Origin of the sequence: Micromonospora sp. C97 (assembly GCF_018070385.1) — a bacterium.
GTDB classification, from domain to species: domain Bacteria; phylum Actinomycetota; class Actinomycetes; order Mycobacteriales; family Micromonosporaceae; genus Micromonospora; species Micromonospora parva.
Genome location: NZ_JAGPXU010000024.1, coordinates 56140 through 98111, shown reverse-complemented (window position 1 = coordinate 98111; position 41972 = coordinate 56140). Strand labels below are relative to the sequence as shown.

Annotated in this window: 39 protein-coding genes (1 of these 39 running past the window's edge); 37 read left to right on the top strand and 2 right to left on the bottom strand. The window is 72.2% G+C overall.

All coding sequences use genetic code 11. From position 1 onward, the window contains the following. The first annotated feature begins 1060 nt into the window (after positions 1–1060). From KBX26_RS25170 to KBX26_RS25075, 20 genes are all read left to right on the top strand, one after another. A complete protein-coding gene (locus KBX26_RS25170; RefSeq protein WP_210866558.1) occupies positions 1061–1735 on the top strand; it encodes a hypothetical protein in 675 nt (224 codons plus the stop codon). A 149-nt stretch (positions 1736–1884) separates the two neighbouring features. Continuing rightward, complete coding sequence (locus tag KBX26_RS25165) at positions 1885–2349, top strand: DUF948 domain-containing protein (protein ID WP_030335603.1); 465 nt, start codon at positions 1885–1887, stop codon at positions 2347–2349. Between the two features lie 26 nt (positions 2350–2375). Beyond that, positions 2376–2681 carry a hypothetical protein gene (locus tag KBX26_RS25160; protein ID WP_030335605.1) on the top strand — a complete coding sequence of 102 codons (306 nt, stop codon included), beginning with the start codon at positions 2376–2378 and terminating at the stop codon, positions 2679–2681. Beyond that, positions 2678–5356 carry an alanine--tRNA ligase gene (alaS, locus tag KBX26_RS25155; protein WP_030335607.1) on the top strand — a complete coding sequence of 893 codons (2679 nt, stop codon included), beginning with the start codon at positions 2678–2680 and terminating at the stop codon, positions 5354–5356. Before KBX26_RS25160 ends, alaS begins: the two co-directional genes overlap by 4 nt. 72 nt (positions 5357–5428) lie before the next feature. Then, the gene (gene ruvX, locus KBX26_RS25150; protein ID WP_030335609.1) at positions 5429–5887 is read left to right on the top strand and encodes a Holliday junction resolvase RuvX; all 459 of its coding nucleotides are present in this window, start codon (positions 5429–5431) and stop codon (positions 5885–5887) included. Continuing rightward, on the top strand, positions 5887–7080 hold the full coding sequence (gene mltG / locus KBX26_RS25145) for an endolytic transglycosylase MltG (protein ID WP_210857832.1): 1194 nt from the start codon (positions 5887–5889) through the stop codon (positions 7078–7080). Before ruvX ends, mltG begins: the two co-directional genes overlap by 1 nt. Then, the gene (locus KBX26_RS25140; RefSeq protein WP_030335613.1) at positions 7080–7907 is read left to right on the top strand and encodes a shikimate dehydrogenase; all 828 of its coding nucleotides are present in this window, start codon (positions 7080–7082) and stop codon (positions 7905–7907) included. Before mltG ends, KBX26_RS25140 begins: the two co-directional genes overlap by 1 nt. A gap of 117 nt (positions 7908–8024) precedes the next feature. Continuing rightward, positions 8025–9731, top strand: a complete 1707-nt coding sequence (locus KBX26_RS32825; protein ID WP_030335615.1) for a glycoside hydrolase — start codon at positions 8025–8027, stop codon at positions 9729–9731. A 222-nt stretch (positions 9732–9953) separates the two neighbouring features. Further along, on the top strand, positions 9954–11891 hold the full coding sequence (locus KBX26_RS25130; protein WP_210857831.1) for a hypothetical protein: 1938 nt from the start codon (positions 9954–9956) through the stop codon (positions 11889–11891). A 131-nt stretch (positions 11892–12022) separates the two neighbouring features. Further along, positions 12023–12538 carry a DapH/DapD/GlmU-related protein gene (locus tag KBX26_RS25125; protein ID WP_245233720.1) on the top strand — a complete coding sequence of 172 codons (516 nt, stop codon included), beginning with the start codon at positions 12023–12025 and terminating at the stop codon, positions 12536–12538. Next, a complete protein-coding gene (locus KBX26_RS25120) occupies positions 12531–14129 on the top strand; it encodes an LPS biosynthesis protein (protein WP_030335620.1) in 1599 nt (532 codons plus the stop codon). Before KBX26_RS25125 ends, KBX26_RS25120 begins: the two co-directional genes overlap by 8 nt. A gap of 68 nt (positions 14130–14197) precedes the next feature. Continuing rightward, positions 14198–15490, top strand: coding sequence for an O-antigen ligase (locus KBX26_RS25115; RefSeq protein WP_247675070.1), 1293 nt, complete (start codon positions 14198–14200; stop codon positions 15488–15490). After that, a complete protein-coding gene (locus KBX26_RS25110) occupies positions 15487–17124 on the top strand; it encodes a lipopolysaccharide biosynthesis protein (RefSeq protein ID WP_210857830.1) in 1638 nt (545 codons plus the stop codon). Before KBX26_RS25115 ends, KBX26_RS25110 begins: the two co-directional genes overlap by 4 nt. 8 nt (positions 17125–17132) lie before the next feature. Next, positions 17133–18035: a sulfotransferase domain-containing protein gene (locus KBX26_RS25105; RefSeq protein WP_030335624.1), complete on the top strand. Its 903-nt coding sequence runs from the start codon at positions 17133–17135 to the stop codon at positions 18033–18035. Further along, positions 18032–19294, top strand: coding sequence for a hypothetical protein (locus tag KBX26_RS25100; RefSeq protein WP_210866553.1), 1263 nt, complete (start codon positions 18032–18034; stop codon positions 19292–19294). The genes KBX26_RS25105 and KBX26_RS25100 overlap by 4 nt, the downstream gene beginning before the upstream one ends. 215 nt (positions 19295–19509) lie before the next feature. Next, positions 19510–19989, top strand: coding sequence for a polysaccharide biosynthesis protein (locus KBX26_RS25095; RefSeq protein WP_030335627.1), 480 nt, complete (start codon positions 19510–19512; stop codon positions 19987–19989). Further along, positions 19986–20654 carry a glycosyltransferase gene (locus KBX26_RS25090; protein WP_051708748.1) on the top strand — a complete coding sequence of 223 codons (669 nt, stop codon included), beginning with the start codon at positions 19986–19988 and terminating at the stop codon, positions 20652–20654. The genes KBX26_RS25095 and KBX26_RS25090 overlap by 4 nt, the downstream gene beginning before the upstream one ends. Beyond that, on the top strand, positions 20651–21574 hold the full coding sequence (locus KBX26_RS25085) for a glycosyltransferase family 2 protein (RefSeq protein ID WP_030335631.1): 924 nt from the start codon (positions 20651–20653) through the stop codon (positions 21572–21574). Before KBX26_RS25090 ends, KBX26_RS25085 begins: the two co-directional genes overlap by 4 nt. Positions 21575–21692: 118 nt before the next feature. Beyond that, positions 21693–22871, top strand: coding sequence for a chorismate synthase (gene aroC, locus KBX26_RS25080; RefSeq protein ID WP_030335634.1), 1179 nt, complete (start codon positions 21693–21695; stop codon positions 22869–22871). After that, the gene (locus tag KBX26_RS25075) at positions 22871–23374 is read left to right on the top strand and encodes a shikimate kinase (protein ID WP_030335636.1); all 504 of its coding nucleotides are present in this window, start codon (positions 22871–22873) and stop codon (positions 23372–23374) included. The genes aroC and KBX26_RS25075 overlap by 1 nt, the downstream gene beginning before the upstream one ends. Positions 23375–23496: 122 nt before the next feature. Here KBX26_RS25075 and KBX26_RS25070 read toward each other — a convergent pair whose 3' ends face one another. Next, a complete protein-coding gene (locus tag KBX26_RS25070; RefSeq protein ID WP_210866552.1) occupies positions 23497–24225 on the bottom strand; it encodes an alpha/beta fold hydrolase in 729 nt (242 codons plus the stop codon). 79 nt (positions 24226–24304) lie between these two features. On the opposite strand from KBX26_RS25070, the gene KBX26_RS25065 reads away from it, so the two are divergent. The 5 genes from KBX26_RS25065 to nusB all read left to right on the top strand — a co-directional run bounded on the left by KBX26_RS25065 (position 24305) and on the right by nusB (position 27964). Next, entirely contained in the window at positions 24305–25303 is a 999-nt protein-coding gene (locus KBX26_RS25065; protein WP_210866551.1) for a YafY family protein, read from the top strand. A 10-nt stretch (positions 25304–25313) separates the two neighbouring features. Beyond that, positions 25314–26393 carry a 3-dehydroquinate synthase gene (gene aroB, locus KBX26_RS25060; protein ID WP_030335642.1) on the top strand — a complete coding sequence of 360 codons (1080 nt, stop codon included), beginning with the start codon at positions 25314–25316 and terminating at the stop codon, positions 26391–26393. Positions 26394–26448: 55 nt separating this feature from the next. Continuing rightward, on the top strand, positions 26449–26874 hold the full coding sequence (gene aroQ / locus KBX26_RS25055) for a type II 3-dehydroquinate dehydratase (RefSeq protein ID WP_030335643.1): 426 nt from the start codon (positions 26449–26451) through the stop codon (positions 26872–26874). A gap of 98 nt (positions 26875–26972) precedes the next feature. Beyond that, a complete protein-coding gene (gene efp, locus KBX26_RS25050; RefSeq protein WP_007458344.1) occupies positions 26973–27530 on the top strand; it encodes an elongation factor P in 558 nt (185 codons plus the stop codon). Between the two features lie 23 nt (positions 27531–27553). Further along, the gene (nusB, locus tag KBX26_RS25045; RefSeq protein WP_184188983.1) at positions 27554–27964 is read left to right on the top strand and encodes a transcription antitermination factor NusB; all 411 of its coding nucleotides are present in this window, start codon (positions 27554–27556) and stop codon (positions 27962–27964) included. Positions 27965–28039: 75 nt separating this feature from the next. On the opposite strand, the gene KBX26_RS25040 is transcribed toward nusB, so the two are convergent. Then, positions 28040–28528 carry a transcriptional regulator gene (locus KBX26_RS25040; RefSeq protein ID WP_007458348.1) on the bottom strand — a complete coding sequence of 163 codons (489 nt, stop codon included), beginning with the start codon at positions 28526–28528 and terminating at the stop codon, positions 28040–28042. A gap of 288 nt (positions 28529–28816) precedes the next feature. Here KBX26_RS25040 and pyrR point away from each other — a divergent pair, with 288 nt between their 5' ends. The 12 genes from pyrR to coaBC all read left to right on the top strand — a co-directional run. Next, positions 28817–29401, top strand: coding sequence for a bifunctional pyr operon transcriptional regulator/uracil phosphoribosyltransferase PyrR (gene pyrR / locus KBX26_RS25035; RefSeq protein ID WP_030335648.1), 585 nt, complete (start codon positions 28817–28819; stop codon positions 29399–29401). Then, positions 29398–30324, top strand: a complete 927-nt coding sequence (locus KBX26_RS25030; RefSeq protein ID WP_030335650.1) for an aspartate carbamoyltransferase catalytic subunit — start codon at positions 29398–29400, stop codon at positions 30322–30324. Before pyrR ends, KBX26_RS25030 begins: the two co-directional genes overlap by 4 nt. Next, positions 30321–31598 (top strand): dihydroorotase, encoded by a 1278-nt coding sequence (locus KBX26_RS25025; protein WP_210866550.1) that lies wholly within the window; start codon positions 30321–30323, stop codon positions 31596–31598. Before KBX26_RS25030 ends, KBX26_RS25025 begins: the two co-directional genes overlap by 4 nt. Next, positions 31595–32758 (top strand): glutamine-hydrolyzing carbamoyl-phosphate synthase small subunit, encoded by a 1164-nt coding sequence (carA, locus tag KBX26_RS25020; protein WP_210858684.1) that lies wholly within the window; start codon positions 31595–31597, stop codon positions 32756–32758. Before KBX26_RS25025 ends, carA begins: the two co-directional genes overlap by 4 nt. Further along, entirely contained in the window at positions 32751–36098 is a 3348-nt protein-coding gene (carB, locus tag KBX26_RS25015) for a carbamoyl-phosphate synthase large subunit (protein ID WP_210866549.1), read from the top strand. The genes carA and carB overlap by 8 nt, the downstream gene beginning before the upstream one ends. Beyond that, positions 36095–37153, top strand: coding sequence for a quinone-dependent dihydroorotate dehydrogenase (locus KBX26_RS25010; RefSeq protein WP_210866548.1), 1059 nt, complete (start codon positions 36095–36097; stop codon positions 37151–37153). The genes carB and KBX26_RS25010 overlap by 4 nt, the downstream gene beginning before the upstream one ends. Positions 37154–37433: 280 nt before the next feature. Continuing rightward, entirely contained in the window at positions 37434–38708 is a 1275-nt protein-coding gene (locus KBX26_RS25005) for an adenosylmethionine--8-amino-7-oxononanoate transaminase (RefSeq protein ID WP_210866547.1), read from the top strand. Between the two features lie 72 nt (positions 38709–38780). Then, positions 38781–39617: an orotidine-5'-phosphate decarboxylase gene (pyrF, locus tag KBX26_RS25000; protein ID WP_210866546.1), complete on the top strand. Its 837-nt coding sequence runs from the start codon at positions 38781–38783 to the stop codon at positions 39615–39617. Between the two features lie 178 nt (positions 39618–39795). After that, positions 39796–40113 carry an integration host factor, actinobacterial type gene (mihF, locus tag KBX26_RS24995; RefSeq protein WP_030335662.1) on the top strand — a complete coding sequence of 106 codons (318 nt, stop codon included), beginning with the start codon at positions 39796–39798 and terminating at the stop codon, positions 40111–40113. Positions 40114–40138: 25 nt separating this feature from the next. Next, positions 40139–40672 carry a guanylate kinase gene (locus KBX26_RS24990; RefSeq protein WP_030335664.1) on the top strand — a complete coding sequence of 178 codons (534 nt, stop codon included), beginning with the start codon at positions 40139–40141 and terminating at the stop codon, positions 40670–40672. Between the two features lie 64 nt (positions 40673–40736). Then, a complete protein-coding gene (gene rpoZ, locus KBX26_RS24985) occupies positions 40737–41000 on the top strand; it encodes a DNA-directed RNA polymerase subunit omega (protein WP_030335666.1) in 264 nt (87 codons plus the stop codon). 14 nt (positions 41001–41014) lie between these two features. Further along, positions 41015–41972: the 5' portion of a bifunctional phosphopantothenoylcysteine decarboxylase/phosphopantothenate--cysteine ligase CoaBC gene (gene coaBC, locus KBX26_RS24980; RefSeq protein WP_030335668.1), read on the top strand. It continues 251 nt past the right edge of the window; only the first 958 of its 1209 coding nucleotides appear in the window; its start codon is at positions 41015–41017; its stop codon lies off the right edge, out of view.

Genomic DNA, 41972 nt, shown 5'->3' with positions numbered 1-41972 from the left:
CACCGGGCCGGGAGAGCACGCCGACCAGGCGTCCGGTCGCCTCGCCGTGCCGGACCCGGCCGCCGACCGCACCGCCGCTCGCCGGCCCGCCGGCCCGCCGGTCGACCCGGGCGCCGACGCACCGACCGGTCGTCGCGCCGTCCGGCCCGATCCGCTGGGGTCCACCGGAGAGCAGGCGTCGCCCTATCCGCCGGCCCCCGGCGAGCGGACCGCCCGTGGTCGGGGCGCCGCGGCCGTACCCACTCCCGACCCCACCGTCCGGCGTGGCCGGGCCGCGGCGGGGCCCGGTCCGGACGCACCGCCCACGGCGGACCCGACCGGCCGCCGACGTCGTCCGGCAGTCGAGCCCGGCCCCGACGGTACGGCCGGTCCCGGTCGACCCGGGCCGGCCAACGACACCGGCGAGGACCCCTACGGCGGTGGGCGACCCGCCCCCGGCGTCGGTCCCGCCGCTCGGGGCGCCGCCCGCTCCACCCCACCCGGCCGGGCGAGGCCCATCCCCGGCGACGCGCCGGCACCCGGCAGCGGGCGTCGGGGCGTTGACGGCCCAGCGCGCCCCGGCCCGGGTGTCGAGGCGGCCCCCCGGGACGCGACCCGTCCGGACGGTCCGGCCCGTGCGGCGGTGCCGCCGGGCGTGGATGGTCCGCCACGGTCACGTCCCGACGGTCCGGCTCGCGCGGCGGTGCCGCCGGGCGTGGACGGTCCGCCACGCTCACGTCCCGACGGTCCGGCTCGCGCCGCCGTCCGTCCCCCCGGCGTGCAGCCGCCCACCGACGAGCGGACCACCGGTGAGCCGGGCCCGGCGGGTCCGGCCCGTGGCGGTGCGTCGGTGGGCCGACCCGCGCCGGCCGACCGTGCCGCCGGGCGGGCCCTGCCCCCGCATCGGGAGCCCGGCCGTGCCGAGCCGAGCGGTGTCGCGCCGGTGCCGCCGCCCGGACGTGCCGGTGAGCCCGTCGGCGTGGCGCGCGCCGCCGTGGTGGTGCCCTCCGCGTCCGGTCCGGTCGACCGGCCGGCGCCGGAGCCCACCGACGGACCGGCGCTGCGCGCGGCCGGCCAGGACGTGCCGGACGACGAGGCCGCGCCGGGTGCCCGTTCCGAGGAACGCCGGCAGACCCGGGAACGACGCCGCCTCCGCGCGGCGGTGTTGGTGCTGGTCAGTGTCGTGCTGCTCGGCGCGGTGCCGCTCTTCTTCGGCCTCCGGACGCTGAGCCGTGACCCGGTCTTCGACAACCTGGACCAGCTCAACGTGCCCGGTTGGGCGGCCGCGAAGACCGTCGACGACGTCAGCGGCAGCCGGTGGTGCCTGATCGACTGCCGGTTGCGGGAGCGGACCGTGACCTCGGAGAAGGCGCCCGAGGAGACTGCGCGGGTCTACGAGGACGCGCTGCGTGCGGACGGGTGGCGGCCGTGGAAGGTGAGCCGCTGCCCGGAGCAGCAGACGAAGGGCAGCTACACCTGCTGGCGTCGCGACGAGCTGACCCTCGACCTGTGGGTCCGCGAGCCGACCTGCGTGCCACCGCCGGTGGACGGCGAGCCGGCAGTCGTGCCGTCCGGTGACCCGTCGGCCGCTGCGACCGAGTGCACCGGCTCGTTGGTGTCGGTGAAGGTGCGCAATGCGATCGACGACGAGCGGACCAGGCCGCAGCCGACCACCGACCCGTCACTGACCGGTGAGGATCCGTTCCCCACTGTCAGTGCGGATCCGCTGGGCGAGCTGACACCCTCACCGTCCTGAGCCGGTCTCCATCACGGACGGTAGGGTCTGGGGCTGGCGGGCACGCCCGCCGTCGGTCAACGCCGACGGCTCGGCGGCCGGCCCGGGTGTCATGGTGGTGCGTTCCGAGGACGTCGGGTCCTGCGGAACTCTGCATGAGGAGGACAGGCATGGGCGACATTGGAGCGATCGCGGCGCTGATCGCGGCATCCGCGTTCGCGGTGCTGGTGCTCATCCTGACGCTGCCCATCCTGCGGCTGCGGCACACGGTTGACGCCACCACCCGCATGATCAACGACCTCAACGATCGGACGGCGCCGCTGCTCGGCGACGTGAACACCACTGTGAAGAACGTCAACACCGCGCTGGAGCAGGTGCAGACCTCGCTCGACGGGGTGAACCTGCAGTTGGCGAAGGTCGACACCATGACCAGCCACGCGCAGAACGTCACCGCCAACGTCGCCAACCTGGCCACCGTCGTCTCCGCCGCGGCCGCCAACCCGTTGGTCAAGGTGGCCGCGTTCGGCTACGGCGTGCGGAAGGCCGCCGCCGGCCGTCGGCACGCCGAGACCGAGCGCCAGGTGCGCGACACCATCAAGCAGCAGCGACGGGCCGCGCGACGCGGCAACAGCTGACCGGCCGGACCAGGGGGTAGCGGGACATGAAGCGCTTGTTCTGGCTCGGCGTCGGGGTGGCCGTCGGCGTGATCGTGGTACGTCGGGCGACCCGGACCGCGCAGGCGTACACGCCGGCCGGCATCGCCAGCTCGCTGACGGAATCCGCTGGCGGCCTCGTTGAGTCGCTGCGTAGTTTCGTGGAGGACGTCCGGGTCGGGATGGCCGAACGCGAGCAGGAGATCCACCAGGCGTTCGCCCAGGGCGAGGCGTTCGACGATCAGTTCGCCGACCTGCGGGAAGACCCGCGGATCGGCGATCGAGAAATCTTTCCGGAGGAACACCAGCGATGAAGACGGCGGAGATCAAGCGGCGGTACCTCGCGCACTTCGAGGCGAATGGCCACACCGTGGTGCCGTCCGCTCCGCTGCCCGCCATCAGCGACCCGAACCTGCTGTTCGTCAACGCCGGCATGGTGCAGTTCGTCCCGTACTTCCTGGGTCAGCAGACTCCCGCGTACCAGCGGGCGGTCAGCGTGCAGAAGTGCATCCGCACCCCGGACATCGACGAGGTCGGCAAGACCAGCCGGCACGGCACGTTCTTCCAGATGAACGGCAACTTCTCCTTCGGTGACTACTTCAAGGCCGGGGCGATCCCCCTGGCGTGGGAGTTGTCCACGAAGCCGATCGCCGAGGGTGGTTACGGGCTCGATCCGGATCGGATCTGGCCGACGATCTACCTCGACGACGACGAGGCGTACGAGATCTGGCGGTCGGTGGGGGTGCCCGCCGAGCGGATCGTCCGCCGGGGCAAGGCGGACAACTTCTGGTCGATGGGCATCCCCGGGCCGTGCGGCCCGTCGTCGGAGCTGTTCTACGACCGGGGCCCGGAGTACGGCCGTGAGGGTGGGCCGGCGGTCGACGAGGACCGCTACATGGAGTACTGGAACCTCGTCTTCATGCAGTTCGAGCGGGGCCCGGGTACCACCAAGGAGGACTACCCGATCCTGGGTGACCTGCCGGCGAAGAACATCGACACCGGCATGGGCCTGGAGCGGATGGCCTCGATCCTGCAGGGCGTCGACAACCTGTACGAGATCGACGAGGTCCGGCCGATCCTGACCCGGGCGGCGGAGCTGACCGGTAAGCGGTACGGCGCGCACTCCGGACACGTGGCCAGCGAGTCGCACCCGGACGACGTCCGGCTGCGGGTGATCGCCGATCACGTTCGGACGGCGTTGATGCTGATCGGCGACGGGGTGACCCCGTCGAACGAGGGTCGCGGGTACGTGCTGCGCCGGATCATGCGTCGGGCGATCCGGTCGATCCGGCTGCTCGGCTGGCAGGACCGGGCGCTGCCCGAGCTGCTGCCGGTGGCCCGCGACTGCATGTCCCCGTCGTACCCGGAGCTGGCGACCGACTTCGACCGGATCGCGGATTACGCGTACGCGGAGGAGGAGGCGTTCCTGTCCACCCTGCGGGCGGGGACGACGATCCTGGACACCGCGATCGCGGAGACCCGCACGGCGGGCGGCTCCGCCCTGTCCGGTGCGAAGGCGTTCCAGCTGCACGACACGTACGGCTTCCCGATCGATCTGACCCTGGAGATCGCTGCCGAGCAGGGCCTCACTGTCGATGACGAGGGTTTCCGGCGGCTGATGGCCGACCAGCGGACCCGGGCGAAGGCGGACGCGCAGGCCCGCAAGACGGGGCACGTGGACCTGTCGGCGTACCGTTCGGTGCTCGACGCGGGTGGGCCGGTGACGTTCACCGGGTACAGCGAGGTGTCCCGCGAGTCGACGGTGCGGGCGCTGCTCGGCGCCGACGGCCCGCGCCAGGCGGCGACCGAGGGTGACACCATCGAGTTGGTGCTGGACACCACCCCGTTCTACGCCGAGGGCGGTGGCCAGCAGCCCGACCAGGGCATGATCACGGTCGGTGGCGGGCAGGTCGAGGTGCTCGACGTGCAGCAGCCGGTGCCCGGCCTGATCGTGCACCGGGCCCGGGTGATCCGGGGTGAGGTGCGCGCCGGTGAGGCCGGCTTCGCCGAGATCGACACGACCCGGCGGCGGGCGATCTCCCGGTCGCACACCGCCACCCACCTGGTGCACCAGACGATGCGGAACTTCCTCGGTGAGTCGGCCACCCAGGCCGGGTCGCTGAACGCCCCCGGTCGGCTCCGGTTCGACTTCAACACCCCGACGGGGGTGTCGCCGAGCGTCCTGCGTGACGTGGAGCAGCAGGTCAACGAGGTGCTGCTGGCCGACCTGGAGGTGCACGCCTTCATCACCTCGTTGGACGAGGCGCGGCGGATCGGCGCGATGGCGCTGTTCGGCGAGAAGTACGGCGAGGAGGTGCGGGTCGTCGAGGTGGGTGACTACGCCCGGGAGCTGTGCGGCGGCACGCACGTGGCCCGCTCGGCCCAGCTCGGCCTCGTGAAGATCCTCTCCGAGTCGTCGATCGGTTCCGGTGTCCGCCGGGTCGAGGCGCTGGTCGGCATGGACGCGTTCGGTTTCCTGGCCAAGGAGCACCTGTTGGTCTCCCGGTTGGCCGAGCTGTACCGGGTGCCCAACGACCAGGTCGCCGACCGGGTGGAGCAGACCGTCACCCAGCTGCGCGACGCCGAGAAGGAGCTGGAGAAGCTGCGCGCCCAGCTGGTGCTGGGTGGCGCGGCGGCGCTCGCGGCCCAGGCCAAGGACGTGCGCGGGGTCGCGTACGTGGGCACCGAGGCGCCGGAGGGCGCGGCCGGCAACGACGTGCGCACCCTGGCCCAGGAGATCCGCGGCAAGATCGACCCGGCGCGGCCGGCGGTGGTCGCGGTGGCGGCCCGGTCGAACGGCAAGGCGTCCCTGGTGGTGGCGGTCAACGCGGCGGCGCGCGGTCGGGGCCTCGCGGCGTCGGATCTGGTGAAGGCGGCGTTCTCGGGGCGCGGCGGTGGCAGTCCGGACCTGGCGCAGGGCGGCGGTCTGCCCGCGGCCGAGGCGCCGAACCTGCTGCTCACCGTCGAGAAGGCGATCACCGAGGCGTGATCAATCATTACTGTGGGTCAGGGCGGGCCATCTGGTCCGCCCTGGTTCGTACCTGGCCGGTGGTGACCGTCGGTGGCTGAGCTGACGCGTGGGGTGCGGATCGGCGTGGATGTCGGTCAGGTGCGGGTGGGTGTCTCCCGCTCGGACCCGGACGGGATCCTGGCGACGCCGCTGGTCACCCTGGCCCGTGACCTCACGGCGGGGCCGGACGCGGTGCCGAGCGACCTCGCCGAGCTGGCCGCGTTGGTGGCCGAGCACGAGGCGGTGGGGGTTGTCGTCGGCCTTCCGGTCAACCTCGCCGGCAAGCACGGCCCTGCGGCCGCCCACGTGAAGGCGTACGCTGACCGACTGGTCGATGTGATAGCGCCTGTCCCGGTAACGCTCACTGACGAGAGGATGTCGACCGTGGTCGCTTCTCGTAGGCTTGCCGAGCGTGGCGTCCGAGGTAAACGTCAACGTGCGGTTGTCGATCAGGCGGCCGCGGTGGAGATCCTGCAGAGCTGGCTGGACGCGCAGCGGAGGCGGACGTAATGATCGACGATCTGGACCTTGGGTTCGACGAGCCGGAGCGGGGGGAGAAGGGTCGGCACCGGCGCGGCTTCCGCAAGCGCAAGAGCGGGTCCGGCGGCGGCCGGGGCAAGACATTCCTGGCACTGCTGATGGCCCTGGTCCTGCTGGGCGCGATCGGCGGCGGCGCGTTCTACGGCTTCGACCGGATCCAGAACTACTTCGTCACCCCCGACTACGACGGCAGCGGGGCCGGTGAGATCACCGTCGAGATCAAGAACGGCGCGCTGCTCGCCGACATGGCCGACGCCCTGGTGGCGGCCGATGTGGTGAAGAGCCAGAAGGCCTTCATCGAGGCGGCCGAGGCCGAGTCGCGCAGCAAGAACATCCAGCCGGGCACGTACAAGCTGCGCAAGCAGATGAGCGGTGAGAACGCCGTCGCCGCGATGCTGGACCTGAAGAACAAGATCGTCAACGGGCTGACGATCCCCGAGGGCCGCACGAGCTTCAACATCTACAAGCTGCTCTCCGAGAAGACCAAGATCCCGGTCAAGGACTTCCAGGCCGCCGCGAAGGACCCGGAGGCGCTCGGCGTCCCGGACTGGTGGTTCAAGCGCGACGACGGTAAGAAGATCGTCAAGTCCGTCGAGGGCTTCCTCTTCCCGGACACCTACGAGATTCCGCCGAAGTCCACCGCGGAGAGCATCCTCAAGCTGATGGTGAATCGCTTCCTCTCCGTCACCGGGGAGATGAAGTTCGCCGACCAGGTGCAGGAGAAGCGCAAGGTCAGCCCGTACGAGGCACTGATCGTGGCCTCACTGGCCCAGGCCGAGGCGGGCAACAAGGACGACCTGGGCAAGGTAGCCCGGGTGGCCTACAACCGGGCGTACGGCGAGTTCAACTGCAACTGCCTGGAGATGGACGTCACCGTCAACTACTACCTGGAGTCGATCGGCAAGCCGACCAAGTCGTCCAAGCAGATGACCGCGGCCGAGCTGGACGACCCGAAGAACCCGTACAACCGCAAGCTGCGGGGCATGATCCCCACCCCGATCAACAACCCCGGCAAGGAGGCCCTGGAAGGGGCGATGAACACGCCGCCGGGCAAGTGGCTCTACTTCGTGGCCATCGACAAGGAGGGCCACTCCGAGTTCGCCGAGACGTACGAGCAGCACCAGCGCAACGAGGCCAAGGCCCGGGAGGCCGGGATCATCTGATGGCGCTCAGGCGGCGGGCGGCGGTGCTCGGCAAACCGATCGCGCACTCCCTCTCCCCGGTGATTCACAACGCCGGCTACGCGGCGGCGGGACTGACCGGGTGGTCGTACACCCGGATCGAGTGCGCGGCGGCGGAGCTGCCGAATCTGGTCGTCGGCCTGGGCCCGGAGTGGGCCGGGTTGTCGGTGACCATGCCGGGCAAGGAGGCGGCGCTCGCGGTGGCCGACGCCGCCTCGCCGGTCGCCGCCGCCGTCGGCGCGGCCAACACGTTGGTACGCCGTCCGGACGGCTCCTGGTACGCGGACAACACCGACGTCGCCGGCATGGTGCACGTCCTCACCGACGCCGGGGTGAGTGCCGGTGCCGCCGTGACGGTGCTCGGTGCCGGTGGGACGGCCCGCGCCGCGCTCGCCGCCGCCGCGCAGCTGGCCTGCTCGGCGGTGACGGTGGTGGCCCGCCGACCGGAGGCGGTCGACGAGCTACGGCCGGTGGCCGACGCCGTGGGTGTCACGCTGACGCCCGCCCCATGGGCCGATGCGCCCCGGCACCTCTCGACCGCCGACGTGGTCGTCTCCACAGTGCCGAAGGGCGTCGCCGACCCGCTGGCCGGCGCGGTGGCCTGGCGGCCGGGCACTGTGCTCTTCGACGCGCTCTACGACCCGTGGCCGACGCCGCTGGCGACCGCCGCCGACGCGGCCGGCTGCCGGATCGTCTCGGGCCTGGATCTGTTGCTGGCCCAGGCGGTCGGGCAGTTCGAGCAGTTCACCGGCGTGGTCGCGCCGAGGGCGGCGATGGCCGCCGCGCTGGCGGCGGCTCGCGCCGGCTGAAGCGTCCACACCTTAGCTGACGGTTAAGACGCGCTTACGGAAAACTGTCCTACCTGCGACCTGTGCTGGTCATCGATACGCTGCTCACCGTTATGGACGCAGACACAGGGAGTTTCCTTGACCAGGCACGGACTGCACCGCATCACCCGGTTCCGTTCCGGACCCCGGCGTAAGGCGATTGCCATCGGCGTGGTCGGCGGTTCGGTGGTGGCCGGCATCGTGGCGACCATGATGCCGCTGCTGGCCAGCGACGACCTGTCGATCCGGGCGGCGGCGGACACCACCGCGACCGCGGTGACGCAGGACGGTGACAACGCGGCCAAGACGACCCTCGCGACCTGCGCGACGCGCTGCGACGGCAACCCGCGCGGTGGCCGCGAGGCGGTCATCGAGTTCGCGGTGACCACCGTGCCGGCCGCCGCGGTCAACGTCCGGGCGACGCTGCGGATGCACGCCTGGCAGCAGTTCGCCGCCACGGTGACGGCGCACGCGTCGCCGTTGAGTGCCCGCGAGTCGCGGCCTCCGCTGACGCCGGCCGGCGCCGCGCTGGACAGCGTGACCAGCGTGTCCAAGGGCGTCAACGAGTGGGACGTCTCCAAGCTGGTCACCGGCAACGGCACCTGGACGGTCTCGCTGGCGCAGAGCGGCCTGGAGAGCCGGATCTACTGGGCGTCGGTCGAGAACCGCAACCCGGACCTGCGACCCAGCCTGGTGATCAGCTACGACCTCGGGTCCCGGCCGTCGCCGGTGACGACCACCCGGCCGGCGCCGCCGCCGGCGCCGAGCGTGTCACCGACCACCGCCGCGCCGAAGCCGTCGCCGACCGTCGCCCCGACCCGGACGGCGACCCCGAGCCCCACCGGCACCCTGCCGGCCGGCAAGTGTGGGTCCGTCTCGGACAAGCTCGTCCCGTCCTGTGGCGCCTGGTGGGGCATGTACTCGCCGGCCGGAGCGGCCGGCGGCTGGGACCACGGCAAGGCCGTCGCGGACGTGGAGGCGCAGGTCGGGCGCAAGTTCGACATCGTGCACCGCTACCACGACTTCTCCAACTCGGGCAGCAACGGCGCCTTCCCCGACGTGTACGAACAGCAGCAGATGCGCGAAGGCCGTCTGATGTTCTTCGCCTGGGAGTCCCGCGACTTCTCCGCCGGCACGACCCTCAAGTGGTCCGATGTCTACGGAGGCAAGCAGGACGCGACGATCGACGCGGTCGCCGGCCGGATCCGGGCCGCCGGCGTACCGGTGTTCATCGGCTTCGACCACGAGCCGGAGGACGAGCCGAACAAGGGCAGCGACGCCGACTTCGTACGGGCCTGGCGCTACGTCCACGAGCGGTTCGCCAGCGCCGGCGCGACCAACGCGGTCTGGGTCTGGACGATGATGGGCTGGTCGGGGCACTACTCCCGGTACGCCGGCCTGTACCCCGGTGACCGGTACGTCGACTGGGTCGCCTACGACCCGTACAACTTCCACGTCTGCAACGGCAGCACGGTGTGGAAGAGCCCGAGCACGACGATCGGTGGCTTCTACCGTTGGCTGGACGACAACGGCATCGGCGCCGGCAAGCCCCGGATGCTCGCCGAGTTCGGCACCAACTTCAACTCCGCCGACCCGGGCGCCAAGCAGCGCTGGTTCCAGGAGTTCCCAGCGGCGCTGAAAGCGCACCCGAAGATCAAGGCGGCCATCTACTTCAACTCGGCCGGTATGACCAGCCGCACGTCGACCTGTGACATGACGATGAACCACGACGCCGCGGCGGTGGCGGGCTTCACGCAGGCCGGCAAGGACTCCTACCTGCGGCAACCCACCGGAGGTAGCCGCTGACGACCCGAATGAACTGACCGGACGGCGTTCGCCGGGGGGTCGCGCAACCGATCCTCCGGCGTTCTGTCGGCTTGCGGATTCATGCACCGCCCAATCGGCGGATTTTGTTAACCAGGCTGGACGAGGCACGCTACCTCGGGTTCTCATCCAATCTGGAGGCGCAGCGTGCCCATACTTCCGCACTTGTGGCGTTCCGCAGGACGACGTCGTACTCGGGCGGGGATGGTCGCGTTGGCGATCATCGCCGCAGCTCTGGGCGTGCCCACCACCGCGTCGGCCGCTGTGGTGCCGGCCCCGACGACGGCGACGCTGGTGTCGGCGAACCCCGCCGACGCGACCCCGCACGCCCGGGACGGTGAAACCCGCGCCTTCGCGCAGGTGGGCAACACGGTCTTCGTCGGCGGCAGCTTCACCCAGCTCCGGCAGACCGCCAGTTCCGCGTGGATCACGCAGCGTTACCTCTTCGCGTACGACCGGACCACCGGCACCATGTCGACCACCTTCCTGCCGGTGCTCGACGGCGCGGTCAACACCCTCATCGCCGGCCCCGGCGGCACGCTGATCGTCGGCGGCGCCTTCAAGAACGTCAACGGCGTCTCCCGCAAGAACCTGGTGGCGCTCAACCCGTCGACCGGCGCGATCATCGACAGCTGGGTCGGGCGTTCCGACGGTGGCACGGTCCGCGACCTGGCGCTGTCCGGCAACTGGCTGTACGTGGCCGGTGCGTTCAACTGGCTCAACGGCACCGCGCACGTGGGTCTCGGCCGGCTCAACGCGACCACCGGCGCGATCGACCCGAGCTTCAGCATCGACGCCACGGTGGGGCGGCACAGCACCACGTCGTACGTCTGGGCCATCGACGTCGCGCCGGACGGCGACACCCTGGTCGTCGGCGGCAACTTCACGCTCGTCAACGGCCTGCCGCGCAACCAGATGGCGTTGGTGGACGTCTCCGGGACGCCCGCGGTGCTGGACTGGAGCACCGAGAAGTTCGTCGCGCCGTGCGCCTCGCCGGCGACCTTCGTGCACTACGTGCAGGACGTGAAGTTCGGTGGCGACGGCAGTTGGTTCGTGGTCGGCACCAACGGCGGCGCGGGCTGGCCGTCCGCCTACTGCGACGCCCTGGTCCGCTTCGAGACCGCCGCGCGGGGCAGTGGCCAGCTCGCCACCTGGGTCGACTTCACCGGCAACGACACCATCACCTCGGTGGAGGTGGCGGACAACATCATCTACCTGGGCGGGCACTTCCGCTGGCTGAACAACCCGAACGCCAGCGACAACGCCGGCAACGGGGCGATCGACCGGCTCGGCATCGCCGCCGTCACTCCGGCGACCGGCATGCCGGTGAACTGGAACCCGCGCCGCAGTGGCAGCGCGTCGATGCCCGCCGGCACCACCGCGTGGGGTTCGTCGGTACCGGTGCTGTGGCGTGGTTCGGACGGCCTCTACTTCGGGCACAACTCCGACGGCATGGGCGACGAGTACCACGGCCGGCTGGGCATGTTCCCGCTGGCCGGCGGGCGCACGATCGCCCCGAAGAACCCCCCGTCGGCCACCAGTGGCAACCTCTACCTGAGCACCGCCCCGGGCACTGTGGCGAAGGTGCCGTTCGACGGCACCGCGCTGGGCACCGCGACCACTGTCAGCCAGCCCGCGTACACGGCGGCCGGTGCGACGTGGCGGGTCGACGACCGGATCTACTGGTCGCACACGGTGGCCGGCACGCCCACCGGTAGCCGGATCGACGTCTCGCTCTTCAACGGCGGCGCGATCGGCTCGCCGTGGGAGGCGTCCGGCTACAACGACTGGTACAACCCGGCGTTGCTCACCGGTGCCTTCTTCCTCGACGGCAGGCTCTACTACACCCGTACCGGGGCGAACAGTCTCTTCTACCGCTACTTCGAGATCGACGGTAACTACCTCGGCGCCACCGAGTTCACACTGCCGAGCACCGGGCAGAACTGGTCCGGTGTGCGGGGGATGGCCTGGGTGAACGGCCGGATCGTCTACGGGGCCACCGATGGCAACCTGCGCAGTGTGGCGTTCGATCCGACGGCCGCGCCGGCCGCTGTGGTCAGCGGTGCCACCGGGTTCGTGGTCAGCACCGCGACGCCCGAGTTGTCCTGGTCTACCCCATCGACGTTCTTCTCCGTAGAGTAAGGGTCAACCGTTCGTAACGGAGGATCGGTAGATTGTTCACGTAGGGCCGGTGGCGGCTACCGCCGCCACCGGCCCCGCGACGTGGGGGAGGGTCGTTGCTCGGCGCCGCTGGCATCCGAACGAGACGCGCGGTGCGTCTGGTCTTCGCGGTCAAACGCGGCTGGTACCGGCTCCGCTACCGGCGGTTGACACTCGGCCGGGACGTGGAGATCCGTGGCCGGATCCGGCTGCGTCGCGGCGTGCGGGTGACCATCGGTGACCGCACCCGCTTGAACAAGCTCGTCCGCTTCGCCGGCCCCGGCGAGGTGCGCGTCGGCGCGGACTGTCTGCTCAACGCCACCTGGATCGGCACCTGGACGTCCGTGACGGTGGGGGACCGGTGCCTCCTGTCGGACTGCGAGCTGCTCGACAACGACTTCCACAACCTGCCTCCCGAACAGCGGCACGCACCGCCGGGCCCGCTCACCCGGGCCCCGATCGTCCTTGAGGACAACGTCTGGGTCGGCGCGCACGCCCTGGTCCTGAAGGGCGTGCGGGTCGGCCGCGACAGCGTCGTCGGCGCGGCGACGGTGGTCCGCACGGACGTACCACCCGGCGTCGTGGTCGTCGGCAATCCTCAACAGACGGTGAAGAAGTTCCATGACTGACGCAGCGCCCGCCCCCTGGCCCACGGACGGCCCGTCCTCCGGTACCTCCCGGGCCGTGACACTGACGGACCTGCTGCGGGTGCCGATGCACCGGTTGCGGTTGGTGGCGGCGGTCGCCCTGGTCGGTCTGCTCGCCGCGCTCAGCTACGTGCTGCTGGTGCCGCCGGCGCTGTCCGCGAGCGCGGTGGTCGCGGTCCGACCGGTGGTCACCGACGCCTTCACCCCCAGCGGCGCGGGCGCCGACCGCGCGGTCAACATGAACGTGGAGAGCGGCATCGCCACCGGCACCGAGGTGGTGCAGCGGCTCGCCGAGTCGGCCGGCGGTGACCCGCGCGACATCCGCGACGCGCTCGAGGTCGAGGTGCCCACCGGCGGGCAGATCCTGCGCTTCACCTACCAGGCGCGCGACGCGCACCGGGCGGTGCAGAGCGCCAACATGGCCGCCGAGGCCTACCTGAGCGTGCGCCGGACCATGTACGAGCAGCAGCGCGCCGAGATGCTGCGCTCCTACGACGCCAGCATCACCAAGGTCGTCAGCCAGCAGACCGCGTTGCAGAAGCGGGCGAACACCGCCAAGGACACCGCCGCCGGTGACGCGCTGGTGGCCGAGCTGGCCGGGATCAACAACCAGCTCACCCAGCTCAACGCCGCCCGTACCGAGATCGCGGCCGTCGACGTCAACCCCGGCTGGGTCACCCAGACCGCCGAGAAGGCGCTGGTCACCTCCGCCGGGCACCGGCCGCTCTACCTGGTCGCCGGCCTGCTCGGTGGCGCCCTGGTCGGCATCGTGCTGGCCTACCTCTGGGAGTCGACCGACCGGCGGGTCCGCTCGGTCGCCGACGGCCGGGAGGCCTCCGGCCTGCCGTTGCTCGGCACCGTGCGCCGACCGGCGTTCCGGGGCAGCCCCCGGGCGGTCGACGCCGACGTCCGGTACGTGGCGATGGCGGTCGCCGAGCGCGTCCGGCAGCCCGCCCGGGTGGCGCTGCTCAGCGCCCGGGAGGACGCCACAGCGCTCACCGCCGGGCTCGCGGTGGCGCTCGCCGTCGACGGCCGGGAGGTCTTCGTCGCCGACGACAGCGGCCGGATCGAGCGGCTGCGGGCCAGCGTGCTCGCCGACCGGGGGCGGCTGCCCATCGACCCGTCCCGGCCGCTGGTGCCCAAGCCCCGACCGGCCGGCAGCACACCGGCCGCCGGTGCCACCACTGACAGCGCCCCCGCCCGTCGACCCTCCCCGCACCCGCCCGGCGCCCGCCCGTCCACCGACCCGGACGCCACGCTGACCTTGCCGCGGGTGTCGTCCGCCCGCCCGGAGAACAATCGCGTCGTCGCCCCGGACGAGGTTGCCGTGGGAGTGGGCAGTGTCCGGTTCGGCACCTGGCGACAGGGCGCCGATCACGGTCTGGTCCTGTTCAACGCCCCTCCGGCGGAGTCCGACGAGCGTGGCGTGGCCGTCGCCCGGCAGGGCAGCGCGGTGGTGGTCGTCGAGCGGGACCGCACCCGGCAGAGCGACCTGCGACGCCTCGTGGAGCGGCTGCGCGCCGCCGGCGTCACCCCGCTGGGCTTCGTGCTCACCCGAAACGGCCGGGCCTGAGCGTGTCGGTGACCCGCGCCCCGGCGACCGAACCACCGTCCGGAGGCGCTCCGGAGCAGGCCGCGCCGCTGCCGCCGTCCGCGCCACCGCAGCTGCCGCTCTGGCCGTTGTCGATGATGTTCGGCCTGGTGCCACTGTGGTGGCTGCTCGGCGCGTTCTACCTCGGCTGGCCGCTGCTGGGCGCGCTGCTGTTCGCGTTGCTGCTCACCCGGGGGCGGGTGCCGCTGCCGCCGGCGGCCGGCATCTGGCTGCTCTTCCTCGCCATCGTGGTGGTCAGCGCCACCCAACTGTCGTCGCCCGCCTCGCTGCTCACCTTCGCCCTGCGCCTGGCCTTCTACCTGACCGCGCTGGTGGTCGGCGTCTACGTCTACGCCGCCGCCCGGGAACGCTCCAGCCTGGTGGCGGTGCTCACCCCGCTCTGCACGTTCTGGTTCGGGCTGGTCGCGCTGGGCTGGCTCGGGGTGCTGGTGCCCCGGCTGGCCATGACGACCCCGATGGAGGTGCTGCTGCCCGGCGGGGTGGCCGGCACCCCGTTCATCCAGGACATGGTGCACCTCACCACGGCTGAGTACAGCGCCCGCTCGCTGAACCCGATCTACCGGCCGGCGGCGCCGTTCGCGTACACCAACAACTACGGCAGCGCGTACGCCATGACCCTGCCGTGCGTGGTGGCCTTCGCCATGCTGCGCCCGCGCGGGTTGCTGCGCTGGGCGCTGCTGGCGTCGCTGCCGCTGTCGCTGGCACCGGCGTTCCTCACCCTCAACCGGGCGATGTTCCTCAGCCTCGGCGCCGGGCTGGCGGTGCTCGGGGTGCGGGCCAGCCTGCGCGGCAACGTCCGGGTGGCCGCGTCGATCGTCGGGGTGGTGGTGATCGGCGCGCTGGCCACACTGTTCATTCCCATCACCGAGCTGATCAGCAGACGGGTCGACTCCAGTGACACCAACACCGACCGGCTCTCGCTCTACACCGAGGTGATCCGCCGGGTGCAGGAGTCACCGTGGTTGGGCTACGGCGCTCCGGTGAACGTCGACACCGTGTCGGCGGCCGCGCCGATCGGCACCCAGGGGCAGTTGTGGATGGTGCTGTTCAGCCATGGCGTACCCGCGCTTCTCTGCTTCCTGGCGTGGTTCGGGGCCGCCGCGGTGATCTGCGCGCGGGCGAAATCGGCGGCCGGGCAGTGGTTGGCGGTGGTGCCGGTGGTCTGCCTCGTGCAGATCCCGTTCTACGGCATGGCGAACCAGAACCTGGCGGTCGCGTTCTTCGCCGTCGCCTTCGCGATGGCGCTGACCGAACGCGAACGGCTGACCCGGCTGGTCGGGGCGTCGCCGGCGGCCCCGCGCACCGTGACGGTGCCCGCATGACCGCCGTCACCCGACCACCGGCCGGTGCCGACGGGGGCCGGCCGCCGTCCGGCCCCGCCCAGGACCAGGCCACACCGTCGCCCGCCGGGGACGTCGGCGCGGCCGAGACCCGCCGCAGCGCGCGCAGCGGGGTGGCCGGCCTGCTGGGCGCGGCCACCAGCGGGTTGTTCGGGTTCGTGCTGGCCGTCGTGATCACCCGGGGGTACGGCACTGCCGGCGCGGGCGCGTTCTTCGCCGCGATCGGTGTCGTCACCGTGGCCACCGCGATCTGCACCCTCGGCGCGGAGACCGGTCTGATGTGGGCGCTGCCCCGGCGCACCGCCGGTGTGCGCGGTGACGCGGCGCGGATCCTCCCGGTGGCGCTGATCCCGCCCCTGCTGGCCGGGCTCCTGGTGGCCGGTGTGGGCGTGCTGGCCGCCGACGCGCTCGCGCCCCGGCTGCTGGAGGGCTCCGGCGCGAGCGGCGACACACTGCTCACCGTCACGTTCGCCGCGGTGCCGGTGGTGGTGGCGATGACTTTGCTGCTGGCGGCGCTGCGCTGCGTACGGCCCATCCGGGCGTACGTCGGGGTGCAGTTCCTGCTGCTGCCGGTCGCCCGCCCGGTGCTGGTCGGCGCCGCCGCGCTGGCCGGTGGTGGTCTGCTCGCCGGCATGACCGGCTGGTTGGTGCCGGCGGCGTTGGCGCTGCTGGTCTGCCTCACCCTCGTCGCCGGCCCGCTCGGGCTGGGCCGGGGGGCGACGCTGCGTCCACGCCGCGCCGACTGGTTGACGTTCTGGCGCTTCGCGCTGCCCCGGGCCGCCTCGGCGGCCATCGACGCCGGCAGCATGTGGGTGGGGGTGCTGCTCACCTCGGCGCTGGCCGGGCCGGCGGACGCCGGCGTGTTCGGGGCCGTCGGCCGGTACGTGCTGGCCGGTCAGTTGGCCATGCAGGGGCTGCGGGTGGCGGTGTCCCCGCAGTTGTCCCGACTGCTCGGGCGGGGCGAGCGGGCCGCCGCGGCGGCCGTGCACCGGCAGCTGACCACCTGGGGCCTGGTGTTGTCCTGGCCGGTGTACCTGCTGCTGGCGGTCTTCGCGTTGGCCTTCCTCCAGCTGTTCGGGCCGGAGTTCACCGCCGGGGTGCCGGCGATGACGGTGCTCGCGCTGGCGATGCTGGTCAACACCGGAGTGGGCAACGTGCAGAGCCTGCTGCTGATGGGCGGGCGCAGCGGCCTGCACCTGGTCGCCGCCGTGGCCGGGTTGACGGTGACCGTGTCGCTGGGTCTCTGGCTGATCCCCTTGTACGGCGCGACGGGCGCGGCGGTGGCCTGGGCGGCCGGGATCGCCACCGAGAACCTCACCGCCGCCGGGTTCGCCCGGTCGGTGGTTCGGGAGCCACTGTTCGACGCCGCGATGGTGCGTGCCGCGGTGGCCACCGTCGCCGGTGTGGGCCTGGCCGCCGGCGTCGGCGCACTGGTGGGCGGTCGCGGTCTGCCCGGCCTCGCGGTGGCGCTGGCGGTGCTGCTGGCCGGCTGCGTCGGCATGTTGACGTTGCCCCGGGTACGCGCCGGTATCCGGGGGACCATGAGGCAGATCCGTGGAGGGAACGACGCGGCCGCGGCCGCCGGACCCGCCCCGGCATCGACGAGAGGCAGGTGAGGTCCGTCGTGGTGTCCATGCGTGACCGGGTCAAGCAGTTGGTTCCGACCCAGGTGACCACCCGGGTGAAGGAGTCGCTCGTCGACTACGGCGTTCGCACCAGCGATCGCCGGCCGCTGCCGGACTTCCTGATCATCGGGACCAAACGGGGCGGCACCACCTCGCTGTGGAACTACCTCATCCAGCATCCGCTGGTGCCCCGGCTGTTCCCCGCGTGGAACACCAAGTCGGCGCACTACTTCGAGGAGCACTGGGGTCGCGGCGAAGCCTGGTACCGCTCGCATTTCCCGACCGAGCGGCAACGCGACGCCCTGGCCAAGCGGCACGGTGGGCCGGTCCGGGTCGGTGAGGCCGCCCCGCTGTACATGTTCCACCCGCTCGCCGCGCAGCGGGTCGCCGCGCTGATGCCGACGGTGAAGCTCATCGTGCTGCTGAGGGACCCGGTGGAGCGGGCGTACTCGCACTGGAAGGAACGCCGCACCCACGGCATCGAACCACTGGACTTCGCCGCCGCCCTCGCCGCCGAGCCGGAGCGTACGGCGGGGGAGCGGGAACGGCTGATCGCCGAACCGGAGTCGTTCAGCGAGCCGTACGACTGGTACACGTACCGGGCCCGGGGGCGCTACCTGGAGCACCTGGAGCCGTGGCTGGAGCGCTTCGACCGGCAGCAGATCCTCTTCCTGCCCAGCGAGGACCTGTACCGCGACTCTCGCGCGACCTACCGGCGCACCCTGGACTTCCTCGGTCTGCCGGCGTACGACCTGCCCAACTTCAAGGTCTACAACGATCGACGTTCGGCGCCGTTGGAGCCGACGGTCCGCGCTGAGCTGACCGACTACTACCGGCCGTACAACGACGCGTTGCGCCAGCGGCTCGGGCTGGACCTCGACTGGGCGGACCGGGCGGCGTGACGACCCAGGCGGGCCCGGCCACCGACCCGCGCTCCCGGGGGGACGGCCTGGGTTGGGTGAGCCGCGCGGTCTTCCCGGACGACCGGGTCGGCCTGACCGTGGCGGGCGCCCCGCCGGCCGGTCACCGGGCGGTGGCCCGGTACGCGGTGGTGCCGTCGGTCGACCGGGCCCGGTTCCTGGTGCCGTTGGGCGCGCCCCGGGCCGGGGCGGCGTCCCTGCTGGCGTACAACGCCCTGCGGCCACCGAAGGTGCGCGCGCTGCGGGCGGTGCTCGGCGGGTTGGCCCGGTTGGGTCGGGTGGGGCTCGCGCCCTTCCCGACGTTGACCGTCACGGTGCCGGCCGGGGTGCCCGCCGCGGACCTGCTGCTGAGCGAGCGGCTCTCCGCCGACCTGGGTGACACGCCACTGCTGGCCGCTTTCGGGGTCCGCCCACCCGACCCGAACGGCAAGCCCACCCTGCAGCTCTTCGACGCCGACGGGCGTCCGCGCGGCTACGCGAAGATCGGCTGGAATGACGCGACCCGCGCGCTGGTCAGCGCGGAGGCGGCGGCGCTGCGGGCGTTGCCCGCGGTGGCCGACGTCGCCGACCACCCGACGCCGCCGAGGCTGCTCGCCGAGGTGTCCTGGGCGGGCCAGGTGGTCGCGGTGATCGAGCCGTTGCCTCCCGCGGTTCGCGGTGTGCCGGTGGACGACCCACCACGGATCGCCGCGCTGCTCGCCGTCGCCCGGCGCGGCGGCCCGGCAGGCACCCCTCGTCCGCTGCTCGACTCGGCCTTCCTGCACCGGCTGGGCGATCAGGCCGGCCGGGCCGCGGCGACCGAGCCGGGCGGTGCGCGGGCGGTCGCCGCGGTCTGCGCGCTGGCCCGCCGGCACGGCGACACCAGTGTCGAGTTCGGTCACTGGCACGGCGACTGGGTGCCGTGGAACCTGGGCTGGCACGCCGGCCGGTTGGTCGCCTGGGACTGGGAGCACAGCGGGCCGGACGTGCCGGTCGGTTTCGACCTGGCGCACGACGCGTTCCAGCGCGCGCTCGTGCTGCGGGGGGAGCCGGCGGAGGTCGCCGCGTCGGCCGTCGACGGGTATCTGAGCCGGCACGGTGAGCGGCTCGGTCTCGACGCGGCGCAGCGCCGGCTCGTCGCCGACGCGTACCTGGTGGAGATGTGGTTGCGGACCTGGCGGCTGGCCGACGCGGGCGCGGGCTGGAACGCCGCACTGCATCCCGCACTGTTGGACGTCATCGAGAAAAGACATAGCGGCTGATCGGGAGGAATCGCGGCGGCGCAGGCACGCCGCAGAGTAACGACAAAATCGCAGGTGGTCATGACGATCGATGGACCTCGGACGTTCGGTGCGCCCGCACCACCTGCTGCGGAGATCGTCATCTCGGCCGGTCGCTCTATTCAACGACCGGGGATCGTGTGATCTGCTTCTGCCTGGCGTGAACTGAAATTCCAAGCGAACTTGTGGGGAGTCGCGTGGACACGAACAACGACGACAGTGGGGCACCGGTGCTGCTGCTGGTCGGCTCCAGCGGCGGGCACCTGGCCCAACTACTGGCCTTGCGGCCCTGGTACGAACGGTGGCGGCGCTGCTGGGTCACCTTCGACACCCCGGAGGCGGTGTCGCTGCTGGCCGGCGAGGACCTGGTGCCGGCACACCACCCGACCACCCGCAACGTGCCGAACCTGCTGCGCAACGCGCTGCTGGCCTGGCGTGTGCTGCGGGCGCGGCGGGTCGCCGCCGTGGTCACCACCGGCGCCGGGGTGGCGGTGCCGTTCGTGGTGCTGGCCCGGTTGCGGCGCATCCCGACCGTCTACATCGAGGTGTACGACCGGATCGACACCCCGACGCTCACCGCCCGGCTCTGCCGGCCGTTCCTGTCCGCGATGCTCGTGCAGTGGGACGAGCAGCGCCGGCAGTACCCCGAGGCGACAGTCGTCGGGACGCTGCTGTGACGGGGGAGACGGGCACCGCCTGGCGTCCGCAACCGAGCACCGAGGCGGCCCGCCTGCCGCGCCAGCGCGACAGCTCGGCGGTCGCCCAGCTGCGACTGCTGGTGGCGGTGGGCACCGACAAGCACCAGTTCGACCGGCTCGTGGACTGGCTGGCGCAGTGGCACACGCAGGCCGCCGTCCCGATCGGGCTGACCGTCCAGCACGGGCACACCCGCGCGCCCCAGGTGCCCGGCGCGGTGGCGTTCCTCGGTCACGACGCGTTGCAACAGGCGATGAGCGACGCGCACCTGGTGGTCTGCCACGGTGGCCCGGCGACCATCCTGGAGGCCCGCCGGCACGGCCACCTGCCCATCGTGGTGCCCCGCGACCCGGCTCGCGGTGAGCACGTCGACAACCATCAGCTTCTCTTCGCCCGCCGGCTCGGCGCCGCCGGGCTGGTGGCGCTCTGCGAGACCCGGGAGGCGCTGCACGACGCGCTGACCGCAGGGGTGGCCGACCCATCCCGGTACGCGGTGGCCGCCGACCCGCAGGCACACGAGGCACAACGGGCGGCGGTGGCCCGGGTCGGGCAGATCATCGACGACCTGGTGGCCCGTTCGACCCCGCGCCCACCCCGGTGGCGGGCCTGGTCCCGGCCGCGTCCGGGTACGGAGGAGATTCGATGACCCAGCAGCCGAGCGTCAGCGTCGTGGTGCCCACCCGGGACCGCCCCGAGCTGCTGCGGGCGGCGGTGCGCGCGATCCTGGCGCAGGACTACCCGGGCCCGATCGAGGTCGTGGTGGTGTTCGACCAGTCCGCGCCCGACGAGTCGTTGACAGCGCTGGGCAGCGACCCGACCCGCGTGGTACGCGTGATCAGCAACACCCGTACCGCCGGGTTGGCCGGGGCGCGCAACAGCGGCACCCTCGCGGCCGAGGGTGAGCTGGTCGCGTTCTGCGACGACGACGACGAGTGGCTGCCCGGCAAGCTGGCCGCCCAGGTCGACGCGTTGGCCGGTGATCCGGCCGCCGAGTTCGTCTGCTGCGGCATCCGGGTCACCTATGACGGGCACACCGTCGACCGGGTGCTCGACAAGGACCGGATCACCCTGGACGACCTGTTGCGCGACCGGATGACGGAGCTGCACCCGTCGACCTTCCTGATCCGCGCCACCGCGCTGCGCGACGGGTTCGGGCTGGTCGACGAGGAGATTCCGGGCAGCTACGCGGAGGACTACGAGTTCCTGCTGCGGGCCGCGCGCAGCGCGCCGCTGATCAACCTGCGGACGCCGTCGGTGCTGGTCCGCTGGCACAAGCGCTCGTACTTCGCGCAGCGCTGGGACACCATCTCGGAGGCGTTGCAGTGGTTGCTGCGGCGTTATCCGGAGTTCGCCGGTCAACCGGCCGGCGAAGCCCGGGTGGCAGGGCAGATCGCGTTCGCCCAGGCCGCCGCCGGCGACCGCCGGGGCGCGCTGCGCTGGGCCCGGCGCACCCTGCGCAGCAACCCCCGGGAGCCGCGCGCCTACCTGGCCCTCGCCGTCGCCGGTCGGGTGGTCCGGGCCGACGCGGTGCTACGCACCCTGCACAAGCGCGGTCGGGGGATCTGAGCCGCCGTCGACGGGTGCGGGGCACAGGACGTCCGGCTCAGCGGGCGGCGGCGTCCGCTGGGCGGGACGGTCCGGGGAGCGTGCCGCGCCGGTGGCGGGCCGTGACAGACTGACCGCTGTGTTGCGTTGGCTGACTGCAGGTGAATCGCACGGTCCCGCCCTCGTCGCGATGCTGGAGGGGGTGCCGGCCGGCATCGAGGTGACCACCACCGAGATCGCCGACGAGCTGGCCCGTCGCCGGCTGGGTTACGGCCGGGGTGCCCGGATGTCGTTCGAGCGGGACGAGGTCGAGCTGCTCGGCGGCCTGCGGCACGGCGTCACCCTGGGCAGCCCGGTGGCGATCCGGGTCGGCAACTCCGAGTGGCCGAAGTGGCAGACCGTGATGGCCGCCGACCCGGTCGACCCGGACGAGCTGGCCCGCCAGGCGCGCAACGCCCCGCTGACCCGCCCCCGGCCGGGCCACGCGGACCTGGCCGGCATGCAGAAGTACGGCCACACCGACGCCCGGCCGATCCTGGAGCGCGCCAGCGCCCGGGAGACGGCCGCCCGGGTGGCGGTCGGCACTGTCGCGAAGGCGCTGATCCGGCAGGCGCTCGGCATCGAGATCGTCTCGCACGTCGTCGAGTTGGGCCCGGTGGCCGCGAAGCCGGGGCTGCGCCCCACTCCGTCGGACACCGCCCGGATCGACGCCGACCCGCTGCGCTGCCTCGACCCGGAGGCCAGCGCCCTGATGGTCGCCGAGGTCGACGCCGCGAAGAAGGCCGCCGACACCCTCGGTGGCGTGGTCGAGGTGCTGGCGTACGGGGTGCCGCCGGGGTTGGGCAGCCACGTGCAGTGGGACCGCAAGCTCGACGCCCGGCTGGCCACCGCGCTGATGTCCATTCAGGCGATCAAGGGCGTGGAGATCGGTGACGGCTGGCAGCAGGCCCGATCCCGTGGCTCGGAGGCGCACGACGAGATCATCCCGTCGGCGACCGGCGTGCGCCGGGTCACCGACCGGGCCGGCGGGCTGGAGGGCGGCATCACCACCGGTGAGCCGCTGCGGGTCCGCGCCGCGATGAAGCCGATCTCCTCGCTGAACCGGGCGCTGGCCACCGTGGACGTCGCCACCGGCGAGCCGGCCACCGCCATCAACCAGCGCTCCGACGTGTGCGCGGTGCCCGCCGCGGCGGTGGTCGCCGAGGCGATGGTGGCGCTGGTGCTCGCCGAGGCGGCCACCGAGAAGTTCGGCGGTGACTCGGTCACCGAGATCCGCCGCAACGTGGCCGGTTACCTCGACGCGCTGGTCATCCGCTGATGGCACCGGTGGTCGTGCTGGTCGGCGCGCCCGGTTGCGGCAAGACCACCGTCGGGCGGGCGCTCGCCGCGACGCTCGGCGTGGAGTTCCGGGACACCGACATCGACATCGAGCAGATGGCCGGTAAGCCGATCCCGGAGATCTTCATCGACGAGGGTGAGGCGCACTTCCGTACCCTGGAACGGGCCGCCGTGGCCGCGGCGCTGGCCGCCGGCACCGGAGTGCTCGCCCTCGGCGGCGGCGCGGTGCTGGCCGAGGAGACCCGGGCCGCGCTGATCGGGCACCGGGTGGTGCACCTCTCGGTCGAGCTGCCCGACGCGGTGAAGCGGGTCGGGCTCGGCGCCGGACGCCCGCTGTTGGCGATCAACCCGCGGGCCACCCTCAAGCACCTGCTGGACCAGCGCCGGCCGCTCTACGCCGAGGTGGCCACGGAAACGGTGATCACCGACGGCCGAACCCCGGCCGAGGTCGTCGCCGAGCTCACCGCCCTGCTCCCGCGCTAACCCCCCCGTCGTTGTCGCCCCCCTCTTGCGCCGATCTTGCACTTTCTGCCCCGGCATAAGGGGCAGTTGCGCCCATGTCGCCAACCGGAAGCGCAAGATCGGCGCAGGGGGCGGGGTCTGGGTCAGCTGTGGGCTATCTGGTCGAGGATGTCGGCGAGGGCCTTCGGCTCGCTGAGCATCGGCCAGTGCCCGGTGGGCAACCCGTGCAGCTGGCCGTCGGTCAGCTCGGTGAAGAACGGGTGCTCCTGTCGGATCATCTGCCGCACCACGTCGAGCGGGATGGTGCTGGCGACCAGCGCGGTCGGCACCGAGCGCCCGCCGGTGCGTCGGACCGGGTCGGTGGCGGTCCGCAGCGGCTGCGGGGTGGCCCGGGTGCGCAGCAGCGCGAGCGTCGGCTCGTCGAGGCCGGCCAGGTTGGTCGGGTCGGCGGCCGGTTCCCAGGCGGGCGGCGGCAGCAGGTGCCCGGTGCCGATCGCCTCGCGCAGCCGCTGCTGCTCCTCCGGCGGCAGCGTGTCGAACTGCGCCGTGCCGTCCGGCAACGGTCCACTCTCCACATAGACGACCCGGGCGATCCGGTCCGGGACGCGGTCCGCGGCCTGGGCTGCCGGCATCCCGCCGCCGGAGTGCCCGACCAGCAGGACGTCGCGCAGGTCCTCGACCTCGATCAGCCGGACGATGTCGGTGGTGTGCGTGTCCAGGCTGACCTGGGGCCCGGCGAGGTGGTCGCGTTCGGCCAGCCCGGTCAGTGTCATCGGGTGGACCTCGTGCCCCTGCGACCGCAGCGCGGCGGTCACGTCCCGCCACGCCCAGGCGCCCAGCCAGAACCCCGGGACCAGCACGAATGTCGCCATCTGTCGCTCCTTTGCTCGGTTACCGCTAGACCGTACGATCGAATCCGGACAGGATCCGCCCGGTTTGGAGGAGTGGCCCGTGTCACATCCCGCAGGTCGGGTGCTGGCCCTGCTGGAACTGCTGCAGGGCCGGCACCGGTCGACGGCCGCCGACCTCGCCGGCCAGCTCGGCGTGGACGAGCGGACCGTGCGCCGGTATGCGACAACGCTTGTCGAGCTGGGCATCCCCGTCACCGCCGACCGGGGTCGCCACGGCGGCTACCGGCTGCACCCCGGCTACAAGCTGCCGCCGCTGATGCTCACCGACGACGAGGCGGTGGCCGTGCTGCTCGGTCTCGTCGTCGCCGAACGGGTCGGGCTCGCCACCGAGCAGCCCGCCACCGCCAGCGCGCTGGCGAAGATCCGCCGGGTGCTGCCGGCGGCGCTCGCCGACCGGCTCGCTGCCGTCCAGGAGCATCTGGGCTTCACCCTGCGTCGCCCGGAAGCGGAACGCGGACCGGCGTCGGGCACCCTGCTCGCGCTGGCCTCGGCCGCCCGGCACCGGCAGCGGGTGGCGCTGGACTACCGCTCCTGGCGGGGCGAACGATCGCACCGCGAGCTCGACCCGTACGGGTTGGTCTTCCACGCCGGCCGCTGGTACGTCACCGGCCACGATCACCGGCGCGGGGAGGTCCGGACCTTCCGGCTGGACCGGATCGGCGCGGTGACGCCCGGCCTGGCGACGTTCACCGTGCCGGACGGTTTCGAGGCGGTGGCCTTTGTGACCCGGTCGCTGGCCGGGGTGCCGTACCCGCACGAGGTCGAGGTGGTGCTGGAGACCGACCTGGTGGCCGCCCGCCGCCGGATCCCGCCCAGCGTGGCCGAGTTGACCGTCACCACCGACGGGGTGCTGCTGCGGGCCCGGGCGGAGAGCCTGCCCGGGATGGCCGCGCTGCTCGCCGGGCTGGGCTGTCCGTTCACCGTGCGGCGTCCGGACGCGCTGCGCGTCGCGGTGGCCGAGCACGCCCGCCGGTTGGCCGACTGGGCGGCCCGGCCAGCAGGTGGACAGCCGCCGTCGCCGCGCCGCCCACTGGACTAGGCTGCCGGCGATGGACGAGGTGACCCGGATTCCGGTCGGCGGCGAGCGGCCGTACGACGTCTTGGTGGGACGTGACCTGCTGGGCGCGCTGCCTGGCCTGCTGCCCGGCGCGACGCGGGTGGCGGTGCTGCACGCGCCTCCGCTCAAGGCCCTCGCGGACGCGCTCGGCGAGCGGCTGCGCGCCGCCGGCGTCGAGCCGCTGCCGATCGAGGTCCCCGACGCCGAGTCGGGCAAACACATCGACGTGGCCTCCGCCTGCTGGGACCGGCTGGGGGCGGCGGGCTTCACCCGTACCGACGCGGTGGTCGGGGTGGGCGGCGGCGCGGTCACCGACCTGGCCGGCTTCGTCGCGGCCTGCTGGTTGCGGGGGGTGCGCTGGGTGCCGGTGGCGACCTCGCTGCTGGGCATGGTCGACGCCGCGGTGGGCGGGAAGACGGGCATCAACACGGCCGCCGGCAAGAACCTGGTCGGCGCGTTCCACCCGCCGGTCGGGGTGCTGGCCGACCTGGCCACGCTGGACAGCCTGCCCGCTGTCGACCTGGCGGCCGGGTTGGCCGAGGTCGTCAAGTGCGGGTTCATCGCCGACCCGACGATCCTGGATCTCGTCGAGGCCGACCCGGTGGCCGCCACCGACCCGCGTGCGGCGGTGAGCCGGGAGCTGATCGAACGGGCGATCCGGGTCAAGGCCGACGTGGTCGCCGGCGACCTGCGCGAGTCGGGCCTGCGGGAGGTGCTCAACTACGGTCACACCCTGGCCCACGCCATCGAGCAGCACGAGGGCTACCGCTGGCGGCACGGTCACGCCGTCGCCGTCGGTCTGGTGTACGCGGCCACGCTGGCCCGCCTCGCCGGGCGGCTGGACGCGCCGACCGCCGACCGGCACCGGGTCACGTTGACCGCGCTGGGCCTGCCGGTGAGCTACCCGGTCGACGCCTGGCCGCAGCTACTGGCCGCGATGCGGGTGGACAAGAAGACCCGGGGCAGTCGGCTGCGCTTCGTGGTGCTCGACGGGCTGGCCCGCCCGGCAATGCTGGAGGGTCCGGACGACGCGTTGCTGGCGGCGGCGTACCAGGAGGTGGCCAGCCCGTGAGCGCGAGGAGTGAGCCGGGTTTGCGAGCCCCGCAGTCGCGAACGACGGAGGCACCGTGAGGGTCTACGTGCTGAACGGGCCGAACCTGGGCCGGCTGGGCACCCGTGAGCCCGACGTGTACGGCGCGACCACCTACGCCGACCTGGTGGCGCTCTGCGAGACCACCGGTCGGGAGCTGGGGCTGACGGTGACGGTCCGGCAGACCGACGCCGAGCACGAACTGCTCGGCTGGCTGCACACCGCCGCCGACGAGGGCGCCGCGGTGGTGCTCAACCCGGCCGCCTGGTCGCACTACTCGTACGCCGTGCGGGACGCCTGCGCGATGCTGCGCGGGCCGTTGGTGGAGGTGCACATCTCCAACATCCACACCCGTGAGGAGTTCCGGCACCACTCGGTGGTGTCGGCGGTGGCGACCGGTGTGATCTGCGGTCTGGGCATTGACGGCTATCGCCTCGCCCTGCACCATCTGGCCAGCCGCTGAGGGCCCACCGACTGAGCGCTCCGAACGCGGGGCGGTCCGATTCGACGCAGCTTGTAGACTTGCCAGGTCTGTCCGCCAATTGATGATCAAGGCAGGAAATGGCCTCCACCAACGACCTCAAAAACGGCCTGGTACTCAACCTGGATGGCGAGCTGTGGGCCGTCGTCGAGTTCCAGCACGTCAAGCCCGGTAAGGGTGGTGCCTTCGTGCGCACCACGCTGAAGAACGTGCTGTCCGGGAAGGTGGTCGACAAGACCTTCAACGCGGGCACCAAGGTCGAGACCGCGACCGTTGACAAGCGCACGATGCAGTACCTGTACGCCGACGGCGAGGACTTCGTCTTCATGGATCTGGAGACCTTCGACCAGATCACCGTGCCCGGTGGCACCGTCGGTGAGGCAGCCAACTACCTGCTTCCCGAGGCGGAGGCGACCGTCGCCCAGCACGAGGGTGTGCCGCTCTACATCGAGCTGCCCACCAGCGTCGTGCTGGAGGTCACCTACACCGAGCCGGGCCTGCAGGGCGACCGTTCGACCGGCGGCACCAAGCCGGCGACCGTGGAGACCGGCGCCACCGTGCCGGTTCCGCTGTTCATCACCACCGGCGAGAAGATCAAGGTCGACACCCGCGACGGCCGTTACCTCGGCCGCGCCTGATGGCTGAGGGTGCCAAGCAGCAGATGCCGGCGCGCCGCAAGGCGCGCAAGCGGGCGCTGGATGTCCTCTACGAGGCCGACCTTCGGGACAAACCTCCGGTCGAGGTGCTCGCCGGCTACGTGCAGCGGATCGAGCAGCCCCGGCCGGAGCATCTGGGCTACGCGGTGGGCCTGGTCGAGGGCGTCGCCGAGCACCTCAACCGGATCGACGAGCTGATCGCCAGCTACGCCGAGGGTTGGACGCTGGAGCGGATGCCGGTCGTCGACCGCAATCTGGCCCGGATCGCCGTCTACGAGTTGCTCTACGTCGACGAGATCGACGACGCGGTGGCGATCAGCGAGGCCGTGGAACTGGCCCGGCAGATGTCGACCGACGATTCGCCGCGCTTCCTCAACGGGGTGCTCGGCCGGATCGCCGAGTACGCCACCCGCTGAGCGTCGCGCCGACGAACGCCGCAACACGAAGGGGCCCGTGCCATCCGGCACGGGCCCCTTCGGTGCAGCGGTGGATCAGGAGGCGAAGAACGCCCGGGGGTCGGCCACCAGCACGCCGTGCTCGGTGAGCCGCTCGATCAGACCCGACGGTGAGGCGTCGTAGACGATCGCGAGGGCCCGCAGGTCGTCGGCGCGGATGGAGAGCACCCGACCGTTGTAGTCGCCGCGCTGCTGCTGGATGGCGCGGGCGTAGCGGGCCACGTAGGCCAGGTCCTCGGAGGCCTCGTCGTAGAGCCGCTCCAGGTCCAGGACAATCTTGCTGGTGGGCTCGTGACGGACGCCACTGCCGTCAGGCAGCAGCTCCGAGACGGGTACGCGGTAGAACTCGGCCAGCTCGGCCAGACGGGACACCGTCACGGCCCGGTCGCCACGCTCGTACGAGCCGACCACCACGGCCTTCCACCGCCCGTTCGACTTCTCCTCCACACCCTGCAGGGAGAGACCCTGCTGCTGGCGGATGGAGCGCAGGCGGGCGCCCAGAGACTTGGCGTATTCAGAGGGCATTCGGACACTCCCAGTGCTGCTCGGGGTTCTCCCGTCGATCGCTACGGAGCGTGACGGTACGGGGAATGCGACACGTGGTCAAGTGGTCGTGACCCTACCGTTGGGGAGCGTCCGGGAAGTTATCCCCTTTTCCCACGCCTGACCCGGTGGTCAGCAGCCGCCGTCCATCGGCCCGGTGACCACTGGTAACGTGGCGGGAGCCCCGGTCCAGGTCTGCTCAGCGGTCCGGCCGGAGGTGCCCGACATCCTTTAACGACCCGTCCCGTGAGGCGGGGAAGGAGGTCCGCCGTGGCATACCCACCGGCTGCCCGCTCGTCACCACCGCGACAACCCTCGGTGAAGGTGATCCTCGCCAGCGCCGACGTGCAACGCGTGGTCGACCGCATCGCCCACCAGATCCTGGAGAAGACCCAGGGCGCCGCGAACACGGTGCTGCTGGGGATCCCCACCCGGGGCACCCCGCTCGCCCGACGCCTCGCCGACCGGATCAGCACCTTCGAGGACGTCGTCGTCCCGGTGGGTGTGCTCGACATCACCCTGTACCGCGACGACCTCCGTCGGCACGCCACCCGCGCGGTGGGCCCGACCGAGCTGCCCTCCGGCGGGATCGACGGCAAACGGGTCATCCTGGTCGACGACGTGCTCTTCTCCGGCCGCACCGTCCGGGCCGCGCTGGACGCGCTCAACGACGTGGGCCGCCCGGCGTCGGTGCAACTGGCCGTCCTGGTCGACCGGGGTCACCGGGAGCTGCCGATCCGCGCCGACTACGTCGGCAAGAACATCCCGACCTCGCTCGCGGAGAGCGTGAAGGTGACGCTCGCCGAAACCGACGGCGTCGACGAGGTCAAGCTGTACGGGGGAGCAAACTCATGATCAAGCACCTGCTCTCCGGCGGTGACCTGGACGCCGACACCGCCACCGAGATCCTGGACACCGCCGCCGAGATGGCCACCGTCGCCGGCCGGGAGATCAAGAAGCTTCCCGCGCTGCGCGGGCGGACCGTGGTGAACCTCTTCTACGAGGACTCCACGCGGACCCGGATCTCCTTCGAGGCGGCGGCGAAGCGACTCAGCGCCGACGTGATCAACTTTTCCGCGAAGGGGTCCAGCGTCACCAAGGGCGAGAGCCTGAAGGACACCGCGTTGACCCTGCAGGCCATGGGTGCGGACGCCGTCGTCGTCCGACACCCCGCCTCCGGCGCGCCGCACCGGCTGGCCAACTGGGTGGACGGGTCGGTGGTCAACGCCGGCGACGGCACCCACGAGCACCCCACCCAGGCGCTGCTGGACGCGTACACCATGCGGGCCCGGCTGGGTCGGCTCGCCGGCCTGTCGGTGGCGGTGGTCGGGGACGTGCTGCACTCCCGGGTCGCCCGCTCCAACGTGCTGCTGCTGTCCACCCTCGGCGCCAAGGTCACCCTGGTCGGCCCGCCGACCCTCATCCCGGTCGACATCGCGGGCGCGCTCGCCCCCGGCACCGACGTCTCCTACGACCTCGACTCCGTCCTACCCAACGTGGACGTGGTGATGATGCTGCGGGTGCAGCGGGAGCGGATGAACGACTCCTACTTCCCCTCCGCCCGCGAGTACGCCCGCCGCTACGGGCTGGACGGGCCGCGGATGCGCCGGCTGCCCGAGCACGCGATCGTCATGCACCCCGGCCCGATGAACCGGGGGATGGAGATCACCCCCGAGGTCGCCGACTCACCCCGCTCCACCATCGTCGAACAGGTCACCAACGGGGTCTCCGTGCGGATGGCTGTCCTTTACCTGCTGCTCGGAGGGAACAACCGGTGACCGCGTACCTGATCACCAGCGTGAGCGTCGTCGGCGCCGCGCCGACCGACCTGCTGATCCGCGACGGCGTGGTCGCCGACGTCGGTCCCGGCCTGACCGCGCCGGACGCCACAGTCATCGACGGCACCGGTCTGGTCGCCCTGCCCGGCCTGGTCGACCTGCACACCCACCTGCGCGAGCCCGGCCGGGAGGACGCCGAGACCGTCGAGTCCGGTTCCCGGGCGGCGGCGTTGGGCGGCTACACGGCCGTGTGCGCGATGGCCAACACCTCCCCGGTGGCGGACACCGCCGGTGTGGTCGAGCAGGTCTGGCGCCTCGGCCGGGAAGCCAACCTGGTCGACGTGCAGCCGATCGGCGCGGTCACCGTCGGGCTGGCCGGCGAACGGCTGGCCGAGCTGGGCGCGATGGCCGACTCGGCGGCCCGGGTGCGGATCTTCTCCGACGACGGGCACTGCGTCGCCGACCCGAAGTTGATGCGCCGCGCCCTGGAATACGTCAAGGCGTTCGACGGGATCATCGCCCAGCACGCCGAGGAGCCCCGGCTCACCGAGGGCGCCCAGATGCACGAGGGCGAGGTCTCCACCCGGCTCGGCCTGATCGGCTGGCCGGCGGTCGCCGAGGAGGCGATCATCGCCCGGGACGTGCTGCTCGCCGAGCACGTGGGCAGCCGACTGCACGTCTGCCACGTCTCCACCGCCGGCAGCGTCGAGGTGCTGCGCCAGGCGAAGGCACGGGGGGTACGGGTGACCGCCGAGGTGACCCCGCACCACCTGCTGCTCACCGACGTCAAGGCCGAGACCTACGACCCGGTCTTCAAGGTCAACCCGCCGTTGCGGACGGCCGCTGACGTCACCGCGCTGCGCGCCGCCCTCGCCGACGGGGTGATCGACGTGATCGCCACCGATCACGCCCCGCACGCGGTGGAGGACAAGGAGTGCGAGTGGGCGTACGCCCGGCCGGGCATGCTCGGTCTGGAGACGGCCCTCTCCATCGCGCTGGACGTGCTCGGTCCCCAGTGGGACCTGATCGCCGAGCGGATGTCGCGCGCCCCCGCCCGGATCGCCGGCCTCACCGGGCACGGCGTCGACCCCGCGCCGGGTGTGCCGGCCAACCTGACAGTGATCGACCCGGCCGCCCGCCGCACCATCGAGCCGGCGGAGTTGGCCAGTCGCAGTCGCAACACCCCGTACGCCCGCATGACGCTGCCAGGTCGCATCGTGGCGACCTTCCTGCGCGGCGAGCCGACGGTCCTGGACGGAAAGGCAACCAAGTGACGCGCAGACGTTCCGCGATCCTCGTACTGGAGGACGGGCGCACGTTCCCCGGTGAGGCGTACGGGAGTGTCGGGGAGACCTTCGGCGAGGCGGTCTTCACCACCGGCATGACCGGTTACCAGGAGACGTTGACCGACCCGTCGTACCACCGGCAGGTGGTGGTGCAGACCGCCCCGCACATCGGCAACACCGGCGTCAACGGCGAGGACGACGAGTCCGGCCGGATCTGGGTGGCCGGCTACGTGGTGCGCGACCCGGCCCGGATCGGCTCGAACTGGCGCGCCACCGGCTCGCTGGAGGACCGCCTCGCCACCGAGGGTGTGGTCGGCATCAGCGGGGTGGACACCCGGGCCCTGACCCGGCACCTGCGCGAGCGCGGGGCCATGCGGGTCGGCATCTCCAGCGTCGAGACCGACCCGCAGCGTCTGCTGACCCGGGTCCGCCAGGCCCCGCAGATGGTCGGCGCGGACCTGTCCGCCGAGGTGAGCACCACCGAGCCGTACGTCGTCGAGGCGGTCGGCGAGCACCGGTTCACGGTGGCCGCACTGGACCTGGGCATCAAGCGCAACGTGCCGCGGCGGCTGGCCACCCGCGGGGTGACCACCCACGTGCTGCCGGCGTCGTCGACCATCGACGAGATGCTCGCCACCGGCGCCGACGCGATCTTCCTGTCGCCGGGCCCGGGCGACCCGGCCACCGCCGACGCGCCGGTGGCGCTGGCCCGGGAGGCGCTGCGGCGGGAGGTGCCGCTGTTCGGCATCTGCTTCGGCAGCCAGATCCTCGGTCGGGCGCTCGGCTTCGGCACCTACAAGCTGGGCTACGGCCACCGGGGGATCAACCAGCCGGTGCTCGACCGGGTCACCGGCAAGGTCGAGGTGACCAGCCACAACCACGGCTTCGCCGTCCAGGTGCCCGGTGCCGGCGTCGGCGCCGTCGTCCCCGACCAGGTGATCGACACCGACTTCGGCGGCGTTCAGGTGTCCCACGTCTGCCTCAATGACAACGTGGTCGAGGGGCTGCGGGCGATCGACGTGCCCGCCTTCACCGTCCAGTACCACCCGGAGGCGGCGGCCGGCCCGCACGACGCGGACTACCTCTTCGACCGTTTCGCCGAGCTCATCGAGGGCCGGAACCACAGCAAGGGGCGCAGCAATGCCTAAGCGGACCGATCTCAAGCACATCCTGGTGATCGGCTCCGGGCCGATCGTCATCGGGCAGGCCTGCGAGTTCGACTACTCCGGCACCCAGGCCTGCCGGGTCCTGCGCAGCGAGGGGATCCGGGTCAGCCTGGTCAACTCCAACCCGGCGACGATCATGACGGACCCGGAGTTCGCCGACGCGACGTACGTCGAGCCGATCACCCCGGAGTTCGTGGAACTGGTCATCGCCAAGGAGCGCCCGGACGCGATCCTCGCGACCCTCGGCGGGCAGACCGCGCTGAACACCGCCGTCGCCCTGCACGAGAACGGTGTCCTGGAGAAGTACGGCGTGGAGTTGATCGGCGCGAACATCGACGCCATCAACCGGGGCGAGGACCGCCAGCTCTTCAAGGAGATCGTCGCCAAGGCCGGCGTACGCCTGGGTGTCGAGGACCCGGCGGGCCTGGTGCCCCGCTCCCGGGTCTGCCACTCGATGGAGGAGGTCGAGGCGACCGTCGCCGAGCTGGGCCTGCCGGTGGTGATCCGCCCGTCGTTCACCATGGGTGGCCTGGGCTCCGGCATGGCGCACACCCCGGAGGACCTGGCCCGCATCGCCGGTGACGGCCTGGCCGCCAGCCCGGTGCACGAGGTGCTCATTGAGGAGAGCGTGCTCGGCTGGAAGGAGTACGAGCTCGAGCTGATGCGCGACCGGCACGACAACGTGGTGGTGGTCTGCTCGATCGAGAACATCGACCCGATGGGTGTGCACACCGGCGACAGCGTCACGGTGGCGCCGGCCATGACGCTCACCGACCGGGAGTACCAGCGCCTGCGTGACCTGGGCATCGCCGTGCTGCGCGAGGTCGGGGTGGACACCGGCGGCTGCAACATCCAGTTCGCGGTCAACCCGGTCGACGGCCGGATCGTCGTGATCGAGATGAACCCCCGGGTGTCGCGGTCCTCGGCGCTGGCCTCCAAGGCGACCGGCTTCCCGATCGCGAAGATCGCCGCCAAGCTGGCCATCGGCTACACCCTCGACGAGATCCCCAACGACATCACGTTGAAGACTCCGGCGGCGTTCGAGCCGTCCCTCGACTACGTGGTGGTGAAGATCCCCCGGTTCGCGTTCGAGAAGTTCCCCGGCGCGGACCCGGAGCTGACCACCACGATGAAGTCGGTGGGCGAGGCGATGAGCCTCGGGCGTAACTTCACCGAGGCGCTGAACAAGGCGATGCGCTCGATGGAGACGAAGTCGGCCGGTTTCTGGACCGTGCCGGACCCGGCGGGCGTCACCCTCGCCGACACCCTCGCCGCGCTGCGGATCCCGCACGACGGCCGGCTGTACACAGTCGAGCGGGCGCTGCGCCTGGGCGCGTCGATCGCCGAGGTCGCCGAGGCGTCCGGCGGGATCGACCCGTGGTTCCTGGACCAGATCGCCGCGCTGATCGAGTTGCGCGCCGAGATCGTCGACGCGCCGGTGCTCGACGCCGACCTGTTGCGCCGCGCCAAGCGGGCCGGTCTGTCCGACCGGCAGCTCGCCGCGCTCCGCCCGGAGCTGGCCGCCGAGGACGGCGTCCGGACCCTGCGGCACCGCCTCGACGTGCGCCCGGTCTACAAGACCGTGGACACCTGCGCGGCCGAGTTCGAGGCGACCACGCCGTACCACTACTCGACGTACGACCTGGAGACCGAGGTCGTGCCGTCGGACCGGCCGAAGGTGCTGATCCTGGGCTCCGGCCCGAACCGGATCGGGCAGGGCATCGAGTTCGACTACTCGTGCGTGCACGCGGTGCAGGCGCTGCGGTCGGCCGGCTACGAGACGGTCATGGTCAACTGCAACCCGGAGACGGTCTCCACCGACTACGACACCGCCGACCGGCTCTACTTCGAGCCGCTGACCTTCGAGGACGTCCTGGAGGTCTGGCACGCGGAGGACTCGTCCGGCCGGGCGGCCGGCGGGCCGGGGGTGGTCGGGGTGGTCGTGCAGCTCGGCGGGCAGACCCCGCTGGGGCTGGCACAGCGGCTCAAGAACGCCGGTGTGCCGATCGTCGGCACCTCCCCGGAGTCGATCCACCTGGCCGAGGAGCGGGGCGCGTTCGGCGCGGTGCTGGCCCGCGCCGGGCTGCGCGCGCCGTCGCACGGCATGGCCACCTCGTACGACGAGGCGAAGGCCATCGCCGACGAGATCGGCTACCCGGTGCTGGTCCGGCCGTCGTACGTGCTGGGCGGGCGGGGCATGGAGATCGTCTACGACGATCCGACGCTGCGCGACTACATCGGCCGGGCCACCGACATCTCCCCGGACCACCCGGTGCTGGTGGACCGGTTCCTCGACGACGCCATCGAGATCGACGTGGACGCGCTCTGCGACGCCGACGGCGAGGTCTACATCGGCGGCGTGATGGAGCACATCGAGGAGGCCGGCATCCACTCCGGCGACTCGTCCTGCGCGCTCCCGCCGATCACCCTCGCCGGCTCGCACCTCGCGGAGGTGCGCCGCTACACCGAGGCGATCGCCCGGGGCGTCGGCGTGCGGGGCCTGCTCAACGTGCAGTACGCCCTCAAGGACGACGTGCTCTACGTCCTGGAGGCCAACCCGCGCGCGTCGCGGACCGTTCCGTTCGTCTCCAAGGCCACGGCGGTGCCGCTGGCCAAGGCGGCGGCGCGGATCGCGCTCGGGGCGAGCATCGCCGAGCTGCGCGCCGAGGGCCTGCTGCCGGCCACCGGGGACGGGGGCACGATGCCCGCTGACGCCCCGGTGGCGGTGAAGGAGGCGGTGCTGCCGTTCAAGCGCTTCCGGACCCGCGCGGGCAAGGGGATCGACTCGCTGCTCGGCCCGGAGATGAAGTCGACCGGCGAGGTGATGGGCATCGACACCAACTTCGGGCACGCCTTCGCCAAGAGTCAGTCGGCCGCGTACGGGTCGTTGCCGACCGCCGGGAAGATCTTCGTCTCGGTGGCCAACCGCGACAAGCGCGGCATGATCTTCCCGATCAAGCGGCTGGCGGATCTGGGCTTCGAGATTGTCGCCACCGCCGGCACGGCCGAGGTGCTGCGCCGCCACGGCATCGCCTGTGAGCAGATCCGCAAGCACTACCAGGCCGGTGCGGGCGATGACGCGGTGTCGTTGATCGGCGGCGGCCACGTGGCGCTGGTGATCAACACCCCGCAGGGTTCCGGTGCCAGCGCCCGCTCGGACGGCTACGAGATCCGCAGCGCGGCCGTCACCGCGGACATCCCCTGCATCACCACCGTTCCCGGCGCGGCGGCGGCGGTGATGGGCATCGAGGCGCGTATACGCGGCGACATGCAGGTCCGGCCTCTGCAGGACCTGCACGCCATCCTGCGGGCGGCCCAGTGACAGTGTTCGAGCGGGCGGTACGGCCGTGGTTGTTCCGGCTCGGCGGCGGGGACGCCGAGACGGCGCACGAGTGGACGCTGCGGCGGCTGGCGGCAGTGTCGCGGCGGCCGGCCGCGCTGGCCGCGCTGCGGTCCCGGTACGCGGTCGCCGCGCCGCGCACGGTGTTCGGGGTGCGCTTCCCCAACCCGGTCGGCCTGGCCGCCGGCATGGACAAGGACGGCGCGGCGTTGCCGGCCTGGCCGGCGCTCGGCTTCGGGTTCGTGGAGGTCGGCACGGTCACCGCGCACGCCCAGCCGGGCAACCCCCGGCCCCGGCTGTTCCGGCTGCCGGCCAGCGAGGCGGTGGTCAACCGGATGGGCTTCAACAACGCCGGTGCCGCCGCGCTGGCCGCCCGGCTGGCGGCGCTGCCGCGCCCGCTCGGGGTGCCGTTGGGCATCTCGCTGGGCAAGTCCAAGGTGACACCGCTCGACGAGGCGGTCGAGGACTACCTCGCCTCGTACCGGGCGCTGCGCGGGCACGGTGACTACTTCGCGGTGAACGTGTCCTCACCGAACACCCCGGGTCTGCGGTCGTTGCAGGACCGCGCCCACCTGGACGCGCTGCTCGGCGCGCTGGTGGGGGAGAAGCCGGTGCTGGTCAAGATCGCGCCGGATCTGACCGAGGCGGCGATCGCCGAGCTGCTGGAGGTCTGCCTGGCCCGGGGCGCCGCCGGGGTGATCGCCACCAACACCACCCTGTCGCGCGACGGGCTCGCCGGCGTCGACGTCGAGCGCGGCGCGCAGGCCGGTGGTCTCTCCGGTCGGCCGCTCACCGGGCGGGCCCGCGACGTGGTCGCGTTCGTGCACCGTGAGACCGGCGGCCGGCTGCCGATCATCGGCGTCGGTGGTGTGCTGGACCCGGACGACGCGGCCCGGATGTTCGATGCCGGCGCCGCCCTGGTGCAGCTCTACACCGGCTTCATCTACCGGGGTCCGGACCTGGTGCGGGCCGCCGTCCGCGCGACCGCCGGGTCCGCGCCCCCGTCGACGGCACCGGACCCCGTCGCCGGCCGGTGACCGTAGCCAGCCTGGTGCTGACCCGGCGCAGCCGGGGTGCAGAGCCCGCTCCGCGCCAGGGGCCCCTCGCCGGTTGTTGCCCCTTTGCTCTGCACCCGTGGACGCACCACCAGGAGCGCGGCCCCCGACCAGCGGGTGTCGCCTCCGCGGGTGCAGAGCAAAGGCAGGCGGCGAGGTGCGGGCGCGGCGGGCCGGACGGCGGCGGCGGGGCGGTTCGGCCCGGCCCGGCCCGCCGCAGGACGTCCGTCGTCCGGACGGTTCGAGGCACGGAGGAGTACGCGTGACACCTGAGGAGATTCTGGCCGCCGATCGGGCCCATGTCTGGCACCCGTATGCCGCGCTGCCGCCAGCGAACCCGCCGTACGTGGTGCAGAGCGCCGAGGGCGTACGGCTGCGGCGGGCCGACGGGCGGGAGCTGGTGGACGGGATGTCGTCCTGGTGGGCGGCGATCCACGGGTACCGGCACCCGGTGCTGGACGCGGCGGTCACCGACCAGCTCGGCCGGATGAGCCACGTGATGTTCGGCGGGCTCACCCACGAGCCGGCGGTGCAGCTCGCCCGCACCCTGGTCGAGCTGACCCCGGACGGCCTGGAGCACGTGTTCCTGGCCGACTCCGGCTCGGTCAGCGTCGAGGTGGCGGTGAAGATGTGCCTGCAGTACCAGCGGGCTGTCGGCCGGCCCCAGCGACGCCGGCTGGCCACCTGGCGGGGTGGTTACCACGGCGACACGTTCCACCCGATGAGCGTCTGCGACCCGGAGGGCGGGATGCACCACCTGTGGGGCGACGTGTTGCCCCGGCAGGTGTTCGCCCCGGTGCCGCCGGGCGGCTTCACCGATCCGCCCGACGACGCGTACGTGGCGGCGCTGGTGGAGACCGTCGAACGGCACGCCGACGAGTTGGCCGCCGTGATCGTCGAGCCGGTCGTGCAGGGCGCCGGGGGAATGCGTTTCCACCATCCGGGTTACCTGCGGGTGCTGCGTGAGGTGACCCGCGCGCACGGAATTCTGCTGATCTTCGACGAGATCGCCACCGGCTTCGGCCGGACCGGTGAGATGTTCGCCGCCGGGCACGCCGGTGTGACGCCGGACGTGCTGTGCGTGGGCAAGGCGTTGACGGGCGGGTACCTGACCCTCGCGGCGACGCTGTGCACCCCGGAGGTCGCCCGGGGCATCTCGGCTACCGGCGTGCTGGCGCACGGGCCCACGTTCATGGGCAACCCCCTGGCCTGCGCGGTGGCGAACGCCTCCATCGGGCTGCTGCGGGCCGGAGACTGGGCCGGCCAGGTCGCCAGGATCGGCGCCGGCCTGCGCGCCGGCCTGGAGCCGCTGCGGGGCACGCCGGGCGTGGCCGACGTGCGGGTGCTCGGCGCGATCGGCGTGGTCCAGCTCGATCACGAGGTCGACCTCGGCGCGGCCACCGCCGCCGCCGTCGCCCAGGGGGTGTGGCTGCGTCCGTTCCGCGACCTGATCTACACGATGCCGCCGTACGTCACCGACGACGTCGACCTGGCCCGGATCGCGACCGGGGTCGCGGCGGCGGTGGCGGTCGGCTGAGTCGGCCCGGTCACCGGGTCGACGGTTACCCGGGCGGGGCAGCCGTCCGGACGAGAAGAGGGGAACACTCCCATGGAGAGCTTCGGTACCCGGCTGCACCGGGCGATCACCGAGCGGGGCCCACTCTGTGTGGGCATCGACCCGCATCCCGGTCTGCTGGCCCAGTGGGGCCTTCCGGACGACGTGCACGGGCTCGACCGGTTCAGTCGAACCGTCGTCGAAGCGCTCGGTGACCGGGTTGCGGTGGTCAAGCCTCAGTCGGCCTTTTTCGAGCGATTCGGATCCCGAGGTGTGGCGATTCTTGAGTCAACTATCCGACAGTTACGAGATGCCGGCTCGCTCGTTCTGCTCGACGTCAAGCGGGGCGACATCGGCTCGACGGTGAGCGCGTACGCCGCCGCGTACCTTGACCCATCCAGTCCCGTCTATGTCGACGCGGTCACCGCGAGCCCCTACCTCGGGGTCGGCTCGCTGGCGCCGATGTTCGAGTTGGCCGCCGAGCACGGCGGCGGTGTGTTCGTGCTGGCCCTCACGTCCAACCCCGAGGGCGCGGCCGTGCAGCGGGCCGTCACCGCCGACGGCCGGACCGTGGCGCAGACCGTGATTGACGAGATTTCCCAGCTCAACAGGGGTGCGTCCCCACTCGGGAGCTTCGGACTGGTGGTTGGCGCGACCATCGGTGACACCGGTCACGACCTGTCCGGGGTGGGGGGCCCGCTGCTCGCTCCGGGGCTCGGCGCGCAGGGTGCCGGCGCGGCCGGTCTGCGTACCGTCTTCGGTTCCAGCCTCGCCTCGGTGCTCCCGTCGTACTCCCGGGAAGTGCTCTCGGCGGGCCCCGACGTGGGCGCGTTGCGGGCCGCCGCGGACCGCGTTCTGGTCGACTGCCGGGCCGTTCTGCCTGCCCGGTGACTGACTGACGGGTCGGTCACTCTACGGTGATCATGCGGCCCCCACGTTGCCGAAAGCTCCGTTGGCCGCTAGTTTTCCCCGCGCTGGGAACCATGGACCCCTTGGTTCACAGCGACACCACGTTTCACAGATGCGGCGGTGCGCCCCGCCCGCCGCGATAGGGACCTGAGGAGAACTGGTGCCGCTCCCGTCACTGACCCCCGAACAACGCGCTGCCGCGCTCGAGAAGGCCGCGGAGATCCGCAAGGCCCGTGCTCAGCTGAAGGAGCAGCTCAAGCAGGGCAAGACCACTCTCGGTGCCGTCCTCGAGCGGGCCGAGAGCGACGACGTCGTCGGCAAGCTCAAGGTGTCGGCCGTCCTGCAGGCCATGCCGGGCATCGGCAAGATCCGGGCTACCCAGATCATGGAGAAGCTCAAGATCGCCGACAGCCGTCGCCTGCGTGGCCTCGGCGAGCAGCAGCGCAAGGCACTGCTTGGAGAGTTCGCCGCCAACTGAACCTGGCAGCGTGTAGAAACAAGCAGTGAGCACGGATGACGAGGCGCGCCCGGCGGCTCGGCTCACTGTCCTGGCTGGACCTTCGGGATCCGGCAGGGAGAGTGTCGTCGAGCTCGTCCGGGCGCGTTCTCCGTCCGTGTGGATCCCGGTCGCGGCAACCACCAGGCCGCGCCGGGAGTCGGAGATCGACGGGGTGGACCGCGTCTTCCTCGCCCCCGCCGAGTTCGATCGCCGGATCGTCGACGGTGAGCTGCTGGAATGGTCCCGGATCGGTTCCTACCGCCGGGGCACCCCGTACCCGCCGCTGCGCGCCCGGCTCGACGCCGGGCAGCCGGTGCTGCTCCCGCTCGACCTGCGCGGCACCCCACTGGTCCGCGCGCGCCTGCCCGACGCTCGGCTGGTGCTGCTGAGCCCACCCGGGTACGCCCCGGACGCCACGGTGGTCGCCACCGTCGAGCACACGCTGACCCACGACCACACCGAACGGGTGGTTGAAGAGCTGGTAGGCTTACTCGGTTCTTCTTATCCGGATCCGGCCTGGTCGCGCGTGCGTGGCTGACGGCCGGCCACCGTTGAGACTCAGCACCGCGTCCGCGCGGCTCGAAAGACGCAGAGGTTAATTCGTGGGATCCATCGCCAACCCCGAAGGCATCACCAACCCGCCGATCGACGAGCTCCTCGAGAAGACGACGTCGAAGTACGCGCTGGTCATCTTCGCCGCCAAGCGCGCGCGCCAGGTCAACGCCTACTACAGCCAGCTCGGTGAGGGTCTGCTGGAGTACGTCGGTCCGCTCGTCGAGACCACCCCGCAGGAGAAGCCCCTCTCGATCGCCATGCGCGAGATCAACTCGGGCCTGCTCACCGCCGAGCCGACCGACCAGCCGTAAGCCCCCGCTGGCCGATGTCCGCCTCGATCGTCCTCGGGGTCGGTGGCGGCATCGCCGCCTACAAGGCGTGCGAGCTGCTGCGACTCTTCACCGAATCCGGTCACCGGGTTCGGGTTGTGCCCACCGCGTCGGCGCTCCGGTTCGTGGGAGCGCCGACCTGGGCCGCGCTCTCCGGTCAACCCGTCGCCGACGACGTCTGGACCGACGTCCACGAGGTGCCGCACGTCCGGCTCGGTAAGCAGGCCGACCTGGTGGTGGTCGCGCCGACCACCACCGACCTGCTCGCCAAGGCCGCCCACGGCCTTGCCGACGACCTGCTCACCAACACCCTGCTGACCGCCCGCTGCCCGGTCCTGCTGGCCCCGGCCATGCATACCGAGATGTGGGAACATCCCGCCACCGTGGCCAACGTCGCCACGCTGCGCTCCCGGGGGGTGCGGGTCATCGAACCCGCCGTCGGCCGGCTCACCGGCGCCGACACCGGCAAGGGTCGGCTGCCGGACCCGGCGGAGATCTTCGCGGTCGCCGTTCGGCTCCTGGCCCGTGGTGACGCGGCTCCCGCCGACCTGGCCGGTCGCCGGGTGGTCGTCACCGCCGGTGGCACCCGCGAGCCCCTGGACCCGGTCCGCTTCCTGGGTAACCGCTCGTCGGGCAAGCAGGGGTACGCGTTCGCCCGCGCGGCGGTCGCCCGGGGTGCCCGGGTCACCGTGGTCGCGGCGAACGTCGACCTCGCCGACCCGGCCGGCGTCGACCTGATCCGGGTGGGCACCACCGCCGAGCTGCGGGAGGCGACGGTCAAGGCCGCCGTCGACGCCGACGCGGTGGTCATGGCGGCGGCTCCGGCCGATTTCCGGCCCGCGACGTACGCGCCTGGCAAAATCAAGAAGTCGGACGACGGTGTCGCGCCCACCATCGAGCTCGTCACGAATCCGGACATCGCGGCGGAGCTCGGCCAGCGCAAACGACCGGAGC

What these genes read in the sequence shown, in the direction of transcription:
- KBX26_RS25075 (WP_030335636.1), top strand. Translation starts at nt 22,871, where the DNA reads ATGGCACCGGTGGTCGTGCTGGTCGGCGCGCCCGGTTGCGGCAAGACC.
- KBX26_RS25120 (WP_030335620.1), top strand. Translation starts at nt 12,531, where the DNA reads ATGACTGACGCAGCGCCCGCCCCCTGGCCCACGGACGGCCCGTCCTCC.
- KBX26_RS25040 (WP_007458348.1), bottom strand. Translation starts at nt 28,528, where the DNA reads ATGCCCTCTGAATACGCCAAGTCTCTGGGCGCCCGCCTGCGCTCCATC.
- KBX26_RS25030 (WP_030335650.1), top strand. Translation starts at nt 29,398, where the DNA reads ATGATCAAGCACCTGCTCTCCGGCGGTGACCTGGACGCCGACACCGCC.
- KBX26_RS25140 (WP_030335613.1), top strand. Translation starts at nt 7,080, where the DNA reads ATGGCGCTCAGGCGGCGGGCGGCGGTGCTCGGCAAACCGATCGCGCAC.
- aroB (WP_030335642.1), top strand. Translation starts at nt 25,314, where the DNA reads ATGGACGAGGTGACCCGGATTCCGGTCGGCGGCGAGCGGCCGTACGAC.
- nusB (WP_184188983.1), top strand. Translation starts at nt 27,554, where the DNA reads ATGCCGGCGCGCCGCAAGGCGCGCAAGCGGGCGCTGGATGTCCTCTAC.
- KBX26_RS25070 (WP_210866552.1), bottom strand. Translation starts at nt 24,225, where the DNA reads ATGGCGACATTCGTGCTGGTCCCGGGGTTCTGGCTGGGCGCCTGGGCG.
- KBX26_RS25165 (WP_030335603.1), top strand. Translation starts at nt 1,885, where the DNA reads ATGGGCGACATTGGAGCGATCGCGGCGCTGATCGCGGCATCCGCGTTC.
- carB (WP_210866549.1), top strand. Translation starts at nt 32,751, where the DNA reads ATGCCTAAGCGGACCGATCTCAAGCACATCCTGGTGATCGGCTCCGGG.
- KBX26_RS25160 (WP_030335605.1), top strand. Translation starts at nt 2,376, where the DNA reads ATGAAGCGCTTGTTCTGGCTCGGCGTCGGGGTGGCCGTCGGCGTGATC.
- alaS (WP_030335607.1), top strand. Translation starts at nt 2,678, where the DNA reads ATGAAGACGGCGGAGATCAAGCGGCGGTACCTCGCGCACTTCGAGGCG.
- pyrF (WP_210866546.1), top strand. Translation starts at nt 38,781, where the DNA reads ATGGAGAGCTTCGGTACCCGGCTGCACCGGGCGATCACCGAGCGGGGC.
- KBX26_RS25085 (WP_030335631.1), top strand. Translation starts at nt 20,651, where the DNA reads ATGACCCAGCAGCCGAGCGTCAGCGTCGTGGTGCCCACCCGGGACCGC.
- mltG (WP_210857832.1), top strand. Translation starts at nt 5,887, where the DNA reads ATGATCGACGATCTGGACCTTGGGTTCGACGAGCCGGAGCGGGGGGAG.
- KBX26_RS25130 (WP_210857831.1), top strand. Translation starts at nt 9,954, where the DNA reads ATGGTCGCGTTGGCGATCATCGCCGCAGCTCTGGGCGTGCCCACCACC.
- KBX26_RS25110 (WP_210857830.1), top strand. Translation starts at nt 15,487, where the DNA reads ATGACCGCCGTCACCCGACCACCGGCCGGTGCCGACGGGGGCCGGCCG.
- efp (WP_007458344.1), top strand. Translation starts at nt 26,973, where the DNA reads ATGGCCTCCACCAACGACCTCAAAAACGGCCTGGTACTCAACCTGGAT.